Source organism: Embleya sp. NPDC005575 (assembly GCF_040605455.1).
Classification (GTDB): domain Bacteria; phylum Actinomycetota; class Actinomycetes; order Streptomycetales; family Streptomycetaceae; genus Embleya.
Window position 1 is genome coordinate 1 of record NZ_JBEXCV010000048.1, and the last position, 56,024, is coordinate 56,024.

Annotated in this window: 47 protein-coding genes; 24 read left to right on the forward strand and 23 right to left on the reverse strand. The window is 70.1% G+C overall.

Annotated elements, in window-relative coordinates; genetic code table 11:
- Positions 1-58 precede the first annotated feature (58 nt).
- The 3 genes from ABZS54_RS18220 (at position 59) to ABZS54_RS18230 (ending at position 5,980) form a co-directional block, all read left to right on the forward strand.
- Positions 59-1,138 (forward strand): LCP family protein, encoded by a 1,080-nt coding sequence (locus ABZS54_RS18220; RefSeq protein WP_355536436.1) that lies wholly within the window; start codon positions 59-61, stop codon positions 1,136-1,138.
- Between the two features lie 121 nt (positions 1,139-1,259).
- Complete coding sequence (locus ABZS54_RS18225) at positions 1,260-3,095, forward strand: HSP90 family protein (RefSeq protein ID WP_355536439.1); 1,836 nt, start codon at positions 1,260-1,262, stop codon at positions 3,093-3,095.
- 8 nt (positions 3,096-3,103) lie between these two features.
- On the forward strand, positions 3,104-5,980 hold the full coding sequence (locus ABZS54_RS18230; RefSeq protein WP_355536442.1) for a tetratricopeptide repeat protein: 2,877 nt from the start codon (positions 3,104-3,106) through the stop codon (positions 5,978-5,980).
- A gap of 237 nt (positions 5,981-6,217) precedes the next feature.
- Here the strand turns inward: ABZS54_RS18230 and ABZS54_RS18235 are convergent, their stop codons facing one another.
- Positions 6,218-6,682 carry a DUF6299 family protein gene (locus tag ABZS54_RS18235; protein ID WP_355536445.1) on the reverse strand — a complete coding sequence of 155 codons (465 nt, stop codon included), beginning with the start codon at positions 6,680-6,682 and terminating at the stop codon, positions 6,218-6,220.
- A gap of 136 nt (positions 6,683-6,818) precedes the next feature.
- Here ABZS54_RS18235 and ABZS54_RS18240 point away from each other — a divergent pair, with 136 nt between their 5' ends.
- From ABZS54_RS18240 to ABZS54_RS18250, 3 genes are all read left to right on the forward strand, one after another.
- Positions 6,819-6,989: a hypothetical protein gene (locus tag ABZS54_RS18240; protein WP_355536448.1), complete on the forward strand. Its 171-nt coding sequence runs from the start codon at positions 6,819-6,821 to the stop codon at positions 6,987-6,989.
- Positions 6,986-7,249 carry a hypothetical protein gene (locus ABZS54_RS18245; protein WP_355536451.1) on the forward strand — a complete coding sequence of 88 codons (264 nt, stop codon included), beginning with the start codon at positions 6,986-6,988 and terminating at the stop codon, positions 7,247-7,249. Before ABZS54_RS18240 ends, ABZS54_RS18245 begins: the two co-directional genes overlap by 4 nt.
- 118 nt (positions 7,250-7,367) lie before the next feature.
- The gene (locus tag ABZS54_RS18250) at positions 7,368-7,877 is read left to right on the forward strand and encodes a GNAT family N-acetyltransferase (protein WP_355536454.1); all 510 of its coding nucleotides are present in this window, start codon (positions 7,368-7,370) and stop codon (positions 7,875-7,877) included.
- A 101-nt stretch (positions 7,878-7,978) separates the two neighbouring features.
- Here ABZS54_RS18250 and ABZS54_RS18255 read toward each other — a convergent pair whose 3' ends face one another.
- Complete coding sequence (locus ABZS54_RS18255) at positions 7,979-9,139, reverse strand: acyl-CoA dehydrogenase (protein ID WP_355536457.1); 1,161 nt, start codon at positions 9,137-9,139, stop codon at positions 7,979-7,981.
- Positions 9,140-9,336: 197 nt separating this feature from the next.
- On the opposite strand from ABZS54_RS18255, the gene ABZS54_RS18260 reads away from it, so the two are divergent.
- Both ABZS54_RS18260 and ABZS54_RS18265 read left to right on the forward strand, forming a co-directional pair.
- The gene (locus ABZS54_RS18260; protein ID WP_355536460.1) at positions 9,337-10,656 is read left to right on the forward strand and encodes a UDP-glucose/GDP-mannose dehydrogenase family protein; all 1,320 of its coding nucleotides are present in this window, start codon (positions 9,337-9,339) and stop codon (positions 10,654-10,656) included.
- A 105-nt stretch (positions 10,657-10,761) separates the two neighbouring features.
- Positions 10,762-11,187: a CoA-binding protein gene (locus tag ABZS54_RS18265; protein WP_355536463.1), complete on the forward strand. Its 426-nt coding sequence runs from the start codon at positions 10,762-10,764 to the stop codon at positions 11,185-11,187.
- 49 nt (positions 11,188-11,236) lie between these two features.
- Here ABZS54_RS18265 and purE read toward each other — a convergent pair whose 3' ends face one another.
- Together purE and ABZS54_RS18275 are read right to left on the reverse strand one after the other, a co-directional pair.
- Positions 11,237-11,740 carry a 5-(carboxyamino)imidazole ribonucleotide mutase gene (gene purE, locus ABZS54_RS18270; protein WP_355536466.1) on the reverse strand — a complete coding sequence of 168 codons (504 nt, stop codon included), beginning with the start codon at positions 11,738-11,740 and terminating at the stop codon, positions 11,237-11,239.
- Positions 11,737-12,876, reverse strand: a complete 1,140-nt coding sequence (locus tag ABZS54_RS18275; RefSeq protein ID WP_355536469.1) for a 5-(carboxyamino)imidazole ribonucleotide synthase — start codon at positions 12,874-12,876, stop codon at positions 11,737-11,739. Before ABZS54_RS18275 ends, purE begins: the two co-directional genes overlap by 4 nt.
- Positions 12,877-13,105: 229 nt before the next feature.
- Between ABZS54_RS18275 and ABZS54_RS18280 the strand changes: the two genes are divergently transcribed.
- Together ABZS54_RS18280 and ABZS54_RS18285 are read left to right on the forward strand one after the other, a co-directional pair.
- Positions 13,106-13,603, forward strand: coding sequence for a GtrA family protein (locus ABZS54_RS18280; protein ID WP_355536472.1), 498 nt, complete (start codon positions 13,106-13,108; stop codon positions 13,601-13,603).
- The gene (locus ABZS54_RS18285) at positions 13,600-14,193 is read left to right on the forward strand and encodes a GtrA family protein (RefSeq protein WP_355536475.1); all 594 of its coding nucleotides are present in this window, start codon (positions 13,600-13,602) and stop codon (positions 14,191-14,193) included. The genes ABZS54_RS18280 and ABZS54_RS18285 overlap by 4 nt, the downstream gene beginning before the upstream one ends.
- Positions 14,194-14,234: 41 nt before the next feature.
- On the opposite strand, the gene ABZS54_RS18290 is transcribed toward ABZS54_RS18285, so the two are convergent.
- From ABZS54_RS18290 to ABZS54_RS18330, 9 genes are all read right to left on the reverse strand, one after another.
- Complete coding sequence (locus ABZS54_RS18290) at positions 14,235-15,500, reverse strand: ATP-binding protein (RefSeq protein ID WP_355536478.1); 1,266 nt, start codon at positions 15,498-15,500, stop codon at positions 14,235-14,237.
- An 83-nt stretch (positions 15,501-15,583) separates the two neighbouring features.
- Positions 15,584-16,255 carry a response regulator transcription factor gene (locus ABZS54_RS18295; RefSeq protein WP_355536481.1) on the reverse strand — a complete coding sequence of 224 codons (672 nt, stop codon included), beginning with the start codon at positions 16,253-16,255 and terminating at the stop codon, positions 15,584-15,586.
- Between the two features lie 220 nt (positions 16,256-16,475).
- Positions 16,476-17,336 carry a hypothetical protein gene (locus tag ABZS54_RS18300; protein ID WP_355536484.1) on the reverse strand — a complete coding sequence of 287 codons (861 nt, stop codon included), beginning with the start codon at positions 17,334-17,336 and terminating at the stop codon, positions 16,476-16,478.
- A gap of 228 nt (positions 17,337-17,564) precedes the next feature.
- A complete protein-coding gene (locus tag ABZS54_RS18305) occupies positions 17,565-18,878 on the reverse strand; it encodes a hypothetical protein (protein ID WP_355536487.1) in 1,314 nt (437 codons plus the stop codon).
- Between the two features lie 47 nt (positions 18,879-18,925).
- Complete coding sequence (locus ABZS54_RS18310; protein WP_355536490.1) at positions 18,926-19,702, reverse strand: hypothetical protein; 777 nt, start codon at positions 19,700-19,702, stop codon at positions 18,926-18,928.
- Positions 19,699-20,910 (reverse strand): hypothetical protein, encoded by a 1,212-nt coding sequence (locus ABZS54_RS18315; RefSeq protein WP_355536493.1) that lies wholly within the window; start codon positions 20,908-20,910, stop codon positions 19,699-19,701. Before ABZS54_RS18315 ends, ABZS54_RS18310 begins: the two co-directional genes overlap by 4 nt.
- The gene (locus ABZS54_RS18320; protein ID WP_355536496.1) at positions 20,907-22,706 is read right to left on the reverse strand and encodes a DUF916 domain-containing protein; all 1,800 of its coding nucleotides are present in this window, start codon (positions 22,704-22,706) and stop codon (positions 20,907-20,909) included. Before ABZS54_RS18320 ends, ABZS54_RS18315 begins: the two co-directional genes overlap by 4 nt.
- 282 nt (positions 22,707-22,988) lie before the next feature.
- Positions 22,989-24,587, reverse strand: a complete 1,599-nt coding sequence (locus ABZS54_RS18325) for a hypothetical protein (protein ID WP_355536499.1) — start codon at positions 24,585-24,587, stop codon at positions 22,989-22,991.
- Between the two features lie 341 nt (positions 24,588-24,928).
- Entirely contained in the window at positions 24,929-25,738 is an 810-nt protein-coding gene (locus ABZS54_RS18330) for a hypothetical protein (RefSeq protein WP_355536502.1), read from the reverse strand.
- Positions 25,739-26,456: 718 nt separating this feature from the next.
- On the opposite strand from ABZS54_RS18330, the gene ABZS54_RS18335 reads away from it, so the two are divergent.
- The 4 genes from ABZS54_RS18335 (at position 26,457) to ABZS54_RS18350 (ending at position 33,574) form a co-directional block, all read left to right on the forward strand.
- Entirely contained in the window at positions 26,457-27,704 is a 1,248-nt protein-coding gene (locus ABZS54_RS18335; RefSeq protein WP_355536505.1) for a hypothetical protein, read from the forward strand.
- Positions 27,705-28,017: 313 nt separating this feature from the next.
- A complete protein-coding gene (locus ABZS54_RS18340; RefSeq protein ID WP_355536508.1) occupies positions 28,018-29,340 on the forward strand; it encodes a WxL domain-containing protein in 1,323 nt (440 codons plus the stop codon).
- A gap of 397 nt (positions 29,341-29,737) precedes the next feature.
- On the forward strand, positions 29,738-32,107 hold the full coding sequence (locus ABZS54_RS18345) for a WxL domain-containing protein (RefSeq protein WP_355536511.1): 2,370 nt from the start codon (positions 29,738-29,740) through the stop codon (positions 32,105-32,107).
- Positions 32,108-32,446: 339 nt separating this feature from the next.
- Positions 32,447-33,574 carry a hypothetical protein gene (locus ABZS54_RS18350; RefSeq protein WP_355536514.1) on the forward strand — a complete coding sequence of 376 codons (1,128 nt, stop codon included), beginning with the start codon at positions 32,447-32,449 and terminating at the stop codon, positions 33,572-33,574.
- A 544-nt stretch (positions 33,575-34,118) separates the two neighbouring features.
- Here the strand turns inward: ABZS54_RS18350 and ABZS54_RS18355 are convergent.
- Positions 34,119-34,652: a hypothetical protein gene (locus ABZS54_RS18355; RefSeq protein WP_355536517.1), complete on the reverse strand. Its 534-nt coding sequence runs from the start codon at positions 34,650-34,652 to the stop codon at positions 34,119-34,121.
- 496 nt (positions 34,653-35,148) lie between these two features.
- Here ABZS54_RS18355 and ABZS54_RS18360 point away from each other — a divergent pair, with 496 nt between their 5' ends.
- The 4 genes from ABZS54_RS18360 (at position 35,149) to ABZS54_RS18375 (ending at position 42,130) form a co-directional block, all read left to right on the forward strand.
- Entirely contained in the window at positions 35,149-36,750 is a 1,602-nt protein-coding gene (locus tag ABZS54_RS18360; RefSeq protein WP_355536520.1) for a hypothetical protein, read from the forward strand.
- Positions 36,751-37,047: 297 nt separating this feature from the next.
- Complete coding sequence (locus tag ABZS54_RS18365; RefSeq protein WP_355536523.1) at positions 37,048-38,754, forward strand: hypothetical protein; 1,707 nt, start codon at positions 37,048-37,050, stop codon at positions 38,752-38,754.
- Positions 38,755-38,935: 181 nt separating this feature from the next.
- Positions 38,936-40,528, forward strand: a complete 1,593-nt coding sequence (locus ABZS54_RS18370; RefSeq protein ID WP_355536526.1) for a hypothetical protein — start codon at positions 38,936-38,938, stop codon at positions 40,526-40,528.
- Between the two features lie 279 nt (positions 40,529-40,807).
- Entirely contained in the window at positions 40,808-42,130 is a 1,323-nt protein-coding gene (locus tag ABZS54_RS18375; protein WP_355536529.1) for a hypothetical protein, read from the forward strand.
- 96 nt (positions 42,131-42,226) lie between these two features.
- On the opposite strand, the gene gltX is transcribed toward ABZS54_RS18375, so the two are convergent.
- The 3 genes from gltX to ABZS54_RS18390 all read right to left on the reverse strand — a co-directional run bounded on the left by gltX (position 42,227) and on the right by ABZS54_RS18390 (position 44,645).
- On the reverse strand, positions 42,227-43,597 hold the full coding sequence (gene gltX, locus ABZS54_RS18380; RefSeq protein ID WP_355536562.1) for a glutamate--tRNA ligase: 1,371 nt from the start codon (positions 43,595-43,597) through the stop codon (positions 42,227-42,229).
- 152 nt (positions 43,598-43,749) lie between these two features.
- Positions 43,750-44,226 carry an ATP-binding protein gene (locus tag ABZS54_RS18385; RefSeq protein WP_355536532.1) on the reverse strand — a complete coding sequence of 159 codons (477 nt, stop codon included), beginning with the start codon at positions 44,224-44,226 and terminating at the stop codon, positions 43,750-43,752.
- Positions 44,227-44,303: 77 nt separating this feature from the next.
- Positions 44,304-44,645, reverse strand: coding sequence for an STAS domain-containing protein (locus ABZS54_RS18390; RefSeq protein WP_355536535.1), 342 nt, complete (start codon positions 44,643-44,645; stop codon positions 44,304-44,306).
- Positions 44,646-44,883: 238 nt separating this feature from the next.
- Here ABZS54_RS18390 and ABZS54_RS18395 point away from each other — a divergent pair, with 238 nt between their 5' ends.
- Positions 44,884-45,729: an RNA polymerase sigma factor SigF gene (locus ABZS54_RS18395; protein WP_355536565.1), complete on the forward strand. Its 846-nt coding sequence runs from the start codon at positions 44,884-44,886 to the stop codon at positions 45,727-45,729.
- A 110-nt stretch (positions 45,730-45,839) separates the two neighbouring features.
- Here the strand turns inward: ABZS54_RS18395 and ABZS54_RS18400 are convergent, their stop codons facing one another.
- Entirely contained in the window at positions 45,840-46,808 is a 969-nt protein-coding gene (locus ABZS54_RS18400) for a CoA ester lyase (RefSeq protein WP_026219475.1), read from the reverse strand.
- 115 nt (positions 46,809-46,923) lie between these two features.
- Here ABZS54_RS18400 and ABZS54_RS18405 point away from each other — a divergent pair, with 115 nt between their 5' ends.
- Positions 46,924-47,493, forward strand: a complete 570-nt coding sequence (locus tag ABZS54_RS18405; protein WP_355536538.1) for a hypothetical protein — start codon at positions 46,924-46,926, stop codon at positions 47,491-47,493.
- A gap of 44 nt (positions 47,494-47,537) precedes the next feature.
- Here ABZS54_RS18405 and ABZS54_RS18410 read toward each other — a convergent pair whose 3' ends face one another.
- Entirely contained in the window at positions 47,538-48,491 is a 954-nt protein-coding gene (locus tag ABZS54_RS18410; protein WP_355536541.1) for a hypothetical protein, read from the reverse strand.
- Positions 48,492-48,601: 110 nt separating this feature from the next.
- Positions 48,602-49,369, reverse strand: coding sequence for a hypothetical protein (locus ABZS54_RS18415; RefSeq protein ID WP_355536544.1), 768 nt, complete (start codon positions 49,367-49,369; stop codon positions 48,602-48,604).
- Between the two features lie 142 nt (positions 49,370-49,511).
- Here ABZS54_RS18415 and ABZS54_RS18420 point away from each other — a divergent pair, with 142 nt between their 5' ends.
- The 3 genes from ABZS54_RS18420 to ABZS54_RS18430 all read left to right on the forward strand — a co-directional run bounded on the left by ABZS54_RS18420 (position 49,512) and on the right by ABZS54_RS18430 (position 52,036).
- A complete protein-coding gene (locus ABZS54_RS18420; protein WP_355536547.1) occupies positions 49,512-50,786 on the forward strand; it encodes a CBS domain-containing protein in 1,275 nt (424 codons plus the stop codon).
- Positions 50,776-51,360: a DUF1003 domain-containing protein gene (locus tag ABZS54_RS18425; RefSeq protein ID WP_355536550.1), complete on the forward strand. Its 585-nt coding sequence runs from the start codon at positions 50,776-50,778 to the stop codon at positions 51,358-51,360. The genes ABZS54_RS18420 and ABZS54_RS18425 overlap by 11 nt, the downstream gene beginning before the upstream one ends.
- Positions 51,361-51,454: 94 nt before the next feature.
- The gene (locus ABZS54_RS18430; protein WP_355536553.1) at positions 51,455-52,036 is read left to right on the forward strand and encodes a TetR/AcrR family transcriptional regulator; all 582 of its coding nucleotides are present in this window, start codon (positions 51,455-51,457) and stop codon (positions 52,034-52,036) included.
- Here the strand turns inward: ABZS54_RS18430 and ABZS54_RS18435 are convergent.
- The 3 genes from ABZS54_RS18435 to ABZS54_RS18445 form a co-directional block, all read right to left on the reverse strand.
- Complete coding sequence (locus tag ABZS54_RS18435; protein WP_355536556.1) at positions 52,011-53,249, reverse strand: benzoate/H(+) symporter BenE family transporter; 1,239 nt, start codon at positions 53,247-53,249, stop codon at positions 52,011-52,013. The two genes, ABZS54_RS18430 and ABZS54_RS18435, sit on opposite strands and share 26 nt — an antisense overlap.
- A gap of 19 nt (positions 53,250-53,268) precedes the next feature.
- Complete coding sequence (locus tag ABZS54_RS18440; RefSeq protein WP_355536559.1) at positions 53,269-53,745, reverse strand: macro domain-containing protein; 477 nt, start codon at positions 53,743-53,745, stop codon at positions 53,269-53,271.
- 62 nt (positions 53,746-53,807) lie between these two features.
- Positions 53,808-54,683 carry an amidohydrolase family protein gene (locus ABZS54_RS18445; protein WP_355536568.1) on the reverse strand — a complete coding sequence of 292 codons (876 nt, stop codon included), beginning with the start codon at positions 54,681-54,683 and terminating at the stop codon, positions 53,808-53,810.
- A 98-nt stretch (positions 54,684-54,781) separates the two neighbouring features.
- Here ABZS54_RS18445 and ABZS54_RS18450 point away from each other — a divergent pair, with 98 nt between their 5' ends.
- Positions 54,782-55,915, forward strand: a complete 1,134-nt coding sequence (locus tag ABZS54_RS18450; protein ID WP_355536571.1) for an Mrp/NBP35 family ATP-binding protein — start codon at positions 54,782-54,784, stop codon at positions 55,913-55,915.
- Positions 55,916-56,024: the final 109 nt, after the last annotated feature.

The following is a 56,024-nucleotide window of genomic DNA, read 5'->3' on the forward strand; positions in this document are numbered from 1 at the left end:
GCGATCGTGATCTTCGACGAGCACGACGTCCCGGTCCGGCTGGCGATCAAGGACTTCGTTGACGACGTCAACATCAGCGACTCCCGGCCGTTCCGACGGTCCCGACGGCCCGGGTGGTCCCGGCGGCCCGCCACGGCGTCCGCGCGGCCCGGTCAACTGGAAGAAACGCATCCTCATCGGGCTCGGCGTCTTCGTCGCGCTCGTGGTGGTCTTCTGCACCGTGACCTACTTCTGGGCCGACTCGAAGATCCAACACGAGGACGTCCTGGACGACTACAAGGGCCGGCCCGCCGCGTCCGAGGGCACCACGTGGCTGATCGTCGGCTCGGACAGCCGCGAGGGCCTGGACGCCACCGATCGCAAGAAGCTGCACACCGGCAAGGCCGCGGGCAAGCGCACCGACTCGATGATGCTGCTGCACAAGGGCAAGGGCGGCACCGCGCTGATCAGCCTGCCGCGCGACTCGTACGTGACCATCCCGGCGTTCAACAAGAACGGCAAGACGGTCAAGGCGCAGGAGAACAAGCTGAACGCGGCCTTCGAGAAAGGCGGCGCGCCGCTGCTCGCGCGCACCGTGGAGACGGCCACTGGCATTCGGCTCGACCACTACGCGGAGATCGGGTTCGGCGGGTTCAACAACATCGTCAACGCGATGGACGGCGTGGACATCTGCCTCAAGGGGCCGATCAAGGACAAGAAGTCCGGCGCGGACCTGGAGGCCGGCTGCCAGACGCTGGACGGCGCGCAGGCGCTCGCCTTCGTGCGCTCCCGCTACTACGACCCGGCGCGCTCGGACCTGGCCCGGATGGAGAACCAGCAGCAGTTCCTCAGCGCGCTGGCGAAGAAGGCCAAGTCGGCCGGCATCCTGCTCAACCCGTTCACTGCGTTCCCGGTGGCCGACGCCTCGCTCGGCGCGGTGACCGTGGACGACGACACCGGCCTGTTCGACCTGTACGACCTGTTCAAGGACATGGGCAGCCTGTCCGGCGGCGACGGTGTCACCACCACGGTGCCGATCGCGGACCCCGGACACGAAGTCAAGGGCGTCGGTTCCACCGTGCTGTGGGACGACAAGGCGGCGAAGGCGCTGTTCCAGGCGCTGCGCGACGGGCGGACCGTGGACGCGCCCAAGCGCTGAACCCGATCGGCGGGGACCGGCGGTCGCACTGGTGATTCGCCGCCTGTCCCCGTCGTTTCGTACCATCGGCACTCGGCCGGGATGTCGGCCGGCGATCCTGCCCCGAGGTGACGAAGTCCGCATGAACGACGCCGCGATAACCGACGCAGACCACACCTTCCAGGTCGATCTGCGCGGTCTGGTCGACCTGTTGTCGCACCACCTCTACTCCAGCCCCCGGGTATACCTGCGCGAGCTGCTGCAGAACGGCGTCGACGCGGTCACCGCGCGGCGGGCCGCGGACGCACAGGCCCCGGCGGCGATCACCATCACGGTGCAGGACGGCGGTCTTCGGGTCACCGACACCGGCATCGGGCTGACCGAGGCCGACGTGCACCGCTTCCTGGCCACCATCGGCCGCAGTTCCAAGCGGGACGCGCTGGAGAGCGCTCGACGCGACTACATCGGCCAGTTCGGCATCGGCCTGCTCGCGTGCTTCGTGGTCGCCGACGAGATCACCGTGGTCACCCGCTCGGCCCGGACGGCGGACGCGCCGCCGGTGGAGTGGAAAGCCGGCGCGGACGGCCGCTACACGGTGCGCACCCTGACCTCCGAGGAGCGCGAAGAGCCGGGCACCACAGTGTTCCTGACGCCGCGTCGGGGCAGCGAGTCGTGGTTCGCCGCGGACCGGGTAATCGAACTCGCCCGCGACTTCGGCGCGCTGCTGCCGTACCCGGTCACCGTCGTGGCCGGCGGCGAGCACACGCCGATCACCGACACCCCGGCGGTCTGGGATCGCGCGTACCCGACGCCGGAGCGTCGCCGGGCCGCACTCGCCGCGTACTGCGAGAGCCGACTCGGCTACACCCCGCTGGACGTGATCGACCTGGACGTGCCCCTCGCGGGCGTGCGCGGCGCGGCGTTCGTGCTGCCGGAGGCGGTCAGCCCGGCGATGCGCGGCAGACATCGGGTGCATCTCAAGGGCATGTTGCTCACCGAGAACGCCGACGGGCTGTTGCCCGACTGGGCGTTCTTCGTGCGCTGCGTCGTGGACACCGACACGCTGCGACCGACCGCGTCGCGGGAGAGCCTGTACGACGACGAGGCGCTCGCCGGGGTGCGGGACGCGCTCGGCGGGCACATCCGGGACTGGCTGGCCCAGCTTGCCGCGCACGACCAGCCGCGGCTGGCCCGGTTCCTGAGTGTGCATCACCTGGGCGTGAAGGCACTCGCCCGGCACGACGACGAGTTGTTGCGACTGGTCCTGCCGTGGCTGCCGTTCGAGACCACCGATGGGCGGATCGCGCTCGACGAGTTCGCCCGGCGGCATCCGGTCGTGCATGTGACGCCGACCGTGGAGGAGTACCGCCAGGTCGCGCCGATCGCGGCGGCGGCCGGGCTGGGCGTGGTCAACGGCGGCTACACCTACGACTTGGACCTGGTCCACCGGCTGGCCGAGATCCGCCCGGGCACCACCGTCACCGAACTCGACCCGGACACCGTCACCGCACACCTGGATTCGGTGGACCCGACCGCCGAACTGGCCGCGGCGAGCTTCCTCGCGCACGCGCGGGCCGCGCTGGACCCGCTCTCGTGCGACGTGTCGCTGCGCACGTTCCAGCCGGTCACGGTGCCCGTGCTGCTGCTCGACGGGCGGGACGCGCGCGGCGAACGCGGTCGGGCCGAGGCCGAACAGGACGCGGCCGGACGCGGCGACGACCTGTGGTCGGGAATCCTGGGCTCGCTGCGCGGGCAGGGTCCGCGTGCGCAGCTCGTGCTCAACCACCTCAACCCGCTGGTCCGCCGGATCGCCGGCCTCGACGATCCCGAACTGGCCAGGGCCGCGGTCGAAGGACTGTACGGCCAGGCCCTGTTGCTCAGCCATCGCCCGCTCACGTCGGCCGAGACCGGCCTGCTCGGCCGATCCTTCCTCGGTCTGCTGGAGCGGGCCGTCCATCAGCCGAACCCCGCCGAATAGGAACCTTGATGGAAATCCGTGACGACGCCGGGTTCTTCGCTGCCCTGGACGCGAACGAGGAACTGCCGTACGGAAAGGCGCGCACCGCCCGCGCCGAGGAGCTGGTGGTGGTCGCCGAGCGGATGGGCAGCGACGAGAACCTCGCGTGGGCCCTGCTGCGGCTGATCACCGCGTACAACTACGGCGGGGAGTCGCCACGTACGCCGGTCCCGCTCTCCCGTCTGCTCAAGCTGTGGGACGAGCACCCCGAGGGCTTCGACGAGCAGCTGACCCATCACCTGTTCTGGGATCTCAAATGGATCACCAGTTCGCTGCTTGCGGTTCCCGAGGTGCCGCTGCCCGCGATCCGGGGCTACCTCGCCGACATGGAACGCCGCTATCGCACCGCCGGGCACAGCCTGCGACCGGTCCACCAGAGCCGGTTCTACCTGGCCCGACACATCGGCGCCGACGCGGAGAGCGCCGAGGCGTTCGACGCGTGGCTTGCGGCCGATCGCGATCGGCTCGCCGACTGCGACGCGTGCGAACGGCGCGAGCAGGCCCGCTGGTTGATCGCGCGGGGCCGGGACGCGGACGCGCTGGAACTGCTCGCGCCCACCCTGGACGGCGCGTTGACCTGTGCCGAGGAGCCGCAGGTCTCGCTGGCCGCGTCGATGTTGCCGCTCGTGCGCGAGGGCGACCCGGATCGGGCGCGGGCACACCACCTGCGCGGCTACCGGTCCGTGCGCGGCAAGGTGAGCACGTACGCGGCGGTCGCCGAGCACATCGAGTTCTGTGCGCTGACCGGCAACGAGGGACGCGGGATCGAGATCCTCGCCGAGCACCGCGCGTGGCTGGAACGCCCGCAGAGCGACCCGTCCGACCACTCCGACTTCCTGGCCGGCGTCGCGGTGCTGCTGCGCCGGCTGGTCGCGGTCGTCGGACCCGAGTTGGTGGTCTTCGAGGACACCTCGGCCGGCGCGCTGCGCGACGCCGTCGAGCGCGAACTGTTCGAGATCGCCGCGCGCTTCGACGCGCGCAACGGGAACGACGCGGTGAGCTCCCGGGTGCGGCTTCGGCTGGCGGCGGTACCGGTGGCGAAGTCGCTGCCATTGGGTCTGCGTTCGGCACGGGTGGCCGCGTCCGGGCCGGTTGCGTCGCCGACGCCCGCGACGGTTTCGGCTGACCGCGACGCTTCGGAACTGCTGGCCTGTGCACGCGACTTGGACAAGCAGGGGCACCCCCGTTCGGATCAGGCGTGGCGGGACTACGCGGCGGCGGCGCGCGACCTGGGACAGGACGTGGGCGCCTTCGCGCTCGCCGCGATCACCGAGGCGGAGGGCGTCGACCTGGTCGACGAGGGCGAGTTCGCGGCCGGCATCGCGGCGCTGACCCGGGCCGCGGCCGGCTATCTGGCCGCGGACGCGCCGGGGCGGGCGGTGGGCGCCGAGGTGCGGACCGCGATGGCCCGGTTCCGGGCCGAGCAGGCCGACCCGGTCGGGCTGTTCGACGCGACTCGGGCCAAGGCCGAGGAGTTGCTGCCGGACGACGCCGCGCCGCTGGCACTGGTGTTGCACCACCGCGCGATCGTGGCCCTGACGACCGGGGCCGACGACATGGACGAAATCCTGACCGAACTGCACGATCTGGGCCGGGACCACGGGCTGAGGCACCGTCAGGCGGCGGCGCTGCACCTGCGCGCGGAGCAGGCGTTGCAGGAGGACCGTACGACGGACGCCGAGGCCGATCTGAGCGCCGCCATCACGCTGTGTCGGGAGGCGGAACGGCCCTGGCTCGCCTGCCGGCCGCTGTTCCTGCGCAGCCAGGTACGGATGCAGGCGGGCGACCCGGCGGCGGCCGAGGCGGACATGCGCGGTGCGCTGGAGGCGGCGGCGTTCTTCGCCGAGCCGCAGTTCCCGGTCGGCCACGCGCTGACCATGCTGGCCAACGCCATCGGAGCGCAGGACCGGCCCGAGGACGCGCTGCCGTTCGCGCTGGAGGCCGCGCACGTCTTCGACGACGAGGGCGACGCGGAGATGGCGGCGGCCTGCCGCGGGGGTGCCGTGGGCATGCTGTTCGGCCTCGGCCGGGACGCGGAGGCCGCGGCGATCCTGGAGGAGTTGCTGCCGGAGATCGAGGCGCACCACGGCCCCGAGTACGCGATGCACGAACGTTGGGCGCTGGGCATGTGCCTGCGTCGGCTGGGCGACGCCCGGGACGCGGCCAAGCACCTGTCGATGGCCGCCGAGGCCGCGACGAAGGTCGCCGATCGGGCGGTCCAGGCGGAGATCGCGGTGGCGGCGGCACACGCGCTGGACGACGCGGGGATGGCCCCCCAGGCGCAAGCCGCGTTCGGCCGCGCGATCGAACTCCTGCGCGCCGAGGGCGACGTGCGCGAGACGGTCCGTGCCCTGCGCGCGAAGGCGTGGAACATCGCCGGGAACACGAACCGGGACGACCCGTCGGGGGTGGACCGGGCACTGGCGCTGTTCGGTGAGGCGCTGCGGGAGTTGGCGGGGGCTGATCCTGGGTCGGGAGCGGGGGCGGAGTCCGGCTCGGAGGCCGGATTCGGTTCGGGCGCCGACGACGATGTGGCGGCGATGATCGCGGTCGAGACGGCCGGTACGCATCACCAGCTCGCCCACCTGCTGGCGCGCGCCGACCGGCTGCATCCCGCGCTGACCGCGGCCGACCGGGCGGCGGCGGCGTATGTGCCGCTGTTGCCGGAGGAGGGCGACGGGTATCTGGACGCGGTGCAACTGGCGTCCCGGATAGAGGCGTTCGGCTTGGAGCAACGGCAGGCGGCGGTGAACCGGTTGAGCGAGGCGCTCACGGTGTGCCGGACGGCCGGTTTCCAGTCCGTCGACGACCTCAGGGAACTGCGGAACGAACTGGCGAAAAACTGAGCGACGGCGCTCGCGGGGCGGGTCCCGTCCGGCCTCGCCAGGCGGGACCGGTCCCGCCAGGCGACCGCGCAGCGCGCGTCGGCGGGTGGCCGCGCCGAGCCGGAGCCCTCGCGACACGACTTCGCCGACCGATCGCCGGACCGGCTCGACCGCCGCTCCCGTACGTCGGTCGGTAGCGGTCCCGTCGCCCGGAGTGCCGTGACGTGGCTCCGGGCTGCGGGAGCGCCGAGTGTGGTGTCAGACCCGCCGGATCACCACGTCGTGCGCGTCGTGGGCAAGGATGTTCGGCAGCACGGGAATCAGGCTGTCGTCCCACCGGAGTTCGAGCAGGGTGGCGTCGCCACTCGCGGCGCCGGGGACGAAGTCGGCGTACGGCTGCTCGGTGGTGCGCCAGGTGTGCGTCCGGCCGTCGCACGTGGCCACCCTGCCACCGATGGTGGCGCGCCGGCCGGCCTGGCTGACGCTGCCGCCGACCAGCACGGGCCCCACGTGGTCGGCGGAGCACCGGTACGCACCCGACAGGGTGATCGCACCGTCGGCCGTCACCCACACGGTCGAATCGAGCGAGACCTGGTCACCCCCGGCGCGCATGTCCCCACGCGGGAGCGTGTGCGCCTGCGCGGCAACGGGCGCGAGCGCGAGCACGAGACCGGCGAATCCGGCGGACAGGGCCATGGCCGTACGGCCGGTAGTGATCATCATGCCGTCGCCAACGATCCCGAACCCGAAAGGTTTCGCCCGCACATACGGACGAGGGAAGCGCCCGCGACGCTGCCGTCCACGGGCGCAGGATCGGCTTCACCGGCACGGGGACGGCCCGGTGTGCTTCGATGCGCCGGTGCCGGCGACTGCCGGCCACCGCACCCTGGGATGGCGAGCTGGGCGCTGCGCACCCCGCAGGCCCAACGATCCGGACGAGGACGCCTTGGTCGAGCGGCTCAAGGCCGGGGACATGACCGGGATGAAGTACGCCGACGACCTGGACGACGCATACCGGAGTACGGGATGAGCCATCGCATCGCTTACGCGCCGGATGCCGAGGTCGAACGCGCCCACCTGTCGCCCGAGCGCCGCAAGTGCGAAGACGGTTGTGTCGTGGAAGACATGGCCGCGTTTCGACCGACGCTGTCCGGCAGTCGCGTGGCCGCCCACGCCGAGACGGGTGACGCGGATCCTGTCCATGACCGGCTCGAACCGGATGCGGCCCGGAAAATGTGTTGCCCGGGCCAGGAGCGGTTGTTACCGTCACCCGGCGCGAGAGACGCGTGATCAGCGGGACAGGGAGGTTGATGAATATGGCTGCCGTCGGCCCTCGTCAGCATGCCCTCGTCCGGCCCGCGCGATAGCAGAGCGCGGCCCGGGTCGTTCCAACGACCAGGAGAAACACGTGTCTTCCGCTTCCTCACCCGCCCATACCGACCTGATCACCGAGCGTCTCGTCCTTCGGCCCTGGACCACGAACGAGGCCACCGCGGTCCTCGACGACATCAGGTCCGCGCACTGGGCGGACGACTTTCCCGCCGAGGGCGATCGCGTGATCGCGGGCCTCTTCGCCCAGCATCCCGACTGGCTCGGCGCGTATGGCCACCGTCTGATCATCGAGCGCGAGAGCGGCTTGCTGGTGGGCTCGATCGGCCTGTTCTGGCCGCCCAGCGAGGGCGTCCTGGAGATCGGCTACGGCATCGTGGCTTCCCGCCGCGGCCGGGGCTACGCCTCCGAAGCCACGCAGGCCCTGGCAGGGTTCGCCCTCGGCGCGCCGGATGTCCACACCGTGTCCGCCAACGTGGAACTGTCGAACCCGCCCTCGGTCCGAGTGCTGGAGAAGGCCGGCTTCCACCGTTGGACCACCGAGGACAACGTGGCTCGGTTCAGGATGACGACGACCTCGAACCACTGACGGCGCTGATTCCCGGGGCCCTGAAGGCATTGCCTTCAGGGCCCCTCCGTAGTCGCGGAGCCGGCATCGAGCCGGCCACCACCGGCGTACGGGCGGGCCGGCTACTTCGGCAGGTTCCGCGCCATCACGATGCGCTGGACCTGATTCGTGCCCTCGTAGATCTGGGTGATCTTCGCGTCCCGCATCATCCGCTCCAGCGGGTAGTCACGGGTGTAGCCATAACCGCCCAACAACTGGACCGCGTCGACCGTGATCTCCATCGCCGCGTCGGAGGCGAAGCACTTGGCCGCGGCGCCGTGGAAGGTCAGGTCCGCGTCGCCGCGCTCGGACTTGGCCGCCGCCGCGTAGGTCAGTTGCCGGGCCGCCTCAAGCTTCATCGCCATGTCCGCGAGCATGAACTGGATGCCCTGGAAGTCGGCGATCGGCTTGCCGAACTGCTTGCGCTCCCGCACGTAGCCCTTCGCGTAGTCGAGCGCACCCTGCGCGATGCCCAGCGCCTGCGCCGCGATCGTCACGCGCGTGTGGTCGAGGGTCTTCATCGCGGTGGCGAAACCGGTACCCTCGGCGCCGATGATCCGGTCGGCCGGAATGCGTACGTTGTCGAGGTAGACCTCTCGCGTCGGCGAACCCTTTATGCCGAGCTTCTTCTCCGGCGCGCCGAACGAGACGCCCTCGTCCGACTTCTCCACCACGAAGGCCGAGATGCCCTTGCTGCGCTTGTCCGGGTCGGTCACGGCCATCACCGTGTAGAACTCGGACACGCCCGCGTTGGTGATCCAGCGCTTGACGCCGTTGAGTATCCACGAGTCGCCGTCGCGCACCGCGCGGGTCTTCATCGCGGCGGCGTCCGAGCCCGCCTCGGGCTCGGACAGGCAGTACGAGAACATCCCGTCACCGCGCGCGACCGCGCCCAGGTAGCGCCGCTTGAGGTCCTCGGAGCCGGACAGCATCAGCGGCATCGTGCCGAGCTTGTTGACCGCCGGGATCAGCGACGAGGACGCGCACACACGCGCGATCTCCTCGATCACGATCACGGTGGCCAGCGCGTCGGCGCCGGCGCCGCCGTACTCCTCCGGGATGTGCACCGCATGGAGATCGTTGGCACTGAGCGCGTCCAGCGCCTCCTGCGGGAATCGGGACTGCTCGTCGACCTCGGCGGCGAACGGGGCGATCTTCGCCTCCGCGAGGGCGCGGACCGACTCGCGGAGCATGTCGTGCTCCTCGGAGACGCGAAAGAAGTCGAAGTCTTTTCGTCCGGCCACGGGTGCCTACCTCTCAGCAGAAGAGTGTGCAGCGTTTTATTACCGCTCAGTAAACAACACTGGCGTCCACAATTATTCAGCCGCACCCTGTTCGAGCTCGCATCGGCATGGCCACGGTTCGGCGACGGCGCCCCGATCGCGGCCGATACGATCCAGGTCCCGCCCCATCCCTCCGACGAAGAAGTCAGGTGACGTACGTGGCACCCCGCATCACGGTCATCGGTACCGGCTACCTGGGCGCCACGCACGCTGCGTGCATGGCCGAGCTGGGCTTCGAGGTCCTCGGGATGGACGTGGATCCCGACAAGGTGGCCACCCTCGCGAGCGGTCGGACGCCGTTCTGGGAACCCGGGCTCGAAGAGCTGATGGCCCCGCACGTGGCATCGGGACGGCTGCGCTTCACCACGGACATCGCCGAAATCGCCGAGTTCGGCGACGTGCACTTCGTGTGCGTGAACACGCCGCAGCGCAAGGGCGAGTTCGCCGCCGACGTGTCCTACGTCGACGCCGCCGTGGACGCGCTCGCCCCGCTGCTGCGCCGCCCGTGCCTGGTCGTCGGCAAGTCCACCGTCCCGGTCGGCACCGCCGAACGGCTGACCACCCGGATCACCGAGCTCGCACCGGTGGGCACCGAGGCCGAGCTGGCCTGGAACCCCGAGTTCCTGCGCGAGGGCTTCGCCGTCCAGGACACCCTGCACCCGGACCGGCTGGTGATCGGCGTGCGCTCGCAGCGGGCCGAGGACACACTGCGCGAGGTGTACGCGACCCTGCTCGGCGAGGGCGTCCCGCTCGTGGTGACCGACTTCGCCACCTCCGAGCTGGTCAAGACCGCCGCCAACTCGTTCCTGGCCACCAAGATCTCGTTCATCAACGCGATGGCCGAGGTCTGCGAGGCGGCCGGCGCCGATGTCGAGCAGTTGTCCCAGGCGCTCGCCTTCGACCCGCGGATCAACGGCCGCTTCCTCAAGGCCGGGCTCGGCTTCGGCGGCGGCTGCCTGCCCAAGGACATCCGCGCGTTCATGGCCCGAGCGGGTGAACTGGGCGCCGACCAGGCACTCACCTTCCTGCGCGAGGTGGACGCGATCAACATGCGCCGCCGGTTCCGGATGGTCGACCTCGCCCGCGAACAGTGCGACGGCAGCTTCCTGGGCCGCCGGGTCGCCGTCTTCGGCGCCGCCTTCAAGCCCGACTCGGACGACATCCGCGACTCGCCCGCGCTCAACGTCGCCGCCCAGGTGCAGCTCCAAGGCGGCGAGGTGACCGTGTACGACCCCAAGGCGATGGACAACGCCCGGAAGATGTACCCGGGCCTGACCTACGCGGACACCGCCTTCGACGCCGCCCGCGGCGCACACGTGGTGCTGCACCTGACCGAGTGGTCGGAGTTCCGCGAGATGGATCCGGCCGTGCTGGGCGAGATCGTCGCGGAACGGCGGGTACTCGACGGGCGCAACGCCCTCGACCCGGTGCGCTGGCGCGGCGCAGGATGGACGTACCGGGCACTCGGTCGCCCCTGAGTAGCCGGCCCGCCTCGGGGGCACACTCACCCGGCTGACGGCGCCGCGCCGTCCGTCGGTCGGGGGCACCGCGAGCAGCGAGACAAGGATTGCGAGGTCATCAGCATGCCGTACGGCGACGAGGCCACGATCCGACGGATCCTCGACACACACACGTGGGCGGTGGTGGGACTCAGTACCAACTCCCACCGCGCCGCATATGGAGTAGCCGCGTTCCTCCGTCAGTGGGGAAAGCGCGTCGTACCCGTGCACCCGAAAGCCGAGACGGTGCACGGCGAGCAGGGTTACGCCACGCTCGCCGAGATTCCCTTCCCGGTGGACGTGGTCGACGTGTTCGTCAACTCGGACCACGCCGGCGACATCGCCGATCAGGCCGTGAAGATCGGCGCGAAGGCGGTCTGGTTCCAGTTGGACGTGATCGACGAGAGGGCCTACCGGCAGGTCCGCGACGCGGGCCTGGACATGGTGATGGACCGCTGCTCCGCGGTGGAACTCCAGCGCATCACCATGACGGGCGCGGGCCGGTCCTGACCCCGGGAGCCGGGGCCCGAGCAATCCGTCGGGCCCCGAAACCTCGGTGCTAGGACCCGACCCGCTCGCGCAGCTTGCGCCCCTTCTCGGTCGCCTGTGCCTTCAGCTCGGCCTGGAACGCGGTCATCCGCGCCAGCAACGCCGGATCGTGCGCCGCCAGCATCCGCACCGCGAGCAGCCCGGCATTGCGCGCGCCGCCGATCGAGACGGTGGCGACCGGCACCCCGGCCGGCATCTGCACGATCGACAGCAGCGAGTCCATGCCGTCCAGGTACTTCAGCGGTACCGGTACGCCGATCACCGGCAGCGGGGTGACCGACGCGAGCATCCCGGGCAGGTGCGCGGCGCCGCCCGCGCCCGCGATGATCGCCTTGAGACCACGTTCGGCCGCAGTCGTGCCGTACTCGATCATCTCCTGCGGCATCCGGTGCGCGGAGACCACGTCGGCCTCGTACTCGATCCCGAATTCGTCCATGACCTGCGCGGCGAGTTCCATCACCGGCCAGTCCGAGTCGGACCCCATGACGATGCCGACGACGGGCTGCGTGCTCATTCGGTGATGTCCCCTCGGAGGTAGTCGGCGGCGTGCCGGGCGCGCTCGCGCACGTCGTCCAGGTCGTCGCCGCACACGGTGACGTGCCCGACCTTGCGGCCGGGCTTCACGTCTTTGCCGTACATGTGCACCTTGACCCCGGGATCGCGGGCCATCACGTGCAGGTACGGACGGTACATGTCCGAATAGTCGCCGCCGAGCACGTTGACCATCACGGTCCACGGCGCCCGGGCGCGCGGGTCGCCCAGCGGCAGGTCCAGCACCGCGCGCAGGTGGTTCTCGAACTGTGAGGTGAGCGCGCCGTCGATGCTCCAGTGCCCGCTGTTGTGCGGGCGCATGGCCAGCTCGTTGACCAGGATCCGGCCGTCGACGGTCTCGAACAGTTCGACCGCGAGGTGCCCGACGACCCCCAGCTCGCCCGCGATCGACAACGCGATCCGCTGCGCCCGGACCGCGATGTCCTCGGCCAGGTTCGGCGCGGGCGCGATCACCTCGCGGCACACGCCGTCCACCTGGATCGACTCGACCACGGGATAGGCCACCGCCTGCCCGTGCGGCGAGCGCACCACGCACGCCGCCAGCTCGCGGGTGAAGTCGACCTTCTCCTCGGCGAGCACCGGCACGCCGGCCGCGAACGGCACGGCGGCCTCCTGCTCGCCGCGCACTATCCACACGCCCTTGCCGTCGTAGCCGCCGCGTGTGGTCTTGAGCACCACCGGCCAGCCGCCCACCTCGGCCGCGAACGCCGCCACGTCCGCCGGATCGGCCACGATCCGGTTGCGCGGGCACGGGACACCGATCTCGGCCAGCCTGGCCCGCATCACGCCCTTGTCCTGGGCGTGCACGAGCGCCTGCGGGCTCGGCCGAACGGCGACGCCGTCGGCCTCGAGAGCCTCCAGGAGCGCGGTGGGGACCTGCTCGTGGTCGAACGTGACCACGTCACAGCCTTGCGCGAAGCGGCGCAGGTCGGCGAGGTCGTCCTCACTGCCGAGCACGACGTCGCCCACGACCTGGGCCGCGGATTCGGACGGGGATGCGGCGAGTACGCGAAAGCGGGCGCCGAGCGGGATTGCGGCCTGGTGCGTCATGCGGGCGAGCTGGCCGCCGCCGACCATGCCGACGACTGGGAACGTCACGGGGGAAGGGTACCGACCCGACCCGCACGACCGTGGCGGTGGGCGTTGCGGGCGGCCTTCGGGCGAGCCGAGCCTGCCAAAACGGCATGCGCCACACGTGCCGAAAGATGTTCCGGTGAAGAGTCTGCAACAGGAGAGAGACCGTGTGCCGATGCCGAGCGGCTGCGACGGCTACCCTCGTCGGGTGAGTCGTCATGCCCGCAGTTCCCATGGTGCCAAAGGAGAGTCCGTGCCTTCGCCTGTCGGCGCCCCCACCGACCCGTCCGTCGGACCGCCGCCCGGCCGGATCGCACGCATCCGTTCCGAGGTCACCCAGTTCCTGATCGCGGGCGGGCTCGCCTACGCGGTGGACGTCCTCGTCTTCAACCTCGGCCTCTCACTCGGCTTGAGCGGGGTCGTGGCGAAGATCGTCTCCTCGATCCCGGCGACCATCGTGGCCTACGTCGGGAACCGATACTGGACCTATCGGCATCGGGACCGCACCGGCGTCGGGCGCGAATACACACTCTTCTTCGTGTTCAGCGCGATCGCTGCGGGCATCCAAGCGTCGAGCGTGTTCGTCTCGCACACTCTGATGGGCTACGAGAGCAAGCTCGCCGACAACATCTCGGCGAACATCGTCGGTATGGCTCTCGGCACGCTGTTCCGCTTCTGGGCATTCCGTACCTGGGTGTTCAAGCACAAACGACCCGGCAGCGCGCCGGTCGTCGAAGGTGGCATGTCGTGAAGGCGCTCCGGAATTGGTACGACCGAGTCGGACACCTGCTGCGCGAGACGCTGAAGTTCGGCGCCGTCGGCGGATTCGGCGTGATCGTCAACGTGATCGTGTTCAACATCTGCCGTAACCACCTGGGCCTGGCCTCGGTGCGCTCGTCGGTGATCTCGACCGCGCTCGCGATCATGGTGAACTACCTCGGCAACCGCTACTGGGCCTTCCGGCACCGTACGTCGACGGACAGTCGACGCGAGTTCGTGCTGTTCATGGCGTTCAGCGGGGTCGGCATGGCGATCGAGGCGGGCACCGTGGCCTTCTCGCACTACTGGCTCGGCTACCCCTCACTGCTCGCCGACAACGTCGCGAAGTACGCCGTCGGCCTGCCACTGGGCACCCTGTTCCGCTTCTGGTCCTACCGCACCTGGGTCTTCACCGGAACGCACGCCGACCGCAAGCCGGTCCGGGTCGTCGCGGCGCCGACCACCGAGAACGCCAAGCCCGACCGCCGACCGGCAGCCCGCGGTCGAGCCCGCGGCGGAGCCCACCTGGACACCGAGGCCGCCCGCCTGGTCGAGGACGAAAGCGAAACCTCCCGGGCCTGAACGCACCCACCGCCCAACCCCTCCGAGCCCCTGTCCGCTCCTCACCCGGGCGGATCCTCCGGGTGCGCCGCCAGGAATACCGCGAACACCGGTGGGCGCTGCTGGAGCAGCTCCAGGCGGCCGCCGTCCGCCTCGGCCAGGTCACGGGCGACCGCGAGCCCCAGACCGGTCGAATTGTGGCCGCTGACCGCCCGCTCGAACACCCGCGCACCCAACTCGTCCGGCACTCCCGTGCCCTCGTCCTCGACCTCGACCACCACCGACGTGCCGGTCGTACGCGTGCGGATGTTCACCCCGCCCGCGCCGTGCATGAGCGTGTTCTCGACCAGCGTCGCAAGCACCTGGGACAGCGCCCCGGGGGTGGCCACGGCGGTCAGGCCGCGCTCCCCCTCGACCCGGATGCTGCGTCCGGCCTCGCGGAAGTTGGGTCGCCACTCGTCGATCTGCTGCTGGATCACGTCGTCCACCCGGACGGTGACCGCGGACATGTTGCGCGGGTCGCGACCGGCGCTGCCGCGCCGACTGCTGGTCAGCAGCCGCTGCACCACATCGGTGAGCCGCTCGACCTGGGACAACGCGATCGCGGCCTCCTCCTTGACGATCTCCGGATCCTCGGTCGCGATGATCTCCTCCAGCCGCATGGACAGCGCCGTGAGCGGCGTGCGCAGCTGGTGGGAGGCGTCTGCGGCGAGCCGGCGCTCGGCGGTGAGCATCCGCGCGACCCGCTCGGCACTTTGGTCCAGCACCTCGGCGACGCGATCCAGCTCGGGTACGCCGTACCGGCGGTGCCGGGGCCGGGGGTCACCGGAGCCGAGCCGTTCGGCGGTCTCGGCCAGGTCGGTCAGCGGGCGGGCGAGCCGGCGGGCCTGCCACACCGCGAGGGCCGCGGCCGCGGCGACGGCGAGCAGCGCCACGCTCAGGATCAGCAGGAGGGATTCGCGGATCTTGCCGGTGACCCGCTCGCGCGGCTCGCCGACGGTGACCGAGTCGCCCATCTCGCCGTGCATGTCCTTCTCGAAGACCCGGCCGCTCGGCTTGTCACCGATCACCAGCGGGGGTTCCCCGGGCAGCCGCACGATCGCGTAGCGATGCGGTTCGATCTGCCTGTGCAGCAGTTCCGCGTCCGAACGTTCGCCGGAGGCCAGTCGCAGCTCGACGACCTCCAGGATGCGCGCGGCCTCGGCCTTGAGGCTGTCGCCCGCACTGTTCTCGATCGCGTGGGTCTCCACGAACGCCAGCGGCACGCCGAGCACGGCCACGACGACCAGGACCACGCCGAGCGTGGTGTTGATGAGCCTGCGACGCAAGGTTGGTCCCGTCAGCTTTCCGGGGTCGGCTCCGGAGTCGGCTCCGAGATCGCCACCTGCGAAGTCGGCCCGGCCGCCCGAGGTCAGCTCTTCTCGAAGCGAAAGCCCACGCCGCGCACGGTGGTGATGTAACGCGGGTTGCCCGCGTCGTCACCGAGCTTCTTGCGCAGCCACGAGATGTGCATGTCCAGCGTCTTGGTGGAACTCCACCACGTGGTGTCCCACACCTCACGCATCAGCTGGTCGCGGGTGACCACCCGGCCGGCGTCGCGCACCAGCACCCGGAGCAGGTCGAACTCCTTGGCGGTGAGCTGAAGCTCCTCCTCGCCGATCCAGGCGCGATGCGAGTCGACGTCGATCCGCACGCCGTGCACCCCCTGACCGACGTCGGCCGCGCCGCGCCGGAGCAGCGCGCGCACGCGCGCGAGCAACTCGGCGAGCCGGAAGGGCTTGGTGACGTAATCGTCGGCGCCGGCGTCGAGGCCGACCACCGTGTCCACTTCGTCGGCGCGCGCGGTCAGGACCAGAACCGGGAAGCCGTGCCCCTCGGCACGCAGCCGCCGGCACACCTCCAGGCCGTCCATCCCGGGCAGACCGAGGTCGAGGACGAGCAGGTCCACCCCGCTCTGCGCGGCGCATTCGAGAGCGGTTGGGCCGTCCTCGCGCACCTCGACCTCGTAGCCCTCTCGGCGCAACGCACGCGCGAGCGGTTCGGAGATGGATGCGTCGTCCTCGGCGAGCAGTACGCGGGTCATGACCTTGATGTTACTGAGCCGTGGGCGCGAGGTTGACGAGCTCCGCCCGACAGACCTGCGGGGGCCGGGAATCGCCAGGGATTTTTCCCTGATCGAGGGAGTCCCGACGACCGGAATACTCGGACCGATCGGGGCGCTCGGATCGATCCGGGGCCTGGCAGCAGTCGCGGCGCTCGGGCCGATGGGGAAATCGAGGCGCGGTCGAGGCGTCGGGGAGCGGTCACCATTCGTCGTCCTCGTGCCGACGCCACGAGTACAACATCGTGGCCGCCGCCATCACCAGGATCAGTGCCCCGACCACGATCAGCACGATCGTCCCGCCGGAGACCTCCCCGTCGTCCTCGCCGCGGCTTTGGGCCTCGATGCCCACCCCGCTCGCCTTGCCCGCTTCCTGACCAACCCCGTCCGGGCTCGCGGCCGGGCTCTCCGCACGCTGTGAAGCGCTCTGTACGGACGTCTCGCCCACTGCCGGAGGTTGCCCGGCACCGGAGCCCGCCGGGCTGCCCTGCGGCCCCTCCGAAGCTCTCCCCGCCGAATCGACCTTGAGGGTCGTCGCGGGCGGCGCGGGAGCGGTCGGGAAGCACGTGGTGATCTGGTCGCCGAAGATCGCGGTACTGGTGACCATCTTGCCCGGCGCGATCCTGATGTCGCCCTTGGCATCGAGCGGCACGGTGATCTCGCCCTCGTAGGGCGGCACCACGATCTGCGCGGGCGTACCCGGGATGTCCACCCGCATCTTCGGCCCCTGAAGCGTGAGTTCGCCGCTCGCGCCGCCGGACAGGATGAGCTGGATCGACGGGGTCAACGGGGTGCCCGGGAACGGCAGCGGGCTGGTCGCGGGACTGCCGCCGAGGGTGACCTTGATCTTCACCTTGTCGCCGGGTCGGACCGGTTCGGTCGGCGCGTCCAGCGAGATCTGCTGCGGACCGTCCACGGCGGGCTGATCCAACGGGATGACGCAGTGCACCTGCACGATCAGCGGTTCCGCCGCGCCGGCGGGTGGAGCGAGTGCGAGCGCCGAACCGACCGTGCAGCCCAGGGCGAGGACGGCGCTCGCCATGCGTGGAGCCCAGAGAGCCATCGGGAGTCGCGTTCCTTCTCGTGGGTGTGGAAGCCGGTGGGAGAGACGAGATGAGGATGGGTGAGGAGTGAGGTGCGGCGGTCGGAACTGTTCCGCGACGGCGGAATATAGCCGAAGGGTCCCCCGACCGGGTGAGGACCGGCAAGGGGACCCTTCGAATTCGGATCAGCTGGGTTCAGCCATCGCGGCCACTACGACGCCGAGTTGCCGCCGCGTGCGGACCGGACGTCAGACCTGGTTGCGAATCCGTCGCCGGTAGGGCACGAACAACATCAGCGCGATCGCACCGAGCACGGCGGTGCCGGCCGCCATCGCGAACGCGGTCATGCCGCCGCCGGAGGCCCCGGTGTGCGCGAGGTCGCCGGTGGCGCCACCGGTGGTGGTGGTGCCGCCGTTGCTGTTGGCGCTGCCCGAGGGAGACTGGGTCAGACTGGGCGGCGGCGGGCTGCCCGCGTCACCCTTCGCCTTGAGGGTGGCCGAGACGTCGGTGGACGTGACCTTGCAGTCGGTGTAGGTGTCGATTTCCAGTGCACCGAACTTCGCGTGCGTGTCGATCCGCAAGGCGCCCGGGCTGAACGAGAAGTCGCCACCGCCCCAGACGGAGAACTTGCCGGTGAGCGGCCCGTCCACCTTCAGCGGGTCGCCCGGCTGGGGGTCGGCTTCCTTCGCGGCGCCGACCACGTCGACGGTGCGCTTGTTGTCGCCCTGCACCACGTCGATGGTCAGCTTCGGCGTGTACTTGATGTGCGCCGCCGGAATACCGGCCGGAACACTGCCCACGACGTTGTCCTTGAACGACGCCGAGATGTCGAGATTGTCGCCCTTCTTGGCGGTGCTCGCGACCTTGACCGTGATGCCGAACGTCGGCGTGGTGTCCGGGATGGTGACCGGCGACTCGAAGGTCTTGCACGCGTACTTGACGTTCACCTCACGGCCGTTGGGCGGGCCGGGCGGCTCGTCCGTCGGAGGCGTGGTGGTCGGCGGAGCCGTGGCGTTCTTGTCGACCAGGATCTTGCCGAGCTTCGGAGTGCCGTTGACGGCGCACGGCACGTCGACCACGGCCTTCAGCAGCAACTTGGTCGGCGTGATGTCGATGTCGCCCGTGGCGTCGGCCGGCACCTTGATCTTCGCGTCGAAGTCGGGGAGCGTGATCGGCTCGCCCTTGGTGACCTGTACCTTGCCGGGCTCCCCGACGATCTTCAGGTCCTGGGTCGAACCCCCCGACGCCTTGGCGTCGAACGTCGCGTTGAAGGGCACCGGATCCTTGAGCGTCTCCGGCCCCTTGACCGGGGTGGCGCCCATCTTCACCTTGACCGTGGCCTCGCCGCCCGGAGCGGTCTTGGTGGTCGGCATCTCCAACGTGATGTTGAAGTCGTCGGTGACGTCCGGCGCACCGGGCGGGTACGGGATCTTGCAGGTCATGTTGACCTTGACCGGGTCGGCCGCGTGTGCTGCGGGCGCAAACGCGACCATGCCGGTGCCACCCGCCACCAACATGCCGCCGATCGCAGCCGTGGCGAGTCTTGTCTTTGCCTTGCTCATCAGGTTGTGCTCCCTTCGTCGGGGCGGGACTCACCCCGTCGTGTTGGTCAGCTGAGCGTGAGCGTCAACGTCGCCGAGTAGCTCTCGGCGGATGTGTTCCGGTCGGGCAGCCGCAGGGTCAGCTCCGCGCCGACGTCGAATTCACCCCCCGTGACGCTCGGTGATGACGATGTCGAGCACAGGGTCGCCGTACGGCTCGACTGCGCCCGGTTTCCGGGCTTCGCCGAGCTGGGATAGGGGCCGCGTCCCGGGTGGGGCGTGCAATACGGATCCCAGACGAGGTTGTGTGCCTCGATCCGAGTTCCGTCCTCCGCCCGGAAGTCGGACATTGCGCCGGTGAGGGTCCACCCGTTGCGCGACCCGCGAAAGTCCTGGACCAGCATCGGATTCAGCGCACCCTTGGCGGTGCCGCTGGTCCGGTCCACGGTGAGCCTGCTCTGTCCGGCATTGGGTGTACTGACCGCCAGAACACCCGGGTTGACGTTGCCGTCCACCCGGGCCGGAGAGCTGGGTTGCTCGACCTTCGTGTCCCAGTCGAGGTCTCCCGCGCCGGGTACCGATCCGCCGCCGTCGCCCCCGTCGGACCCGGAGGCATCCGGGCCGGTCGAAGTGTCGCTCGGCGGAGCGGAGTTCGTGTGGTCACCGGCGGTGGTCGGTGCCGGTCGGTAGGTGCCGCCGCCACTCGGGCCCGCCTGGTCGGTGACGTTGGTGTGCGACGGGCCCAACTCGCCGCCGCCCGGCCCGTAATAGAACACGAGCACGGTGCCGACGACGGCGGTCGTGGCGATCAGGGCGCCGAGCCCCCTGCGGGGTCGTGTGGTCATCGCTCGGACCCCCCGGACTCGGCGGCACGGGGATGGTCGTCCTCGCCGGGCTCGGAACCCGCGTACAGCGGACCGCCGATCACCATCGTCTCGACCATCGAGCGGACCGGGCGCTTGCTCAGGTCCACCGGCTCGGCCCCGGCTTCGGCCGGGCGTCGGTTGGCCGTCCTGGGATCCGACCCGCCGTCATCCGCCTTGTCCTCGGCGGACTTTCGGTTCTTGTCGTCCCTGGTCAGCCGGGACGGCGCCTCGGCCAGCCCGACTTCGCGTTCGCGCTCGCTCGTGCGGCGGGCCCGCTGCTCACCGATCAGTTCGACGATCCGCAGGAACAGCCGCCAGGCCGCCACCGGGATCACGATCACCAGGAGTGCGCCGAAGATGTAGACGCCCCACGGACGACCGACCTCCAGGGCCTGTTCGTCCACGATCTGGTTGTCGTAGGTCACCCGCCAACTGAAGGTGCCGTGCTGACGGGGATTCAGTTCCACCGGAAGCGAGATGGTGGTGCGCTTGCCCGGCGGGATGGTGACGTGCGACTCGTAGTTCTCCCAGGTCGGTGCGTAGACCCCTTCGTAGAAGCCGATCCGGAAGGTGGGGTTGATGATGGCCGATTGACCCATGTTGCCCACCTCGATCCGGAACCGGCGCTGCACGGGCGAGCCGAACCAGGTGAAGATCGAGTCCTCGCCGACCATGGCGCTGTCGATGAAGACCAGCCGACCGGGCGTCTTGACCGTCACCGGCAGCGGAGCGTACGGCGCGCCGTCGATCTCCAGCGGCACGCTCGCGTCCTTGGGCGGGCCGTTCATGATCACCGCGATCCGGACCACGCACGGGCACGGGGAGGGCGGGATGGCGGCGGTCAGGGTGATCGAGACATTGCCGACCGCGTCCACGGTCCCGCTCGCGGCACTGGCCGCGGCGCAGTTGACCGTGCCGCGCAGACCGTTCTCCCCGCAGATGCTGGCCTGGAGGAGGGATCCGGGGGTCCAGTCGCCGCCGACGACCGAGACCTTGTCCCCGGCCGCGACCTTGCCCGGGTCGATCGACGCGCTCGGGGCCGCGGCCGGCGCCGGGTCCGCCGCACGCGCGGGCGCCGTGCCGCCCAGGGCGACCAGCCCCGACAACAGCACGGCGATCAGCGCGAGGGCGGCACCGCGGGCGCGGCCGACCCGAACTGCGTGACGAACCCGGTTGAGCACGATCAACGGCCGACCCCCGCGGAATCGGCGGAGTCCTCGGCGGCCGGCGCGTCCGCGCGCGGGCGGGCCGGGGGCTGCTTGCCCTTGGGGCGCTTCGCGGCCTTCTTCGCGGGCTCGGCGGCGGGCTCGGCGGGCTCGGCCTCGGCAGCCGGGTCGGTGGCGGGCTCGGCGGCCGGCTCGGCGGCGGCCGGCGTGGCGGATGCTGCGTCGATTTCGGAGGGTTCAGCCTCGGAGGCCGCATCAGAGGCCGCCTTCGCAATGGCGGAAGCCTCCCCGGCGGCCTTCCCCACAGCGGGAGTCGCCTCGGCATCCGCGTCGCCGGCCACAGCCGCACCGGCGGCCGACTCGGCCTCGGCGGCCTTGTCGTCGGCCGCGGCGCCCTCGGTCGCCGGCGTCTCGTTCAGCTCGGCATCGACCTGCTTGTCGTCGGCCTGTTCGACCGCAGCCGACTCGTCCTCGCCCGCCGCGACGTCGGCCGGCTTGTCCTGGGCCTGCTCCGCCTTCGCATCCTTCGCGATCACGACCGGCCCGCTCTCGGCCGGCGTCTCGACCCCGCTTTCCTTCTCGCCCGGCGTTGCGGCGTCCGCGGACTCCCCGGAAGTCTCCGCCGACGCCGACGCCTTGGTGGATTCGTCCGGCACCGCGGCCGGCGCGGGCGCGGCCTGCGCGTGCTCGGCGACGGTCTCGCCGGCCGGCGCGGGCGCGGCCGGAATCGGCGGCAACACGGTCGTGTCGTCGGTCGGGCCCGCCGGGCCGCCGGGCTCGGCCGGATCCCCGCCGTTGCCCTTGCCCTTGCGTCCGTTGCGCCACACGCCCCAACCGATGCCGGCGACCAGCAGGATGGCGGCCAGGGTGAGCAGGCTGGGCCACGGCACGGCCGTGTACGAAGCGCTCGCGTCGTCCTTGAGGTTCTGGTCCGCGACGACGCCGTCGACCTTGACGGTGACGTGGTCCAGTCGCGGCGCGTCCTTCCACTCGATGACCTTCTCGACGGTCGAACCGGGCAGGATCTCGGCGCCCTCGTCGGACTTGCTCATCAGCTCGCTCCCGAACAGGCCCTCGGCCTTGAGCTGGAACTTGGGGCGCAGGATCACGTTGCCCCGGTTGATGACCCGGTAGGTGATCTTCGCCTTGCTCGAACCGAAGAACTCGTGGAAGCCCGCGTCCCGCTTGACCTCGACCTTTTGGATATCCATCGCCGGCAGCGCGTCACCCTGCACCCGCAGGTACACCCGAGCGCCGATCTGCCGCTGGATGTTGACCTTGATCTGGCCCTTCTGCTGGGTGCCCTCGATCGCGGTGTTGAGCGCGACGATGGCGCCGGGGTGGTCACCGGGCGTCGCGTTCGGCGGGATGACGATGTTGAACGGGACCTGACGCTTCTCCCCCGGCTGCAGGGTCAGCGTCTGGTTCTCCGGCGCCACCTGGATCCAGGTACCGACGTCCTTCTGCTTGTCGGTGACCGTGCGCAGCGCGAAGCCGCCGTCGCGCGGCGTGTTGTACGCGTCCGCGCCGAACAGCTTCATGGTGAGCGGCGCCTGGCTCGTGTTGTGCAGGGTCACCACGTCGGGGACGGTGGTGCCGGCGGCGCCTTCGAGGAAGAAGTAGCGACGGGCGTTCTGGCTCGTGCCGTCGGGCACGTACGGGTCGACCGACCATTCGCCGTTGCCCGCGGCCGACGCGGGGGTCGGCGCGACCAGCGTCAGGGAAGCGAACAACGTGGCCAGCACCGCGAACAGGGTGGCCAGGGATCGGATACGTCCGCCTTGCCGGCGGCTCAGGGGGGCCGGGGTGCCCGTCATCGGTGTCTCCAGCTGGTCTGTGTGCTGCGGATCGAAAGGGCCGGCTTCGGGAGCGGATCCGAAGGGCCCGCGCTGTGTGCCTGGATGGTGCGTGCGCGGATCGCACGAGTGCGGTGTGGGCGGGACGGGCCGGCTGCCCGCCCCACCCTCCGCTCTGCGTCGATCCGCAGCGGCCCGCTCCGGCGGACCGTGCGCCACGGATGGTTTTCCGTGACGCACGGTCCCCTGGTGTCGAGGCCGTTCGAGGTCTCCGCGCCGGACGGGTCCGGCCGGAGATTTCGATCAGGAGATGGAGAGAGTGAGCGTCGCGCTGTAGTTGCCGGGTGCCTGGTAGGCCGGGACCGCGAGGGACAGACCCGCGTCGGCCTTGAACGTGCCGCCGGTGACATCCGCGTTGGGCGCGGACGCCAGGGTGGCGCCGGTCTTGCCGATCGGACCCGTGCTACCGGCCACCGCCTGGCTCGGCGAACCCTCGCCGGGCGTGATCTTCGGAGTCCAGGAGAACTTCTCCGCCGCGATGGTGCCGCCCGCGCCGTTGCTGAAGTCGGTCACCGCACCGGTCAGCGTCCAACCGGTGGAGCCACCGCGGTAGTCCTTGACCGTCACCGTGTTCAGCGCGCCGGTCATGTTCTGCTCGGTACCGTTCAGGGTCACGTCGGAGAGCTTGATCCCGCCGTTCTCCTGGGAGATCGTCAGGGCGCCACCGGCGATCGTGCCGGTGAGGTCCTGCTTGAGCGAGCCGGTCGGGGGGTTGCCGTCGACCGTGAAGGGCGCGCCTGCGGACAGCGTGCCGGTGGTGTCCTCGGAGGCCGCGATCAGCGTGGTGTCGGCCTTGGTGACCTTCACCTTGGCAGTGAACTTGCCGTCGGCGCCCGCCTTCGCCATCACCAGACCGGGAACGTCCGGCTGCTGAGCGGCGTTGGTCGGGATCACGTACACATCCGCGCCGGGCGTGTAACCCTCGCCGGCGACGGTGACCTCGGTGCCGACCGGCCCGTGCGTCGGGTCCAGGGTGAGCTTGCGCGGGTTGCTCGGCACATCGGCCTTGACCGAGACGTTCGACGTCTTGGACTTGTCGCCGACGGTGACCTTGAGCTGGTACGAGCCGTCCGCGACGGTCGCGCCGATCGTCGCGGTGCCGGCGAGCGCACCATCCGTGACCGTGAGCGCGCCGGTGACCTTGGTCGCGTCACAGGCGTTGCCGCTCGCGTCGCACAGTTCGACCGTGGGCGTACCCGCGGGCCAGTTCGTCCCGGCGACGGTGAGGGCACCGCCGGGCTTGACCTGTCCGGGCGTGGTGGTCAGGGTCGGGTTTTGCGGCGGGGCGTCGGCGACCTTGTAGGAGGCGACGACCCCGTTGTTGCCGGTCACCTGACAGGTGGCCGTGGTGATCTTGTTGGGCTGGCCGGCCAGATAGACGTCCAGTGCGAACGTCTTGAGCGTCAGGTCGATCCGGGTGCCCGGCGCGGCCTGCGGAATGGCCAGGTCGGCGGTGAACTCCGGCGGGTTGATGCCCTGGGTGGGCCCGATGTCCGCGGTGAACTTCGGTGCGGTAAGCGTGACTTCGCCGCCGGTGCTCAACGTGAAGGTGTACTGGCCGACGAAGCCGATACCCGGGAACGGGGTGTCCGTCCGCAGCGGGTTCTCGCCCGCGTCGACCTTGGCCTGCACCGTCCCCGGTGCCGAGCCGGTGTCCGGGGTGAGCGAGACGTCGAACGTCTGCTTACCGGACTTGTTCCAGTGCAGGATCGGCTCGGTGCAGTTCAGATCCGGATTCACCGAAGCGGCGGAGGCCATCGGCGCACCCGCCACCAGTCCCGCGGTGCCCGCGATCACCGCGACGCCGAACGTCGCGACGACCTTCTTGCTGGGTTTGAACATGTGGTGCTGCTCCCTTCAGGGGGTTGCCACCGGCCGCCGGGGGCGGGGTGGTCGAACACCACACCGGAGCGGGTGCCGAGGAGCGTCGCACTACCGTGAGCCCGGCGCTCCGGTGCCGTACCTGCGCGGTCGCCTCGCTCCAGATCCGTTGCACACGGCCGAGGCGGCCGTCCCGCTGTCCGTCGATTCCCTTGCGGGACACGGACCCTGAGCCACAAATTGAAACCTGTTGCAGATTCTGGCGTGCCATTCACGCGCGATCCCGCCGCATAGTCAATAGCCGCCGGCAAGCGCCGCGGTCGGCCTCCCGAACCGGAAGGCCGACCGTCCGCAAATCTCGGTCAGGCGTTGCGCGAGGACCGCACCCGACGAGTCGCGAGCAGTACTCCGCCGATGCCGAGCAGACCGACGGTCCCGCCGAGCAGGCCCATCGAGAGCGCGTCGTCCAGCGGGCCGGTCTTGGGCAGCGTGTCTCCGCCCGCCGTCGTACCCCCCGAGGTACTGGTGGACCCCGAGCTGGTGGAGCCCGAGGTGCTGGTGGAGCCCGAGGTGGTGCTCCCCCCGGTCGTGCTCGCGGCCGGAACCGTCACCGAGTAGGCCACCGGAGGAGCCTCGTCGGTGATGGAGCAGGGGACGTTCAGCGTCAGCGGCGGGTTGATGACCTCGATCTTCAGACCGAAGGTCTTGGGAATCAGGTCCACCTTCCCGGTGGCCTTCTGCGGCACCGAGACGTTGGCCGCGAACGCGGGCACGTCGATGCCGGCCTTGGCCACGAGGGTCAGGGTGGTTGCCGCGCCCACCGCACTCACCGTCGCGGAGCCGCCGTCGTACTTCGCGGTGAAGGTGACCGTCGGCGTGATCTTGACCGAGGTGCCCAGTGGCGAGGACGCCGGGCTCACCCCCGGGTCGATGTTCAACTTGATCGACTTGCCCGCCTCGCCCGAGGCCGGGCCGGTGACGGTGAACGCCTGCGCACCGGTCACGGAGTCCTTGTTGTCCATGGCGGCCTTGACGGTGGGGTCGCTGAAGTCACACTTGAGCTGCGTGGTGACCGGCGCTGCGGCGGCCTGCGGCGCGAACGCCAGCATGCTGCCCGCCATGACGGCGAACGCCGCCAAGCCGCCTGCGGTTCGCTTATTGGGCCTGACCATACGGTGGTTCTCCCTTCGGGGGGATTTCTTGCTCGTCGAGAAGTCCTGATCGAAACGGCCGGAGCGACGCGCGCTCAGCAGGGCCGTTCCGGCATGTCGGCCTGCACCGACCCGGCACGCGCCCCGACGCATCGGGTACACGCGGTCGCCACACCCGACTTCCCCCTTTCGAGGCGCGGACCGGGCGGGAAACCGGACCACGCAAGCACCGGTGGGATACGCCTCGCGTTCCCTGGAGGGGCTTCCCTTGGCGCATCCGGGAGACATCGAGACTGTTCCAGTACTTGATGTCACGTCAGATCTTCGGGTGACGGTACGACAAGTGGCATGAGCGGACAACAGCGAAAAGCAGAAAACCTGCATTCGTCGGACACGGTTCCATATCGCGCGGACCAGCTAAATCACTGTGTCGACAAGACGGTTGACAGGCCCCCACAAACTCGACACGTGTCGCGTACAAGTGCGGCGCGAAAGGCTCCCAAACAGTGAGACTTCGGGCGAGAGCCATCGGAGTCCCACCGTGTCGGCGCCCACGCCGCGTGCCGGCGCTTCTCGAACCCGTCACAGCCGGCCGGGATCCCTTGACACCACGTCAGGCGAGCGGAATCAATGGGCATTTGGTCTATTTATGGAACACGTTTCAGGCCATCCCCCGGCCCGAACGATCGGGGTCCGGCCGAAGCCGAGGAAGAAAAACAGGGAAGGGAGCGTCCCGCGCATGGTTCCACCCCGCAGGAGGCTGTTCGCGATACTGGGGGCAGGCGTGCTCGCCGCCGGTGCGGCAGGTCTCACGGCGGTCGCACCCGGGGCCCAGGCGGCGCCCGTGGAGCACGAGGTGAGTTGCCAACCGCCAGTCTGGGGCGGTCCCGACTTCACCTGGAAGCCCAGGATCGAGTTGTCCGTGTCGGCGCCGAAGCAGGGCACGTACAAGGTCGGCGAGGAGGTGACCGTCACCTGGCACTGGGCCACGCCGCCACGCAACCCGTGGACGTGGATCGACGTACCCGCCAACGCCGAAACGCCGAACGCCACGGTCAAGCTCTCCAACGCCCAGGTCGGCGACATCGCGCTCACCGGCCCCGCGAAGCACCCGAGCGTCGGCGGCTCCCAACCGCTCCCGGTCGCGGACATGACCGGCCGGTTCACCATCGCCACCGAGGGCCGGATCGACCTCGCCCCCGGCGCGTACGTGCTCAAGCAGGTCGCGATCCGGGACTCCCCGTGCACCCCGGTCCACCCGGACCGCCTGCCGGTGTCGGCGAGCATCCAGGTCGGCATGACCCAGACCCCGGGCCAGAGCGCGGGCGGCGGCTCGGCCGGCTCGTCCGGCAACGGCGCCACCCCCGGCACGCCCTCCGCCCCACCCTCCGGCGGCGCCACGACCGACCCGACCGCCGGCACCGTGGGCGACCCGACGCTCGGCGGAGCCGGCGCCACCCCCGGCCCCACCACGGCGGCCACCGCGCCTCCACCGAGCGCCCCGCCCCTTCCGCCGCCGCCCGCCGGCCAGGTGCCGCAGACCCCCGTGGACGCCGTGGCCGGACCGCTGTTCATGCGCCAGAACTCGGCCGGCGTGACCATGCCGCAGTTCCAACCCAGCGGCGACGCACAGCAGTTGGAGGGCAGGCTGAACCCGGTGTCCATCCTGGATCGGCGCGGCAGCACGCTCGGCTGGACGCTGACCGCGCAGGCCAGTGACTTCGTCGGCCAGGGCGGCGAGATCGTCCCGGCCCAGCGACTCACCTGGATCCCCGCCTGCACGACCGTCGAAGGCCCGCCCGCCACCGTCGGCACCGGAGTGCCAGGCACGGTCGGCGGCAGCGCCGAGGTGCTCTGTCGGCAGAACCCGAGCACCGGCGCGGTCACCGGCGGGGCGTTCGAGGCGAACGCCCTGCTGAACCTGTCGCTCCCCGGCGGCTCGCGCTCCGACACCTACACCGGGAATCTGACGCTCAGTCTGAGCTGAGTCACCGACGGAAACCGGACGCCCTCCTCGCAGCACCCGAGGAGGGCGTCCTTTCGTTTCCGCACGCGAATCCCTTGACTTTGCGATCTTCCTGAAGCGGAATGATCACGCACAATTTCTGTAACACGTTCCACCGAGCCGGCAGGGCCGCACCTCACGGCGGCACCCGCCCGGTCACGCACGAGGCACCGAGGCCCCCGCACGGCATGTCCATGCCCGGCGGCGGCGCGCCCGGTCGCTCGAAGTGATGTTTCGGCTGCCCCGCCCTCCCCGGCGCCGGCAGAGCGGTAACCGAGAAAAAGGAACGCATCATATGTTCAAGGCAAACAGGCAACTCGCCGCGTCGCTCGGCGTCGTGACGATCGCCGGCACCGTCGGCATGGTGGCCCTCGCACCCGCCGCGAACGCGGCCGACGTGGACTACACCTCGCACTGCGTCAACCAGATCGTCCCGAACCTGGTCATCCCGGACGGCAACCTCAAGATCGACCTGTCGGTGGCGCCCGCCAAGGCGCGCTACGACATCGGCGAAGAGGTCACCGTCACCTGGACCTGGAAGTCGTACCCGAAGGCGCCGCCGGAGATCCCCGTCGTCGGCAAGGTGGACAAGGACTCCACCCTGCCCAAGGGCAGCGTCACCCTGGGCGGCGCGGCCACCGGCGGGGTCGCGGTCGAGGGTCAGCGGATCAACCCGGAGACCCTGCCGGGCCAGGAGCTCGTGCTCACCAACATGACCGGCAAGGTCAAGCTGACCCAGGCCGGCGACGTGACGCTGACCCCGGGTCTGTACTCGACCTTCACCAAGGCGTTCGGCCTCGACGCCGAGACCAAGTGCAACCCGGTCACCGCGGTCGCCCCCTCGGCCACCCTCAAGGTCGGCGCCGCCGACAAGCCGGTGCTGAACGCGCCCTCCACCGCAGTCGAGCCCGGCAGCCAAGTGGCCCTGACCGGCTCCAAGTTCGCACCCGGCGCGGTCACCGCGACGCTGGACGGCGGGGCTGCCGGCATCGCCGCCTCCACGCTCGCCGTGGACGCGTCCGGCAACCTCACCGGCAACGTCAAGCTCGCCGACAACGTCGCCAACGGCACGCACACCCTCGCGGTGGCCGACAGCGAGGGCAAGTCCGCCCAGGCGCAGTTGCTCGTCCGCAAGAAGGTCGACCCGCCCAAGCCCGGCGACCTGACCCAGAAGCTGGACGGCACGATCACCGCGGGCGCGCTGTCCATCGCCCAGCAGTCCGGCGGCATCCGGCTGTCCGAAGTCGGCGTGAGCGCGCAGGACCAGACCATGACCGGCAAGCTCAACACGGTGACCGTGACCGACCTGCGCGGCGGCAACGCCGGGTGGACGCTGACCGGTTCGATCACCGACTTCGCCACCCAGGCCGGCGAGACCATCCCCGCCGACAACTTCTCCTGGAAGCCGAAGGCCACCAAGGCCGACGAGAAGTCCAAGGGCACCCCGGTCGCGGGCAGCGCGGGCACCATCGGCTCGGGCGCGACCCTGGCCTCGGTCGCCCAGGGCACGACCAACACCGGCGGCACCTTCTCCGCCGACGCCGACATCGACCTGAAGGTTCCGGCCTACCAGGGCGCCGGCGACTACAGCGCGACGCTGACCCTGTCGATTTCCTGACACCGGGCATCGGTTCATCGGCACGGGACGTCCGCCGCATTCCCTCACTGCGCGGTGGGCGTCCCGTCGCCCATTCCCACCCGTCGAACGCCCGGCGAGTGCGCACACAAATCGTTGTCGTCGGATCGCGTTCCGCTGTTGACTTCGCAAACGCCCCCGGGCTCAATGGGAGGCGCTGTTTTCTGGAACAGGTTTCAGGAGAAGGCATCAGCAGAACGACCGGGTGACAACGGTGGGGTCGGGTGTCACCCCGCCGACGTCGAATCGGCGCACGGCACCGAACCGACCGGCCCGCGCCGCGCGGGTCACCGACGGCGGCGGACCGGTCCCGGTGTGGTGTTCGACTGCCCGCTCCCCCGGCGGGCCAGGCAGGCATCCCGAGGAGGGACAGCACCACATGCTCAGACCAAGAACCAGGGAAAGCACTGGGTCCAGACTCCGCAACAAGCGCGTGGCCGGCGTGCTCGGTACCGCCCTCGTGGCGGGTGCCCTGGGCGTGGGCGCGGGGGCACAGTCCGCGAGCGCGGCTCCTGTGACGTACAACGTGCACTGTGTACCGCCGAGCATCGGTGGCGGTCCGTTCGATTTCGACGCCCAGGTCGACCTCACGGTCGATCCGGTCAAGCCCAAGTACAACGTGGGCGACGAGGTCACCGTCACCTGGACGTGGAAGGACGCGGCGAAGAACCCTTCCTCCGTGACCGTCAACGCCGACGCGGTCAAGCCTCGGGGCAAGGTCCTGGTCTCCGGAGCGCAGGGCGGCGAGATCGCCATGGAGGGTCCGCAGAAGAACGCGCAGACCCCCGGCGGCGAGAAGTTGTGGCTGTCGACCATGACGGGCAAGTTGAAGATCGCCAAGCCGGGCGAGCTGAGGCTCTCCCCCGGCGGCTACACGAGCACCGCGAACATGTTCGGCAGTTGGGACACACCCTGTACGCCCAACGGCACGCCGGGCGTGGGCACCACGCTCAAGGTCGACGGCGCGATCAAGGCGCCGACGGCAACGTTCGATCGCAACATCGTGCGGCCGGGCTCGGCCGTCGATGTGACCGGCGAGAACTGGCCGGTCGACGCGAGCGGCGTCACCGTGGATCTGTGCGACCCGAGCGGCAACGCCTGTGCACCGGAAGGGGCGTCGGGATCCACCCTCACCGTCGACGCCTCCGGAAAGCTGGCCGGCCAGGTCAAGGTCGGCGCCGATGTGCCGGATGCCGTTCGCCAGGTCCGGATCCGCTCGGGCGGCGCGTCGGTCCTGGTGCCGATCTCGGTCGCCAAGGACGCGCTGCGGCACTCCGAGCCGGTCACCTACGGCGTGCGCTACACCCCGGCCTGGGCCAACGGCCCGGTCTTCGCCTGGGAGCCCCAGGTCGCGCTCTCGGTTACCCCGGCCAAGCCGTGGTACGAGATCGGCGACGAGGTCACCGTGGGCTGGAAATGGATCGGCTACCCGCGCAACCCCTCCAGCTGGGTCGTCGCACTCAACGACACGGTAACGCCCAGCGGCACCGTGAAGCTCTCCGGCGCGCAGACCGGCGACGTGTCGGTCAGTGGGCCCAAGGGCAACCCGGCCACTCCGGGCGGCGAGGTGCTCAAGGTCGGCGACATGAAGGGCACCTTCAAGATCACCAAGGCGGGCCGCATCGATCTGGCTCCCGCCGGATACGGCTTGACGGTCATCACCATCTCGTCAAGCGGCGTACCCACCGGAACTCCGGCGGTCTCGCACTCGATCGCGGTCGGCCAACCCGACCAGGCGAATCTGATCGTGGATCAGAACCTGCTCAAGCCGGGTGACACCGTGAAGCTGTCCGGGGCGAACTGGCCGACCGGCCAGGGCAACCCGCAGGTCCGGCTGTGCGCGGAGGACGGTTCGGGCTGCACCGGCTCCGCGTTCGTCGCCGGGTCCGGCTCGGTGGCACAGGGCGGCGCGCTCACCGCGCAGGCCACGCTCGGCGCGCAGGTGACACCGGGCAAGTACCTGGTCAAGGTCACCGTGGGAATCACCTCGTTGACGGCGCCGATCACGGTCACCTCGGCGGTCGTGCTGCCGCGCGAGATCACCGCCACGCCGGACCGGGGCCCCTCGGGTACGAAGGCACATGTGACGGGGAAGAACTTCACCCCCGGTGCGCCCGTCGTGCTGGAGACCCTGGACGCCGGCCTCGGCGCGACCGGTGACACGGTGGAGGCCACCGCGACCGCGGACGGTACGTTCGCCGTCGATCTGACGGTGACCAAGCCCGGCACGACGCAGATCCGGGCGTCCGAGAAGAGCGACCGCAACAAGATGGCGCTCGCCGCGTTCACCTTCGAGGGTGGTGGCGGTCCCGGCGAGGAGCCGGGGACGCTGTCGATGACCCAGGCCGGCAACGGCGTCGTGCTCGCGGACGTCCCGTTCGCGAACCATGACCAGTCGATGACGGGCTCGCTGAACGCGGTCACCGTCACCGATGCCCGCAAGGGCACACTCGGCTGGCAACTCACCGGCTCCGTCTCGGACTTCAAGGCGGAGGGCGGCGCCTCCCTGCCCGCCTCCGCGTTGTCTTGGACGCCTCGGTGCGTGGCCGAGCCGAACTCGGCGAGCCAGGTCGTGACCGGCTCGGCGGGTGCGGTCAACGGCGGGCTGCTGTGCAGCTCGGCGGCGTCGACGGACCCGGCGCACAAGACCGGTGGCGTATTCACCGCGAACGCGGGCCTGTCGCTCGCGATCCCGGCGTACCAGGCGGCCGGCACCTACACGGGAACCCTGACGCTCACCGTCTCCTGACGGCGCATCAGCCCTGTCCGGGGCGTCCACCGACACCTTCCGAGGTGCCGGTGGACGCCCCTTCGTTTTCCCGCGGCACTCTGCTCAATCGCGAAGTGGAACTTGTTCCACTACTTCGATACGACACGTGTCAGTGCAGGTCGGCGCCTCGATGCAGGCGTACTCGCCGGTCACATAGGGCGTTCGCGCCTCTTGACTTCGCCGGATGAAAGCGCATCAATGTGACCCGCCCCACTTCTGTAACACGTTCCACTTACCACGCGCGTATCCGCCCCATGCCGCCGACGCGACGCCAACGCCCGCCGCCGGCAAGGAACGCAGGACAGGGAGCAGCACCTCATGAAGCAACGCACCATGCGCCTGGCCGCCGGACTCGGCGTCGGCACACTGGCGATCACCGGATTTCTGGCCGCCGCGCCCGTCGCCGTCGCCGGCACCGCCACACCGACCGTCACCTGCTCGCTGCCGCTGGGCCAGGGCGAGAAGACCGGGCCGATGTCGGTGACCGTGGACGGGCCGACCACCGCCAAGCCCGGCGAGACGCTCGACCTGAAGATCACCCTCGGCGCGAGCCCGGCCACCAGCCCCGCCGCGCTCAACGGCATCAAGATGACGCCGTCGATCGACTTCGCCCTGTCCGGCGGAGCCACCGGCTCGGTCACTCTCACCGGGGCCGAGACCACGATCGACATCCCGGCGAACACGCCGATCCAGAGCCCGCCGTTCACGGTCAAGCTCCAGGTCCCGGCCACCGCGACCGGCACGGTCGACCTGACGCCGACCAAGACCACCACCGCCACGGTGACGCCGTACGGCAACTTCACCACGCCGTGCGCGGTCACCGGCGGCTCCGGCGTCGTGCAGAGCATCACCGTGCAGAGCACTCCGGAGACAGCCACCCTGAGCGCGTCTCCGGGCACCGTGGAGGCCGGCAAGGAGACCGCGCTCTCCGGTACCAACTGGACCAAGGGCGGCACCGCCACGCCGTCCCTGTGCGCCGCGGACGGCAGCGCGTGCAATGCGGCGGGCATCTCCGCCAACAGCCTGCGGATCGGCGCCGACGGCGTGCTCTCCGGCGGCGTGACGGTCGCCCCCGGCACGGCCGACGGCGCGTACAGCGTCAAGGTCACCGACGGCAGCCGCACCGCGTCCACGCCGCTGACGGTCAAAAAGGCCGACGTCCCGGCCGTGCAGCGCAAGGTGACGCTGAGCAAGAGCACGGTCCGCCCATGGACGTTCGTGAAGGTGTCCGGCGAGAACTTCACCCCGAACACGCTGATCGCCCTCGCGGGCGTGGAGGGCGCGAACCCGACCTTCAACTTCGGCCTCGCCTGGACCGACCGCAACGGCAAGTTCAGCTCGTGGATCCTGGTGACCAGCAAGAAGACCACCGGCATCACGGCGGTCGAGATCGACACGAGTTTCAAGTTCGACAAGCTCGGCATAGCCGGCATCACCGTCAAGTAAACGGCGCCCGAAGGGCACCGGCGACACCAGGAGGGGCGGGAACCACCAGCCGGTGGTTCCCGCCCCTTCGTACGCCCGGGTCGGGGAATCCGATGCCCCGAACCCCCTGCGCATTTCGACCTTCCGTCGATCGACGACTTCCGTGCCTCCCGTCCGACAGCGCGACACGGAAATAGTCGACCACCCGGATAACCATTGCGCCCGCTCGACACGAGTCGTGATCTTGGTGACTCGTGACAATCGGACCGGGGTATCGATATCCACCCCGTTCTCATTGGTGCGGTCGGATTCCCGCGCACCCGTGGAAGACAATCCCGTCGACACGTTTCGGTGGCGCACATTCATTATTCATCGGCTGGTTTCGTCGATCACCGATGGCGCCCTTGCCCGAACTCGGGGGCGCCGTGCGCCGCGGCCGGACCGTCCGACACACGACCCGAGCCCGACCCGCCCGCACTCGTCGCCGATCCGGAGCACGGCAAAGCCCGCCCCACCGGCACGGTGGGGCGGGCTTGTCGAACCGAGATCGCTACTGCCCGACGGGTCAGTAGGCGAGCGACACCTGCGAACCGGCGAGCACACAAGCGATGTTGTGGTTCGGGATGCCGGACACGGCGGTGACGTTGATCTGCACGCTCCAGTTGGTCGCGCTCGGAACGGTCGGCGTGGCACCGGTGCCGAGCGGGGTGGTGAGCGTGCCCGAGGTGATCGAGCCGACGGTCTTGGGCAGCGCACCCAGGCCGACGAGCGAGGGGGTGCCGGCGGCGATCGGGTCGTTGAACTGGCCGGCGAACTGGGTGGCACCGCTCGTCGAGTCGAGCTTGGCCGTGGTGATCAGCTGGTTCGCGGCCACCGCGGTCGGCATGTTGAGCGACGTGACGAAGCGCAGCTTGTGCGTCGCCGACGTGGACAGGGTGCCGGTCACGCCCGTGTAGGTGGTCCCGAGCGTCAGGTCCTGGCAGTTGTAGGTCGTCGAGACCGGGCCACCGGCGAACGCGGTGCCACCGAGGCCCAGAGTGGCGGCGACAGCGCCGGCAACGCAGACCGAACCGAGGGTAAGAATCTTGGACTTCGACATTTCGGTTGTGCTCCTTCGATCGGTTGGGGACTGATACGTCTCTCGCTGCACCCCCGACGGCAGACCCATAAGGGGTGTTCGAACCGAACTGGCGACAAGTCGCCGATAAAGAAGCAGTCGGGGCGTAACGCCCTCGCCGCAGCCAGAGTGAATCAAGCCTTCCGGTAACAGTCAATGCCCATCTAGGTACTTTTCTTCTTGTCGACAGACTGACACGTGACGCATCACAAGCGCAGTCGATCATGAAATCCAAACCTCTGAAAGATCCCCGTTCAGGACATGATCTTGGTGACACGTGTCGACCTTTCCGAGGCCCCGATTTCCATTGACTTCTCTGAATAGCCATAGCTAAATAACGCGCGAAGACATAAGAGGATCCGACCCGGACACCCGGCCCGCGGCTTCGGTCGCGCGGGGCCCGCCAAGAGCCTCGTCAAACCCCGGAGCGCGCCCTCCCGAACGGGAACGCGACCCACGCAACTTCGAAAGGAGTCCGGTGCCCTCCAGATTCGCTCCAGGAAAGATCACCGTCGCACTCGGCGCCGCGATCGTCCTCGGCACCACCGGCCTGGCGCTCGCGCCGTCGGCGCAGGCCGCCGAGGTCGACTACAAGGCACGATGCGTGAACCGGACGCTCCCCTCGCTGGAGATTCCCGACACGAACCTGAAGCTGGACCTGGTCGTCACGCCCGCCAAGGCGACCTATCAGGTGGGCGACGTCGTCAACGTCGAGTGGCAGTGGAAGACCCACGCGAAGGTTCCGGCGAACCCGTACACCCCGGGCGTGGACAAGGACTCCACGCTGCCGACGACCAACGTCCAGCTCGGCGGGGCGATGACCAGCAAGGTCGAGCTGAAGGGCCAGCGGATCAACCCCGCCGCGCTCGCCGGCGAGGACCTGATCCTGACCAACCCCGTGGGCCAGGTCACCCTGACCACGGCCGGCCAGGTCACGCTCACCCCGGCCGCCTACAACACCAGCACGATCGCGTTCGGCTCGGTGGAGTCGTTCACCGACTGCACCCCGCTGAACACGGTGGCCGCCGCACAGACGCTCACCGTGGAAGGCGCCTCGCAGACCCCGACTCTGGCGGCCACACCCGCCACCGTCGCCGCCGGCGCCGCCACCGCGCTCACCGGCGCCAACTGGCCATCCGGCCAGGTGACGCCCTCGCTGTGCAAGGCCGACGGCACCGCGTGCGACCCGGCCGGGATCAAGTCCAACTCGCTCGCCGTCTCGCACGGCGACCTCACCGGCAACGTGAGCATCGCGAACGCGGTCGCTCCCGGCGACTACTCGGTCAAGGTCAGCAGCGGCGCCGCCTCGGCGACCACACCGCTCAAGGTCACCGCCGCTCCCGTGCGGACGGTCTCGCTCAGCCCGGACCACGGTCCGGTCGGCACCTCGGTCACGGTCACCGGTTCGGGCTTCGCACCCAATGGCGCGGTCCAGTTCTCCTGGTCCGACGACTCGGGCGTACCGGACGAGACCACGTACGTGACCGCGGACGCCTCGGGTTCGTTCACCGCCACCACGGAGATGTACTTCGAGGGCTTCACCCAGCTCATGGTGACGGAGTCGGGTCCGTGGGGTGGCAACCCCATCGAGCACCTCCCCTTCCGGGTCACCGCCCCGCCGACCGGCGGGCTCGACCAGACGATCACCGGTGCCGTGGCCCCCGGCGCCCTGACCATCACGCAGCAGGCCTCGGCCATCAAGCTGTCCGACATCACCCTCAACGGCCAGGCGCAGAACATGACCGGCGCGCTGAACCCGGTCACCGTCAAGGACTTCCGCGGCGGCGCGACCGGCTGGACGCTCACCGGTGCGGTCACCGCGTTCACCAACGGTGACGGTGGCACCATCGCCGCCGACAAGTTCTCCTGGACTCCGAAGGTCGCGGCCGGGCCGGGCTCCCCGAGCGTCGCCGTGGCCGGCGCCGCCGGTCCGATCGGCTCCGGCGCCACCCTGGCCTCCGCACCCAACGCGGCGGTCACGGGCGGTACCTTCACCGCCGACGCCGACCTCTCGCTCGCCGTTCCGGCGTATCAGAAGGTCGGCACCTACAACGCCACGCTGACGCTCTCCATCAGCTGACGCCGCACCACCACCAACCCGGTCCGGCCCCGGAACGAAGAAATTCGTTCCGGGGCCGGACCGCTTTATGCGGGGATATTCAAATCACGGATTCGCCGCCTAAAGAAATGATCTTGGTGACACGTGTCAAACAAAAAACCCATTGTTCACTCTTGACTTCTCATCCATTAGGAGATGAATTCTCTCTGAACTCTCGACTTGCTTGACCCATGCCGCCACGGTCCTTTATGGCGGTTTTCTTCCGCGCCGCGATCGCCCTTCCCCTGGCGATCGCACCCCCGACCATGGAGGAACCACATGCGCGTAGCGCGCAGATCCACCACTGCGACGAGGACCGGACGCCGGCTGACCGCCGCGTTCGCCGGGACGGCATTGGCGATCACCGGCCTGGCGGCACTCGCTCCGTCCGCCTCGGCCACGCAGATCAATCCCACGGTGAAGTGCAGTCTGCCCGCCGGTCAGGGCACGGCCACCGGCGTGCAGGCGATGGACGTCACCTTCACCCCGGCCGTCGCCGCTCCCGGCGCGACCGTAACCGCGAAGGTGACCCTGGGACCGAGCCCGGCGACCAGCCCGCTCTCCCTGACGGTACCGACCACGCCCACCATCGACCTGGCGATGTCCGGTGGTGCCACCGGCACGGTGACGATCGTCGGACCGCTGCTCCAGATCCCGGTGCAGGCGAACACGCCGATCCAGACTCCGCCGTACTCGGGCACGTTCGTGGTGCCGACGAACGCGGCCGGCCCGGTCACCTTCAGCCCGATCCGCACGCTGACGTACACGAAGGTGCTCGGCTCCAACTACGAGACACCCTGTGACATCACCTCCGGCGGCGGCGCCGTCGGCAGCATCACCGTGACCGGCGGCCCCGGCACGCCGGCCACGCTGGACGCGCCGACCACCGACGTGCGCCCGGGCACCGCCGTACCGCTGTCGGGCGCCGTCTGGACGCCCAACGCGACGGCCAACGTACAGCTGTGCGACTCCTCCGGTGGCGGTTGCAACCCCGGCGGCTTCACGGCCAAGTCCCTGGTCATCGACGCAGCCGGCAACCTGAGCGGCACCGCGACCCTCGCGGGCACCACCGCCGACGGCAGCTACCGGATCAAGGTGTTGGACGGTACGAAGGAGGCGACCGCCCCGATCACCGTCAAGAAGTACGTTCCGAGCGGCCCGTTGCAGATCTCGATCACCCCGAACCGCGGCCCGGTCGGCACCGAGGTCACCGTGTCGGGCAAGAACTTCCCCGCCAACGCGACCGTTTCCTACGCGCTCACCGACACCGGCGGCGTTCCGGACGAGTCGTACTACGCCACCAGCACCCCGGACGGCACCTTCACCGGCACCATCCCGATCTACTTCGACACGGCCTCCGCGGTCCTCGCCTGGACCGGCGCCTGGGGTGGCGACAACTTCGCCTCCGCGCCGTTCACCGTCGCCACCGACCCGCCGACGGTGTCCGCTTCGCCGACCACCAGCCACCCCGGTGGCAGCGTCACGGTGACCGGTGCGCACTGGACGCCGAACGCGACCGTCACCGCCCAGCTGTGCACCCCGAACGGCGCCACCTGCTCCTCGGCGCAGATCGCCCAGGGTCCGGGTGCGGCCGACGCGAACGGCAACCTGAACGGCACCGTCAAGCTGTCCTCCTCGGGCATCGCGGACGGCCAGTACGTCCTCAAGCTGACCGACGGCACCGGCACCGCGTCCACGCCGCTCTCGGTCCAGCGCCGCTGGATCGAGCTGGACAAGACCTCGGGCTCGGCGGGCTCGTGGGTCAAGGTCTCGGGCCACGGCTTCGGCTCCTCGGTCTGGATCAACGTGAACGGCCTCAACGCCTCGGGCGGCAAGACGAGCGACTGGGCCGGCGCGTGGGCGCTGCCGAACGGTGACTTCTGCATCTGGATCTGGATGACGCGCGGCGACAACACCGGCATCGTCGCGTCGGAGACCTTCCACCCCGACCGCAAGGCGTCGACCCCGTGGACCGTCACCCCCTGACCTGATCCGGGCAATCCGAACCACCGCTGACGAATCGACAAGGCGGGCCGCATATCCCTCCGGATATGCGGCCCCACTTTTCTTTTCCCGACGCATCGACGCTATCGGCGATTACCGACCGAATACGGCGCCGAACGAACGCATTGTCGACTCCATCCCGGCGAGGAGAACAGTGTCCCGAATGCGAAGAATCTCGTCCCGCAGGCTGATCGCCTCGACAGCCGTGGCCGCCGTCGCGGCGACCGGCGGTCTCGTGGTCCTCACCCCGTCCGCGCAGGCGGCACCGGTGGATTACTCGACCCACTGCACCAACCCGTTCTCGAATCCGCCGGACGGCCACATCCAGGTGGACACGGTGGTCACTCCCGAGAAGGCCACGTACGCCGTGGGCGAAGAAGTCTCGGTCACCTGGAAGTGGGTCGTCTATCCGCTGGCTCCGGCCGAGATCCCGGTCGTCGGGAAGGTGCCCGCGAATTCGACCTATCTGAAGGGCGCGATCAACCTGAGCGGCGCCCAGACCGGCACCGTCCCGGTCCAGGGTGCCGCCGACAACCCGGAGACCCTGCCGAGCCAACCGCTGATTCTCGGCAATGGCGAGGGCAGGTTCACCCTGAGCACCGCCGGGGACGTCAAACTGACGCCGGGCGACTACTCGACGTGGACGCACGCGCTGGGCTTCGACGTCGAGACCAAGTGCACGCCCGTGACCCCGGTCCCGGTCTCGCGCACCATCAAGGTCGAAGGCACCTCGCAGGAGCCGGCCACGCTGACCGCGCCGGCCGAGGCCGACGCCGGCGCGCCGATCGCGCTGACCGGTGCGCACTGGCCGGCCGGCAACCCCACGGTCGAACTGTGCGACGCCTTGGGCGCGGCGTGCGACGCGGCCAGGATCGCCCCCGGCAACACCCTCGCGGTGGCCGACGGCGCGCTCACCGGCAACATCGACACGGTCGCCACGGTGCCCGCGGGCGACTACCGGATCAAGGTCAAGGTCGGCGCCGCCGAGGCGCTCGCCCCGATCAGGATCAACGCCACGGCGCGCCTGCTCACCCTCGACCCGGACAGTGGTCCCGTGGGCACCACGGTCAAGATCACCGGGAAGAACTTCACCCCGAACCTCACGGTCATCGCGCGCGGCCAAACCGCGACGGGCTACGTGTTGGACGAGACCATGGCGTACGCCGACTCGGGACCCGACGGCACCGTGGTCATCCCCGACTTCGTCGCGAGCGACCCGTCGATCGCGGCGATCCGCGTGACCGAGGGCACGGACGAAACGACCGCGACCATCACCCCGTTCCGCGTCACCGTCCCCGGCGGCGACCTGGACCGGACGGTGACCGGCAACGTAGCGGCCGGCGGCCTGACCATCTCCCAGGAAGCCGGCGCCATCAAGCTGTCGGACATCACGATCAACGGCCAAGCGCAGAACATGACCGGCGCGCTGAACACCGTCACCGTGAAGGACTTCCGCAGCGGCAACACCGGGTGGACCCTCACCGGCTCGGTGTCCGACTTCACCAACGGCCGGGGCGGCACGATCGGCGGCAACAGGTTCACCTGGACGCCCAAGGTCGCCGCAGGCCCGGGCTCACCCAGCGTCGCGGTGCCCGGTAGCGCCGGCCCGATCGGCTCCGGCGCCACCCTGGCGTCCGCTCCGAACACCGCCGGCGCCGGCGGCACCTTCGCCGCCGACGCGGACCTCTCGCTCGCCGTTCCGGCGTATCAGGCGGTCGGCACCTACAGCGCCACGCTGACCCTCTCGATCAGCTGACGCGGCAACATCCCCAGTACGAAAACCCGGTGCGGCCCCGCGACGACAGTCGCGGGGCCGCACCCTTTGCGCGCGAAGGTCCCAAACCCGGTCGGCGCACCGCCGACAACCCTGCTCCGCCCACGAATCGGCGTCCGAATCCGCGTGCGTTCGAGGCTGCGGTCCGTAATCATTGATCCTGCCAAGCACCGCGACGGTGTCCATCCCCTCGGGTTGCTCGCCCGATGCCCGTCGCGAGCTGTCCGTGGCTGTCAACTCCGAACCCCGGCAAGGAGATTCGTGCGCCGAATCAGGCACATCACCCGTCGCGTCACGGCGGGTTGCGCAACGGTGATCATCGTCGCGACCACCGGCCTCGTGGCAGCGTCCGGCCCGGCGACGGCGGCGGAGGTGGCGTTCCCGGAGCGTTGTCACCTCGTCGGTCCGTCCTCTCCACCATGGGCAACCGACGAAATCAAGGTCGACCTGACCGTCTTCCCGGAGAAGGCCGTCTACAGTGCCGGCGAACAGGTCACCGTGACATGGCATTGGCGGACTCGCCCGTCGATCCCCGTCCCACCGCGTGCCGCCACGTTGCGCGCCATCGCCGAAGTACGGGTCGGCGGAACCCGGTCGACCACGTTCACCGCATACGGCCAACCACGTCCCCAGCCCGCCGGACCGGAAGCGACCGTCGATCTGTGGGACCTCCAGGGCACGCTCCGGCTCCCCGCGAGCGGACCGATCACGCTGACTCCCGGCGCCTATTCGCTGACCGAGGGGCTCTCCACCGTGCCCATGGTCCAGTGTGCCCCCACCACACCGCCGGCGGTCTCCCGCACCCTGGAGATCGGACCCGGACCAACCCTGAGTGCCACCCCGACCCACGTGGTCCCGGGTGATCGCATCGAGTTCACCGGCGAGGGCTGGCCGGAGGGCGAGGCAAGGGTCCAGGTATGCGGAACACCTACCGGCGGCTGTCCTCCCGAGTGGGCGAGCTCCGCCACCGGCAGTGCCCGAGCGGGGCGGCTGACAGGTTCCGTGACGCTCTCCGAGGCCCCCCGTTCCGTCCCCCTGCCGCCGCCGGGCCATACCGTGTTCCTGCTCGTCTCCGTGGGCGCGTCCGGCGCGAGTCGGGAACTCACGCTCATGCGCGAGGGTTCGCCGCAGACGGGCGGCACGCAAATCACCGGCTCGGTCCACCCCGGTGGCCTGACCCTCCATCAACAAGCAAGCGCGATAAAGCTTTCCGACATCACCCTCGACGGCACCGCGCAGTCCATGACCGGCGCCCTGAATCCCGTCACCGTCACCGACGTGCGCGGTGGCTCGCTCGGTTGGGCGCTGACCGCGGACATCTCCGACTTCACCTCGCCCGAGGGCGGCCGGATTCCGGCCGACCGATTCATCTGGAAGCCCTCGGTCCAGGCCGATCCGGCTTCTCCGAGCACCGCCGCGCCGGGCACTCCCGGCCGAATCGCCGGCGGCTCGACGCTCGCCTCCGCCCCGCCGGCACCACGCACGGGCGGCACCTTCACCGCCGGCGCCGCGATCACGGTGGCGTTGCCCGCATATCAAAAGCCCGGCACCTACAGCGCCACACTGACCCTCTCGATCAGCTGACGCGGCAACACCCGGCAACACGGCGGGCCCGCACACCGATTGCCGGTGTGCGGGCCCGTCTCGTTCGGACGCGTCCTCGTTCGGGTCCGGCGAGTACTACTCAGCCGTCGCCAACCGCTCCAGTGCCGCGTCGATGCGGGCCAGCACCCGGTCGCGGCCGAGCACCTGGAGCGACTCGAACAGGGGCAGGCCGATCGTGCGGCCGGTCACCGCGACCCGCACCGGGGCCTGCGACTTGGACAGCTTCAGGCCGTGCGCGGCGCCTGCGGCCTCGACCGCGGCCTTGAGCGCGCCCACGTTCCACTCGGCGCCCACGAGCTCCGTGCGCGCACTGGCCAGTACGTCCGCGGCACCCGGCTTCATCGCCTTGGCCCAGGCCGCCTCGTCCTCGGCGGGCCTGTCCAGGAACAGGAAGTCCACGTACATCGGGACCTCGTCGAGCACCGTGATCCGGGTCTGCACGAGCGGCGCGACCTCGGCGAACACGGCCGGGTCGTACGCCTCCTTCGCCCACGGCGCCTTCGACCCGAGCACCCACGGTTCGCAGGCCCGCACGAACGCGTCCGCGTCGAGCGCGCGAATGTAGTCGGCGTTGAACGAGGAGAGCTTCTTCACGTCGAAGAACGCGGACGACTTGTTCACGTCCCGCAGGTCGAAGAGTTGCTCCAGCTCCGTGTAGGGCCGGATCTCGATGTCGTCCTTGGGACCCCAGCCGAGCAGGAAGAGGTAGTTCACCAGAGCCTCGGGCAGGTAGCCCTCGTCCAGGTAGGACTCCAGGGCAACCTTGTCCCGGCGCTTGGACAACTTCTGCCGCTTCTCGTTCACGATCACCGGCAGGTGCGCCCACTGCGGCGGGGTCGCGCCGAGCGCCTCCCACAACAACTGCTGCTTGGCCGCGTTGGACAGGTGTTCCTCGCCGCGAATCACGATGGTGATCCGCTGGTCGACGTCGTCGACCACGTTCGCCAGCAGGAACACCGCCGAGCCGTTGCCCCGGGCCACCACGAAGTCCTCCAGCGAGGCGTTCGGGAACTCGGTGTCGCCGCGCACCAGGTCGGCCACCACCGTGACGCCCTCGTCCGGCGTACGAAAGCGCAGCGCGCGCCCGTCGCCCGCGGCCAGGCCGCGGTCCCGGCAGAAGCCGTCGTAGCCCAGGTGCTTGGAGCCGGTGCGGGCCTCCAGGTCCTCACGCGTGCAGTCGCAGTAGTACGCACGGCCCGCCTCGAAGAGCTCGACCGCCGACTCGCGGTGCAGCGTCGTGTTCTGCGACTGGAAGTACGGGCCCTCGAAGGCCGGGTCGGACGCGTTGATGCCGATCGCCGCGAGCGCGCTGATGATGCCCTCGGTCCACTCCGGCCGGTTCCGCGCCTCGTCGGTGTCCTCGACCCGCAGCACGAACGTGCCGCCGGCCTTGTGCGCCACGGCCCAGTTGTACAGCGCGGAACGAGCGCCACCGACGTGGAACATGCCGGTGGGAGAGGGAGCGAAGCGAACACGAACCGAAGAGGCAGACATGTGCTCCAGGGTATCCGCCGAGCGGGCCGGGTTCGGGCCGGCACCCGGCTGGGCGCACAACCCCCGAACACCCCGCTCGACGCACGACCCCCGAGGCACCCGGCTCAGCGCATGGCTTCCGGAACGGGCATGTCCACCCACACCGTCTTGCCGTCGCCCTGGTGCACGACCACGCCCCAGTCCAGCGTCAACCGCCGGATGATGTGCAGCCCGTGTCCGCCCGGTCGGGTCCCCGAGTGCGGCGCCCGCGCCTGCGGGGGATCCTCGCTGCGGTCGTCCACCTCGATCCGGAGCAGATCGCTCGTCCGCACGACGCGCAGCTCGACCGGACCCCCCGCGTGCAGGCACGCGTTGGTGACCAGTTCGACCGCGACGAGCAGGACGTCGTCGGACGTCAACATCACCTGTTCGTCGTCGGAACCCGACCATCCATACGCATGGAGCGTGTTGCGGATGAACGTCCTGGACCGCGCCACCGCCCCCGTCGCGCCCTCGAACGGCAATCTCCGCACCTGACGAAGCGGTGGGGTGGAGAAACAGGCACCCCCGTCGCCGGACGCCTGCGATCGCATGGCGCACATCTACTGGCTCACCTCACTCACGCTGCTACGCGGTGATAGTTGCCCGCATCCCGCTGGAGGACACCAGAAGTCACGAGCTACTCTCCGACCGCCTCTGCCAGGGTCTCGTGGAAAGTGAACCCCTGTACCGCACCGGTGATCTCAAATACCCGCGCAACGGCAGGTTGAACGCCCACGAGGTGGACCTCTCCTCCTGCGGCCTGCGCGCGCAGGCGGGCACCGAGGAACGCGTTCAGTCCGGTCGAATCACAGAAATCGAGTTCCGAACAGTCGATCACCAGGCGTGTACTGCCCTGCTCGACACACTCGAACAAGCGATCCCGCACCGCGTCGGCACTGTCCACGTCGATCTCACCGGCGACCGTAACGATCGCAGAGGTGCCATTGGTGCTCACCGACACCGTCAAGCCGCCCTGCATGCCAGCCTCCTGCTGCCCTTTGCCCACCGAGTAATCCGGCCCGGGCACACGATAGACGACCGCCCCTCGATGTTGGGGGTGGGCCGGCGCACACAAAGTTTTTCGAGTGGATCGTGTTTGCCCTTCCCCATCCGGGTTAGGCGCAGGGGGGAGACCTCACAACGCGTTACGAGGGGGAGGCATGGCAGTTCAGCTCGAAGCCGAGATGCAGGTCCGGGGGTCGCAGCGGCCACCGGCAATGGACACCGGGGCAGAAGAGCTGGACCTGTACGGGCTCCACCACGAGTTCGACGCGGGCGAGATCGGGTCGATGGGCGCCACGGACGCCCGCGCTCTGTCCAGGACGCTGTTCCGGCGGCTGAAGCGGCTGGAGGAGGGCACGCACGAGTACCAATACGTGCGCAACACTCTCATCGAACTCAACCTGCCCCTGGTGCGTTTCGCCGCGGGCCGGTTTCGCACCCGCAGCGAACCGCTGGAGGACATCGTCCAGGTCGGCACGATCGGGCTGATCAAGGCGATCGATCGTTTCGACACCGAGCGCGAGGTCGAGTTCCCGACCTTTGCGATGCCGACCATCCTCGGCGAGATCAAGCGCTTCTTCCGGGACACCACGTGGTCGGTCCGGGTGCCGCGACGGCTCCAGGAATTGCGACTGCGATTGGCCAAGGCGAGCGAGGAGTTGGGGCAGCGGCTGGACCGGGCGCCCACCGTCGCCGAACTCGCGGCCTTCCTGGACGTCTCCCGCGAGGAGGTCGTCGAGGGCATGATCGCCTCGAACGGCTACAGCGCGTCCTCGTTGGACGCGCCCGCCGGTGGTGCCGGCGGCGACGACGCGGCGGTCCCGATGGACCGGCTCGGCACGGACGACGACGCGATCGAACTGGTGGACAATCGCGAGTCGCTCAAGCCGCTGATCGCCGCGCTCCCGCCGCGCGAGAAGCACATCCTGATGCTGCGCTTCTTCGGCGGCAAGACCCAGGCCGAGATCGGCGAGCAGCTGGGCATCTCCCAGATGCACGTCTCCCGGCTGCTCTCGCGCACACTCGGCACACTGCGCACGGGTCTGCTCACCGAGAGCTGACCCGGGCCCACATCCGCCCGCAGGGACTTCGAGGGGCGGGAGGCGATCGCTGATCGCCTCCCGCCCCTCGGCGCGTGCCGGCCCGGTCCGGCCGGGTCCGCCGGTCGGCCTCAGCCCTTGGGGGCCTCGAACTTCTGCGTCCGCTGCATGCCCGCGGCGCGGCCCTTGGCCGAGATCACCAGGGCCATCTTGCGCGACGCCTCGTCGATCATCTCGTCGCCGAGCATCGCGGCACCCTTCATCCCGCCCTCGGCCGAGGTGCACCAGTCGTACGCGTCGAGGATCATCTCGGCGTGGTCGTAGTCGGCCTGGGTCGGCGAGTACAGCTCGTTCGCGGCGTCGATCTGGCCGGGGTGCAGCACCCACTTGCCGTCGAAGCCCAGCGCGGCCGAGCGGCCGGCCACCCGACGGAACCCGTCCACGTCCTTGATCTGGAGGTAGGGACCGTCGATCGCCTGGAGGTCGTTGGCGCGCGCGGCCATCAGGATGCGCATCAGGATGTAGTGGTACGCGTCGCCGGTGTCGTAGCCCGGCGGCTGCTCGCCGACCACGAGCGACTTCATGTTGATCGACGCCATGAAGTCGGCCGGCCCGAAGATGATCGTCTCCACGCGCGGCGACGCGGCGGCGATCTCGTCCACGTTCACCAGGCCGCGGGCGTTCTCGATCTGCGCCTCGATGCCGATCCGGCCGACCTCCAGGCCGACCGTCTTCTCGATCTGGGTGAGCAGCAGGTCCAGGGCCTTGACCTGGCCGGCGTCCTGGACCTTCGGCAGCATGATGGCGTCGAGGTTGGCCCCCGCGCCCTCCACGACGGTGACCACGTCGCGGTAGGTCCAGTGCGTGGTCCAGTCGTTGACCCGCACGACGCGGATCCGATTCCCCCAGTCGCCGGTGTTCAGCGCGTCGACGATGGTGTGTCGCGCGCCCTCCTTCGCGAGCGGGGCGCAGGCGTCCTCGAGGTCGAGGAACACCTGGTCGACCGGGAGCCCCTGCGCCTTCTCGATGAAGCGCGGGTTGCTGCCGGGCACAGCCATACAGGAACGGCGGGAACGCAAGCTACGCGATGTGGCGGCCATGTGTCTGGTCCTCCCAGTGCTGCGGATCGTGCGGTCAGGTTACCGACGGGTCACCCCGCACGGGCTATGAGGTGGCGCACGTTCCGCGCCCGTACGTTGTGGGACGCTGTGGCGCATGACGGACAACGACGCACTCCCGGGAGGGGACGCGCCGCGCGAGCGGGGCGCGGAAGGGGCGCTGCTTGAAGAAGGCGCGCTGCTTGAAGAAGGCGCGAAGAAGTCCGGCCTGCTCTGGCTCACCGTCGGCACCACGCCACCCCGCCCGGTCTGGCACGTGTGGCTGGACGGCTCGTCGTGGCTGGTGGCCGCCCGCGAGGACGGTGCGGTCGAGCAGTTCGTACCCGGCCTGGCCGAGGCCGGGCGGGCGCTCGTGGACATGCGCAGCAAGGACAAGGGCGGCCGGCTGCCCGGGTGGACCGCCGAGGTCGCCGTGGTCGCGCCGGACGACCCGGCGTACGAGCCGGCCGTCCTGGCCCTGCACGCGGCCCGGTTGAACGCGCCGGACGGCGAGGAGCAGCCGGCCCGCTGGGCGCGCGAGTGCGACCTGATCCGGCTCACCCCGACCGGCTCGGCCCGATCCGCACCCCGGGACGCGGGACGCACAGTGCCGGTCGGCTCACCCGCGGTGACGCGCGGGGCGTCGCCGTTCAACCTGTCGATCGGCCGGCTGCGCCGACGCGGCTGAGCCCGGGTCGCCGCCGCGACCGTCCGCGGCGGCGCGCAGGTGCCTCAGGAGAACAGAAGCGGGTCGTTCCTGAGGCCGCTGGGCACCGGCGGCTTGCTCATCCGGCCGATGTCGGAGCGACGCGTGGCGGAGGTGGAGGGCGTGCCGTTCGGCGGCCGCGTCGAGGTGCCGCCGGGGCCGGACGAGGAGCCGTTGCCGCCGGCGCCGCCGGTCGGCCGGCCCTGGGGGGTCAGGCCCTTGTCCACCACGTCCTTGGGATCCGGCGCGTGCACGTCGACCCGCTCGCCGTAGCCGAGGAAGTCGAAGGCGCCGGCCTGCCTCGCGTCCGGGGCCGACTCCATCCGCAACAAGTACGGGGCGCCCTCGGTGGCCACCCAGATGGTGCCGCCCGCGCCCGGCGTCCGGTTCTCCAGCGCGATCGCCTTGTGCCCGTTGACCTGCTTGACCGGGCCCTTCTCCAGCTTGCCCGGCTTGCCCATCAGCTTGTTGGTCAGCCGCTCGACATAGGTGTTCTCCACGATGCCGTCGTACTTCTTGTCGCCGGCGGGGACCTGTACGTACTTCTCGTGGTTGGCCACCTCGGTGCTGGGGCCCTCGACCCTGGACCAGAACTTCGCGTCGCCCCGGAACCAGACCTGGTTCTGTACCCGGGTGACGTAGGCGGTCGTGCTGTCCTCGACGATCTGGCCCTCGCTGCCGGTGCTGGTGAAGCGCATGTCCACGCTGAACGGCTTGGCCGGCTTGCCGGCCGTGCCCGGGACCACCAACTCGCCCTTGACGTGCACCGATTTCGCCCCGGCCGTCGCGGCCTGGGCACGCTGCAGGATCGCCGCCGGATCCAGGCCGTCCACCTGGTTGCCCAGCGGCGCGCCCGCCGTCGGGTCGTCCACCGGGGCCTGCCACGAGCGGTGTGCGGGTCGTCCCGCACTGCACCCGGCGGCCAGCACCGTGACCGATACAGCCGTAGCCACCACGAAGCCGCGCCGCACGTGATCCACCGTTGGGTTCCCTCGTCGTTCGATGTCTCGTTGGTTCGCTGATCTGAATCGACGCCCGCCCGCGTCGCCGTCCTACCGGAAACGGTATCCCGGAGCCGGAATCGCCCGCCTCAGTCGGTGCCCGGCACCGGCCCGTCGGACTTGGCCGGGGGCTTGTCCGGCGTCTCCTTGCCATCGGTCAGCGTGCCGTAGTCGACCACGTCCTCGGCCTTGGGCAGCACCAGCGGGAAGTCCTGGTCGTATTCGAAGAGTTCCAGCTCTCCGCCACTCGGCGACGGGACGTACTTGAGCGGGAACGGGGTCCCGTGCAGGGCCACCCGCAGTTCGCCGCCGCGGCCTCGATCCGCCACCAGCTTGAGCGACTCGGCGCCGCGCACCTTCTCCCGGCCGTCCTTCTTGAGTTTTCCGTTGAGTCGAATCAGGTCGGTGATCATGTCCTTCATCCGGGTAAAACCGGACAGTCGGGCATAACTGGGATCGACGGGCGGAACCTTGACAAACTTGTCGCGCAGCGCCTGGGCCGACTGTTCCACATCGGCCCCGCCACGCCCGTCCCGGCCCTGGTACAGCCGGGCGTCGCCGCGCACGAACAGGTCCTCGCCGATCCGCAGCAGTTCGATGGTGCTGTCCGCGGTGACCACGGTGCCCACCCCGCCGTCGCGCTTGAGCCGCAGGTCGATCCGGAACTGCTGGCTCTGGATCTTCCACACGCCCTGCACGTGGACGGCGCCGGCTCCCGCGGCCGCCGCCTTGGACTTGCCGGCGACGGAGTCCGCGGACTCCGCACCGAGCCCGGTCTCCTCCTTCGAACACGCCGTGCCGGTAAGGACGCAGGCGGCCAGGAGGGCGATCGTGGTCTTCGTCTGAGGCAAGCGCACGGGCGGCACTGTACTGAGCCGGGCACCGGGTGTCGTGGTCGTGCCCACCTTCACCGGTAGCCTGACCGTCCGGGGCACCCGCGGCGCGACCGCGCGGATCGGCCAACGCGGACGTACACATCGGCGACGGAGGGACCACGGCATGAGTGCGTCATCCGGGCGGGTGTTCATCTCGCACCTCGCGGGCGTGGCCGTGTTCGACCCCAACGGCGACCACGTCGGTCGGCTGCGCGACGTGGTGGTGATGCTGCGCACCGCCCAGCTCCCCCCGCGCGTGCTCGGCCTGGTCGTCGAGGTGGCCACCCGCCGGCGGATCTTCGTACCGATGACCCGGGTGACCAGCGTGGAGACCGGCGAGGTGATCACCACGGGGCTGGTCAACATGCGCCGCTTCGAGCAGCGGCCGAGCGAGACGTTGGTGCTCGCCGAGATGCTGGATCGCCGGGTGGCCCTCGCCGAGACCGACGAGCCGGTGACCGTCCTGGACGTCGCGATGGCGCTCGGGCGTGGTCGCGACTGGCTGATCTCCAAGCTGTTCGTGCAAAAGGGCGGCACCTCCGGGCTGCGCCGGCGGCGCGGCGAGACGATCACCGTCGACTGGAACGCGGTGGTCGGCTTCGAGCGTCCGGAGGACCAGCAGGGTGCGGCCAACCTGCTCGCCACGTTCGAGCAGCTGCGGCCCGCCGACCTGGCGAACGTGCTGCACAACCTGTCCGCCAAGCGCCGCGCCGAGGTGGCCGCGGCGCTGGACGACGACCGGCTCGCGGACGTGCTGGAGGAACTGCCCGAGGACGACCAGGTCGAGATCCTGGGCCAGCTCCAGGAGGAGCGCGCGGCCGACGTGCTGGAGGCGATGGACCCGGACGACGCGGCCGACCTGATCTCCGAGCTGCCCGAGGACACCGCGGAACGCCTGCTCGGCCTGATGGAGCCCGAGGAGGCAAAGGACGTGCGCCGCCTGCTCACCTATGTCGAGGACACCGCCGGCGGCATGATGACCACCGAGCCGATCGTGCTCGAACCGGGTGCCACGATCGCCGAGGCGCTCGCGCACGTGCGCAACTCCGACCTGTCGCCGGCCCTGGCCAGTCAGGTCTACGTCTGCCGGCCGCCGACCGAGACGCCGACCGGCAAGTACCTGGGCACGGTGCACTTCCAGCGGCTGCTGCGCGATCCGCCGTTCACCCTGGTCGGCGCGGTCCTGGACACCGACCTGATGCCACTGCGGCCGGGCACCCCGCTCGCCGAGGTGACCAGCTTCCTGGCCGCGTACAACATGGTCGCCGCGCCCGTGGTGGACGAGGACGACCATCTGCTCGGCGCGGTCACCGTCGACGACGTGCTCGACCACCTGCTGCCCGAGGACTGGCGCGAGGGTGCCATACACGGAGACGGGGGTGTCCGCCGTGGCACGTGAGAGCACGAGCGCCGACAAGCGCCGCCGCCCGCGCCTGGATCAACCGCGCGACCCGGGGCGCCGTCCGCTGCTGCCCGCGTACGACCCGGAGGCGTTCGGTCGGTTCTCCGAGCGGATCGCCCGGTTCCTGGGCACCGGCCGGTTCCTGGTCTACATGACCGCCACGGTGATCGTGTGGATCGCCTGGAACATCTTCGTGCCGCCGGCGCTGCGCTTCGACGAGTATCCGTTCATCTTCCTGACCCTGGCGCTGTCCCTACAGGCGTCCTACGCGGCGCCGCTGATCCTGCTCGCGCAGAACCGGCAGGACGACCGGGATCGGGTCAACCTGGAGCAGGACCGGGCCCGCAACGAGCGCAACATCGCGGACACCGAGTATCTGACCCGCGAGGTCGCGGCGCTGCGGATCGCCCTCGGCGAGGTCGCCACCCGGGACTTCCTGCGCTCGGAACTCCAGTCCATGCTCAAGGAGTTGGACGAGCGTCGGGAGACCGACGGGTGGCTGATGGGCCGCAACGTAACCGATGCGCACCTGACCCGGCAGCAGCACCCACCGGACCCGGAGCGCCCCTGAGTCCGGGGCCGCGGTCGAAACTCGACAGTTTTTTATACAGACGTATCAGTCATTCGTATAAGACATTTGTCTAACGCGGGGTTACGATCGCTTCATGGGACACCGCGAAGACCTGCTGGCCGGAGCCAAACGTTGTCTGTACGAGAAGGGCTACATGCGCACGACCGCGCGCGACATCGTCGCCGCGTCGGGAACCAACCTCGGATCGATCGGCTATCACTACGGGTCCAAGGACGCGCTGATGCAGCAGGCGCTGCTGGAGTCGATCGAGGGGTGGGGCGCGGAAGTGGCCGGCGCGCTGGCCGACGCGGTCGGCGGCGAGACCGCGCCGCTGGAGCGCTTCGAGGCGATCTGGACGCGCGTGATCGACCTGATGGAGTCGCACCGGATGATGTGGGCGGCCAACTTCGAGATCCTCGCCCATCTCGACGAGTTGCCGGAGATCCACAAGGTGCTCGCCGCAGCGCAGAACGACGGCCGTTCCGGACTGGCCTCGATCTTCCTGGGCCTGCCCGAGGAGGGCAACGAGCATCTCACCGGCACGGTCGGAGCGCTGTGTCAGGCGCTCCTGGTGGGCGTGGTCAGCCAGTGGATGTTCGCCCCGGAGAACGCCCCCACGGGCCGCGATCTCGCCGAGGGCATGCGCGTGCTCATGAGCGCGAACCCGGCCGGCTGAACCAGCCGCAGGACAGCACCAGGTGGGCCAGGACGCCCGCGATCAGCCCCCAGAACGCGGACCCGATCCCGCCGATGGTGACCCCGGACGCGGTGGCCAGGAAGGTGATCAGCGCCGCCTCGCGGTGCTCGTCGTCGGCCATCGCGCCGGTGAGGCCGCTCGCCAGCGCGCCGAACAGCGCCACGCCCGCGACCGCCGCGACCAGTTCCTTGGGCAGGCCCGCGAACAAGGCCACCAGGGTCGACCCGAACATGCCCACGACCAGGTAGAAGACCCCGCACGAGACCCCCGCGACGTAGCGCCTGCGGGGGTCGTGGTGTGCCTCGGGGCCGGTGCAGATCGCGGCGGTGATCGCGGCCAGGTTGATCGCGTGCGACCCGAACGGCGCGAGCAGCGTGGACACCGCCCCGGTCGAGCCGATCAGCACCCGGTCGTTCGGCGCGTAGCCGGACGCGGCCAACACCCCCATCCCGGGCGCGTTCTGCGACGCGAGGGTGGCCACCAGGAGCGGCACCGCGATCCCGATCAGGGCCGGCACCGACAGGTGCGGCGTCGTCCACTCCGGGCGCGCGATCTCGAACGCGTCGATGTGCACGTGCAGCCGTGCGGTCGCCGCCGCGCAGACCACCCCGACCACGAGCGCGGCCAGTACCGCGTAGCGCGGGAGGAACCGTTTGCCGACCAGATAGGCGAGCAGCACACCGCCGGCGATCCAGGGCGCGGTCTTGACCGACGTGAACACCCCGGTGCCGAACGAGAACAGGATCCCGGCCAGCATCGCGGACACCACCGCGGCGGGCACCCGGCGGATCAGCCGGCCGAACACGCCGGTCACCCCGATCACGGTGATCAGCACGCCGGTGACCACGAACGCGCCGATCGCCTCGGGATACGAGTACGAGCCCAGGCTGGTCACCAGCAGCGCGGCGCCTGGCGTGGACCACGCGGTGACGATCGGCATCCGGGTGTACAGGCTCAGGCCCAGGCAGGTCAGCCCGCTGCCGATGGACAGCGCCCAGACCCACGAGCCGGTCTGCTCTCGGGTCAGCCCGCCCGCGGACGCCGCGGTCAGCACGATCACCAGCGGCCCCGAGTAGGAGACCAGCACCGCGATCAGGCCGGCGAGCACGGCCGAGAAGGACGCGTCGCGCCACAGGTTCGGCTCGGTCGCGGGCGGCGCCGGCTCGGTGTTCGTCGTGATCCCCGTACTCACCCGGCGCCTCGCCTCGTGGTCAATCGTGGTCGTAGACGGTGACCTGGACACCGCACGCGCTCAACCGTTCGAGGACGAGCGGCTCCACCCTGCCCCAGTTGCCCCCCGCCAGACCACAGCCAATTCGCGGCATGTGGACCGAGGCCTCGAGTTCGAGCGCCCGGCGCCCGACTTCGGTCAGCGCCCGATCGATCGCGTCGTAGCGCACCGGCGGCCCCTTGCTGCCGGTCCGCATGCCGTGTTGGCCGATCATGTTGGCCACCCACAGGTAGGTGTCCACCCGGACCAGCCGCACCGCGCCGAGCCCGAAATCGTTGTGCGCCCGCTCGCGATGCCACCGCCGATAGTCGGCCTCCGGCTCGGGCCATCGCCGGGACAGCGCGAGCACGAAGCCCTTGCCCCAGCCGCCCTGGTCGTTGCACACATGTGCGATCACCTTGACGCCCTTGCCCAGCGGCGTGGTGGCGTCTCCCCTGACATACGTGATGGTCGCCATGCGCGGCACGGTAATCGGCGGCCCTTTCGCACCGACACTCGTTTACGCCGGGCGAGAAGCCCTCACGGCCGGTCGAACAGCCGGGCCGCGTTGTCGTGGCAGACCGCCCGCAGCCAGTCGTCGCCCAGGTCGAGCCGGGTCAGCGCGTCCAGCGCGTGCGCGTAGCCGTAGGGGATGTTGGGGAAGTCGCTGCCCCACAGGATCCGATCCGCCGCGTCCCGCAGCCGGGAACGATCGGCGGGCGGGAACGGGGTGAACTCCTCGACGAAGTCGGTGAAGGCCATCGTGGTGTCCAGGTGCACGCCCTCGTGGCGGTCCGCCAGATCCAGGAACTCGCCGTACTCCGGCATCCCCATGTGCGCGACGATCAGCCGCAGCCGCGGGTGTCGGGCCAGCACCCGGGCGATGGGCTCGGGCCCGGTGTGCGCTCCCGGCACCGGCCCCGAACCGCAGTGCGCGACCACCGGCACCCCCGCGTCCGCGAGTGTGCCCCACACGTCCTCCAGCAGCGGATCGGTCGGGTCGTACCCACCGACCTGGACATGCGCCTTGAACACGACCGCACCCGACTCGATCGCCTCGCGCACGTACTTCCCCGCGCCCGGTTCCGCGAAGAAGGTCGCCGTGTGCAGGCAGTCCGGGGTACGCGCGGCGAATTCGCGCGCCCACGCGTTCAGCCACGCAGCCATCTCGGGCTTGTGCGGATACAGCATCGACGTGAACGACGAGACGCCGAACGCGCGCAGCGCGGCGACCCGTTCGTCCTCGTCGAGCCGGTAGGTGATCGGCCACGGCCGGCCGATCAGCGGACCCGCCGCGTCGAAGTAGGCCCACACCTTGTCCAGCACCTGCTTGGGCATGAAGTGCGTGTGCACGTCGATCAACGACGCCAGGCCCAGTTCCCGACGGAACCGGGCCACTCGTGTCTCCTCGGCCACCGTGGTCACGCGGCCACCTCCCCATCCGGCTCGGAGGTCGATGCTCTCAAAGTCTTTTTCCGTGAGCGTCGTAAGCTCACGGTATGGCTTCTGTAACCCTGCCCTCGGCGGACGACGTCCAGGATGCGCTGGCGACCGTCCAGGACCCCGAGATTCACCGGCCCATCACCGAATTGGGCATGGTCAAATCCGTCGAGATCCATGCCGACGGGCGGGTCGAGGTCGGGGTCTTCCTGACCGTCAGCGGCTGCCCGATGCGCGAGACGATCATCAGCCGGGTCGAGAAGGCGGTCGGCGCGCTGCCCGGCGTGACCTCGGTCCGCGTCGAACTCGACGTGATGAGCGACGCACAACGCAAGGAGCTCGCGAGCAACCTGCGCGGCGGCCAGGCCGAGCGCGAGGTGCCGTTCGCCCGGCCCGGCTCGCTCACCCGTGTGTACGCCGTGGCGTCCGGCAAGGGCGGCGTCGGCAAGTCGTCGGTGACCGTGAACCTGGCCGCCTCGATGGCCGCCCAGGGGCTCAAGGTCGGCATCGTGGACGCGGACATCTACGGTCACTCGGTGCCGCGCATGCTCGGCGCGGAGGGCAAGCCCACCCAGGTCGAGAACATGATCATGCCGCCGTCGGCACAGGGCGTGAAGGTGATCTCGATCGGCATGTTCACCCCGGGCAACGCCCCGGTGGTGTGGCGCGGCCCGATGTTGCACCGCGCGCTCCAGCAGTTCCTCGCCGACGTCTACTGGGGCGACCTGGACGTGCTGCTGCTCGACCTCCCGCCGGGCACCGGCGACATCGCCATCTCGGTCGCCCAGTTGGTCCCCAACGCGGAGATCCTGGTGGTGACCACGCCGCAGCAGGCCGCCGCCGAGGTCGCCGAGCGTGCGGGCACCATCGCGGTGGAGACGCGCCAGACCATCGCCGGCGTGATCGAGAACATGGCCGGGCTGCCGTGCCCGCACTGCGGCGAGATGGTCGACGTGTTCGGCTCCGGCGGCGGGCAGCGGGTCGCCGACGGCCTGTCCGCGGCCACCGGCACCAAGGTCCCGCTGCTCGGTTCGATCCCGATCGACACCCGGCTGCGCGAGGGCGGCGACACCGGCAAGCCGGTCGTGCTGGATGCCCCGGAATCGCTCGCCGCCATCGCACTGGGCGAGATCGCGGCCAAGCTCGGCGGACGCGAGCGCGGTCTCTCCGGCCTCCAGCTCGGACTGACCCCGCTGCGCAACTTCTGAGGTCGGTTCGGGTCGGCCGGGCAGCGCCACCGCGCGACTGCGGGGCCGGCCCGGACACCGGCTTCACCGCGATGCCCCGGGGGCACGGGCGCGCCCGTTCGACGGTCGC

Bases quoted from the DNA above. Each gene is read 5' to 3' on its own strand.
- ABZS54_RS18225 (WP_355536439.1), top strand. From the start codon at position 1,260: ATGAACGACGCCGCGATAACCGACGCAGACCACACCTTCCAGGTCGAT.
- ABZS54_RS18230 (WP_355536442.1), top strand. From the start codon at position 3,104: ATGGAAATCCGTGACGACGCCGGGTTCTTCGCTGCCCTGGACGCGAAC.
- ABZS54_RS18235 (WP_355536445.1), bottom strand. From the start codon at position 6,682: ATGATGATCACTACCGGCCGTACGGCCATGGCCCTGTCCGCCGGATTC.
- ABZS54_RS18245 (WP_355536451.1), top strand. From the start codon at position 6,986: ATGAGCCATCGCATCGCTTACGCGCCGGATGCCGAGGTCGAACGCGCC.
- ABZS54_RS18265 (WP_355536463.1), top strand. From the start codon at position 10,762: ATGCCGTACGGCGACGAGGCCACGATCCGACGGATCCTCGACACACAC.
- purE (WP_355536466.1), bottom strand. From the start codon at position 11,740: ATGAGCACGCAGCCCGTCGTCGGCATCGTCATGGGGTCCGACTCGGAC.
- ABZS54_RS18295 (WP_355536481.1), bottom strand. From the start codon at position 16,255: ATGACCCGCGTACTGCTCGCCGAGGACGACGCATCCATCTCCGAACCG.
- ABZS54_RS18300 (WP_355536484.1), bottom strand. From the start codon at position 17,336: ATGGCTCTCTGGGCTCCACGCATGGCGAGCGCCGTCCTCGCCCTGGGC.
- ABZS54_RS18305 (WP_355536487.1), bottom strand. From the start codon at position 18,878: ATGAGCAAGGCAAAGACAAGACTCGCCACGGCTGCGATCGGCGGCATG.
- ABZS54_RS18310 (WP_355536490.1), bottom strand. From the start codon at position 19,702: ATGACCACACGACCCCGCAGGGGGCTCGGCGCCCTGATCGCCACGACC.
- ABZS54_RS18320 (WP_355536496.1), bottom strand. From the start codon at position 22,706: ATGACGGGCACCCCGGCCCCCCTGAGCCGCCGGCAAGGCGGACGTATC.
- ABZS54_RS18325 (WP_355536499.1), bottom strand. From the start codon at position 24,587: ATGTTCAAACCCAGCAAGAAGGTCGTCGCGACGTTCGGCGTCGCGGTG.
- ABZS54_RS18330 (WP_355536502.1), bottom strand. From the start codon at position 25,738: ATGGTCAGGCCCAATAAGCGAACCGCAGGCGGCTTGGCGGCGTTCGCC.
- ABZS54_RS18335 (WP_355536505.1), top strand. From the start codon at position 26,457: ATGGTTCCACCCCGCAGGAGGCTGTTCGCGATACTGGGGGCAGGCGTG.
- ABZS54_RS18340 (WP_355536508.1), top strand. From the start codon at position 28,018: ATGTTCAAGGCAAACAGGCAACTCGCCGCGTCGCTCGGCGTCGTGACG.
- ABZS54_RS18345 (WP_355536511.1), top strand. From the start codon at position 29,738: ATGCTCAGACCAAGAACCAGGGAAAGCACTGGGTCCAGACTCCGCAAC.
- ABZS54_RS18350 (WP_355536514.1), top strand. From the start codon at position 32,447: ATGAAGCAACGCACCATGCGCCTGGCCGCCGGACTCGGCGTCGGCACA.
- ABZS54_RS18355 (WP_355536517.1), bottom strand. From the start codon at position 34,652: ATGTCGAAGTCCAAGATTCTTACCCTCGGTTCGGTCTGCGTTGCCGGC.
- ABZS54_RS18365 (WP_355536523.1), top strand. From the start codon at position 37,048: ATGCGCGTAGCGCGCAGATCCACCACTGCGACGAGGACCGGACGCCGG.
- ABZS54_RS18370 (WP_355536526.1), top strand. From the start codon at position 38,936: ATGCGAAGAATCTCGTCCCGCAGGCTGATCGCCTCGACAGCCGTGGCC.
- gltX (WP_355536562.1), bottom strand. From the start codon at position 43,597: ATGTTCCACGTCGGTGGCGCTCGTTCCGCGCTGTACAACTGGGCCGTG.
- ABZS54_RS18385 (WP_355536532.1), bottom strand. From the start codon at position 44,226: ATGTGCGCCATGCGATCGCAGGCGTCCGGCGACGGGGGTGCCTGTTTC.
- ABZS54_RS18390 (WP_355536535.1), bottom strand. From the start codon at position 44,645: ATGCAGGGCGGCTTGACGGTGTCGGTGAGCACCAATGGCACCTCTGCG.
- ABZS54_RS18395 (WP_355536565.1), top strand. From the start codon at position 44,884: ATGGACACCGGGGCAGAAGAGCTGGACCTGTACGGGCTCCACCACGAG.
- ABZS54_RS18400 (WP_026219475.1), bottom strand. From the start codon at position 46,808: ATGGCCGCCACATCGCGTAGCTTGCGTTCCCGCCGTTCCTGTATGGCT.
- ABZS54_RS18405 (WP_355536538.1), top strand. From the start codon at position 46,924: ATGACGGACAACGACGCACTCCCGGGAGGGGACGCGCCGCGCGAGCGG.
- ABZS54_RS18420 (WP_355536547.1), top strand. From the start codon at position 49,512: ATGAGTGCGTCATCCGGGCGGGTGTTCATCTCGCACCTCGCGGGCGTG.
- ABZS54_RS18430 (WP_355536553.1), top strand. From the start codon at position 51,455: ATGGGACACCGCGAAGACCTGCTGGCCGGAGCCAAACGTTGTCTGTAC.
- ABZS54_RS18440 (WP_355536559.1), bottom strand. From the start codon at position 53,745: ATGGCGACCATCACGTATGTCAGGGGAGACGCCACCACGCCGCTGGGC.